Origin of the sequence: Vannielia litorea (genome assembly GCF_900142295.1) — a bacterium.
GTDB classification, from domain to species: Bacteria; Pseudomonadota; Alphaproteobacteria; order Rhodobacterales; family Rhodobacteraceae; genus Vannielia; species Vannielia litorea.
Map to the genome: position 1 here is coordinate 710,143 of NZ_FSRL01000001.1, position 52,405 is coordinate 762,547.

Genomic DNA, 52,405 nt, shown 5'->3' on the forward strand with positions numbered 1-52,405 from the left:
CGGTTCCAGCCCGCCATGGGCGAGGCCACCCTCTGCGGCCTCTACGTGGAGACCGACGACCGAAGCGGGCTGGCAAAGCGCGTGGTGCAGGTGCGGCAGGGCGGGCGGCTGGCGCAGTCGGGGCCAGACACCCAAGGCTGACGCAGGCCGATTTCCCTCGCAAACTGCCCGTCACCGGCGCATGCTGTCCCTACGTCAACAGGGAGACAAGACCATGCCACACGACGGGTTGATCATGAGCGGGCACGCCAATGCGGACGGGACCGGGCCGATGATGGCCTTCAACGCCGAAAAGCTGGAGGACTGGATCGCCGGAAAGCTCGGGCTGACGGGCAGCGCGTTGAAAACCCGGAAGAGCAACATCAACGCCGTCGTCGCCGATTTCATGGGCGGCCGCGGCAAGGCGGTGAGCCACAAGACCGTGCACGTCAATGCCAGGGGCGAAAAGAAGACCGACCAGAAGGCGCACACCAGCAAGTATCGCGGCAGCGACGTGCTGCACACCTCCGCGGGCCCGCGCGGGCGTGGCGGCGGCGTGACCATCTTCTACGTCAATCCGCAGGGCCGCGACGGCAAGATCATCGGGATCGGCCATCACCTCACGGACTCGAGCTACGAGATCGAGTGGTCGGTGGGGGACTGGCACGTGGGTCGGATGGTGCAGCTGGACTGAGCCCCGCGCTCAGAAGAGCCGATCCCCCTGCTCGTCGATCATCTGGCGGGCCTTGCGAAGGCTCGCCGCGACGCACTCCTCCTCCGAGGCGATGACATCGGCCCGGATCATGTGGTGGCGCTTGCCGTCCTTCTCGATGATCGCCCCGATCCGGTAGCCTCCCGGGGCCTTTTCGGGGGCCGGGGTGATGGCGAAACCGTCGTGGATCTCGGGGTCCGGGGCGGGTGGTGGGGGGCCTTTGCCGAAGAGCTTTCCGAAGAGCGACATGGCGCTACGCCTCCATCTGGTCGAGGTAATGGGTAACGCAATCCTGCACCCGGCGAAAGCGGTCGCCGCCGAGATGCGTGCCGCCGAACCAGCGGGTGACGATGACGACATGGTTGGTCAGCTGCGCCCGCTCCAGCATCCGCACGATCACCATGCCCGCGCCCGCCTCGCCATCGTCGTTCTTCAGCGGGCCCTCGGGCAGCAGGACGGCCCAGGTGTTGTGGGTGGCCTTGGCGAACTTCTTGCTGCGTTTGAGCTCCTTCACGAGCGCCAGCGCCTCGGCCCTGGAGGCCGCAGGGCCGCCCGAGACGGCATATTTCGAGCCGCGGTCGGTGAGGAGGTTGTCGTGGAGGGTGAGGGGCATGGGCAATGACTAGACCATGGCAGACCGGACGAACAGGGGCTGCCTTTCAGCCTTGAGCGATCAGGTCTGCCGCGAGGCGGGAACCACCAGGAGCAGGATGGCAAGGACTTGCGTCGCGCCCAGGATATCGAGCTGCCACACGAAGGGCTTCTTCCGCGTCTTGTGACGAAAGTAGCGCTGGGCGAACTTCGCTCCGGGATAGGCGCCCAAAGCCGTGACGAAAAGGAGCGTCGCCTCTGAAATCCGCCAGTCACCGTTGGCTGCGCGGCGCTTGTCGATGCTGAAGAGGACAACGATCAGCGTGTTCGACAGAAGGAGCGCAAGAAACGCGAGCAGCACCAGATGGGGACCGGTCAGCCCCAGGCTGTCCCACGGGTGCTGCTGCATGTCTTCTTACTGATCCAGGAAACTCCGCAGCTTCCGCGACCGGCTCGGGTGCTTCAGCTTGCGCAGCGCCTTCGCCTCGATCTGGCGGATGCGTTCGCGGGTGACCGAGAACTGCTGGCCTACCTCTTCCAACGTGTGGTCGGTGTTCATCCCGATGCCGAAGCGCATCCGCAGCACGCGCTCCTCGCGCGGCGTCAGCGAGGCCAGGACGCGGGTCGTTGTTTCCTTCAGGTTTTCCTGAATGGCACTGTCCAGGGGCAGCACGGCGTTCTTGTCTTCGATGAAGTCGCCGAGTTGCGAATCCTCCTCGTCGCCGATGGGCGTTTCGAGCGAAATCGGCTCCTTGGCGATCTTCATCACCTTGCGAACCTTCTCGAGCGGCATTTGCAGCTTCTCGGCCAGTTCCTCGGGCGTCGGCTCCCGGCCGATCTCGTGGAGCATCTGGCGGCCCGTGCGGACCAGCTTGTTGATCGTCTCGATCATGTGCACCGGAATGCGGATGGTGCGGGCCTGGTCGGCGATCGAGCGGGTGATCGCCTGGCGGATCCACCAGGTTGCATAGGTCGAGAACTTGTAGCCGCGGCGGTATTCGAACTTGTCGACGGCCTTCATCAGGCCGATGTTGCCTTCCTGGATCAGGTCAAGGAATTGCAGCCCGCGGTTGGTGTATTTCTTGGCGATGGAGATCACCAGGCGGAGGTTGGCCTCGACCATCTCCTTCTTGGCCTGACGGGCTTCCTTCTCGCCCTTCTGGACCTGCTGCACGATGCGGCGGAACTCGGGGATGTCGACGCCCACGTATTGGCCCACCTGCGCCATGTCCTGACGCAGTTCGCCGACCTTCTCGGCGGAGCGCTCGAACAGCGCCTGCCAGCCGCGGCCGCCCTTTTCCTGCATCCGGTCCATCCAGGCCGGGTCGAGCTCGTAGCCGCGATACTCGTCGATGAACTCCCGGCGGTTGATCCGGGCGTTGTCGGCCAGCTTCACCATGGAGCTGTCGATGGCCATGATCCGACGGTTGATGCCGTAGAGCTGGTCGATCAGCGCCTCGATCCGGTTGTTGTGCAGGTGAAGCTCGTTCACCAGCGTCACGATCTCGGAGCGCAGCTTCTGGTACTTGTTCTCGTCCTTGTCCGAGAAGGAGCCATCCTCGTTGAGGGTGGCCGACATGCGCATGTCCTGCATCTCGGCGAGGTCGGTGTAGTCGCGGGCAATGCGGTCGAGGATCTCCAGCACGCGCGGCTTGAGAGCGGCCTCCATCGCGGCCAGGGACATGTTGGCCTGCTCGTCCTCGTCCTCGTCGTCGTCGCGGGCAATCGGGTTGCCGTCGGCGTCGAGCTCGGGCTCGTCGTCCTTGTTGCTGTCGTCGGAGGAGGTGCCGGTGTTATCGACGGCCTCGTCCTCCTCCTCGTCGCCGTCGACCCCGCGGCCGAAGGTGGTTTCAAGGTCGATCACGTCGCGCAGCAGGATGTCCTCGTTGAGGAGTTCCTCGCGCCAGATGGTGATGGCCTGGAAGGTGAGGGGGCTTTCGCAGAGCCCGGCGATCATCGTGTTGCGGCCGGCCTCGATGCGCTTGGCAATCGCGATCTCGCCCTCGCGGGAGAGCAGCTCCACCGAGCCCATCTCGCGCAGGTACATGCGCACCGGATCATCGGTGCGATCGAGTTTTTCGGTTTCGCTGGAGGCGACGGTCACCTCGCGCGACGACGAGGTTTCGACCACCTCGGTCGAACCCTTGTTGTCGTCGTCGTCCTCGTTCTCGTCGTCCTCGGTCACCTGGATGCCCATCTCCGAGAGCATCGACATGACGTCCTCGATCTGGTCCGAAGAGACCTGATCGGGCGGCAGAACCTGGTTGAGCTGGTCGTAGGTGATGTAGCCGCGCTCACGAGCCTCGGCGATCATCTTCTTCACCGCGGCCTGGCTCACATCGAGCATCGGTTCGGCTTCGCTGTCGTCAGGCTTGTTGTCGTCGTTGTCCTTGGCGGCCATCTAGCTCTCCTGAAGGGCGTTCCGGTCAGTCCGGGCGAGCGCGCGATTCGAGGTTCCCGAATCAATAGCGCGAATCACCGGAGATTCCAGCCGAACCCCATAAAAATTGATGTGAAAGGCGTACGCCCTGTGGCGGGAATGCCGACAATTCGACTCAATGTCGTCTGCCACGCGGCTTCTGGTTCTCGATCTGGTCGAGAAGAGCGTCGAGGCTGGCGCGCTCGCTGCGGTCGAGTCGTGCGCCATTTGGGGCGATGTCATAGTCGGCCTTGTCAGTTTCGTGGTTGTTCGCGGCGCGGTGGCGGGCTTCCGAGGCCTGCCCCAGACGCCATGTCAGGCCTTCATCGGCCAGACCGTCGATCTGGTGCATCGCCTCGGCGATTTCCCGTACGGCCCCGCGATCGGCGGAAAGGATTGCGAAATCCTGTGCGAGGCACATGCGAGCCAACTCGATGTCACCAGGGTTGCGGATGCAGGGCGCAATGCGGACATGTGCCGGCGCAAAGATCTTTTCAAGGGCGGTGGCTCCGATTTCCTGCTCCAGCGCGCGGCGCGGGTCGGGGGCGTCGGCATGGGAGAGCAGCGCCATGGCCAGGCCCGCGTGGCCCTGGCCGCGCCAGTCCAGCTCCTCGATGGCGTGGGCAAACTCGTCGGCGAGGCTCGGGTGGGTCAGCAGCGTGGCCAGGATCACCGCCTCGCGCAGTTGCTCCTCGATCTCGGCGCCGGCGGCGGCCAGCAGCGAGCCGCGGGTCGACGGGGTGGGCAGGGCAGGGGCCGGGGCCCCGCGCGGCCGCCAGGCGCGTTGCGGCGTGCCGCCCTGGGTGGCAGGGGCGGAGCCGGCAGCGCGGCGCGGGTTGAACAGCTCCCACTTCCGGCGCTTGAACTCCTCCTCGTAGTGCCGCCGCACGTCGGCATCCTGGATCAGCGCGGCGGCAGCTCGCAGCGAGGCATCCAGCGCGGCGCGGCGTTCCGGGCTGTCGAGCGCGCGGTCCTCGGTTTCGCGCTGCCAGAGCAGGTCCACCAGCGGCAGGGCGCGGTCGAGCACCGCCTGCATGGCGGGCGGCCCTTCGGCGCGCAGCAGGTCGTCGGGGTCCTTGCCTTCGGGCAGCAGGGCAAAGCGCAGGCTGCGGCCCGGGCCGATCTGCGGCAGCGCCATGTCGATGAGGCGCATCGCGGCGCGCAGCCCCGCCTTGTCGCCATCGAGCGCAACCACCGGCTCGGGTGCCATGCGCCAGAGCAGCGCAAGCTGGTCCTCGGTCACGGCGGTGCCCAGCGGGGCCACGGCAGCCTCGAAGCCCGCTTCCGCGAGGGCGATCACGTCCATGTAGCCCTCGGCCACGATGAGCGGCTGCCCCTTGCCCACCGCGGCGCGCGCCTGCTGGTGGTTGAAGAGCGTGCGGCCCTTGTCGAAGAGCGGGCCCTCGGAAGAGTTCAGGTACTTGGCGTTGTCGGCCGGATCCATCGCCCGCCCGCCGAAGGCGATGCACCGGCCCCGGATATCGCGGATCGGAAACATGATGCGATTGCGGAAGGCGTCATAGGGCGCACGGCCCTTGTCGCTCTCGCGCAGCAGGCGGCAGGCCAGCATGTCCTCCACGCTCACGCCCTTGGCGGCCAGCGCTTCGCGCAAGCCCTCCCAGCCAGGCGGGGCAAACCCGAGGCCCCAGCGGGCCTGTGCCGCCTCGTCCAGCCCGCGCCGCGACAGGTAGTCTCGCGCCTCGGCCCCCGCGGCAGTCTTCAACTGCAGCCGGAACCACTGCACGGCCTGCTCCATCACCTCGGTCAAGCGGGTGGTCGCATCGGCTTTCTCCTGCGCCCGTGGGTCGCGCGCGGGCATCTGCATCCCGGCCTCACCGGCCAGGATCTCGACGGCCTCCATGAACCCCACGTTCTCGGTTTCGCGGACGAAACTGATGGCGTCGCCCTTCGCGTGGCAGCCGAAGCAGTAGTAGTAGCCTTGCTTGTCGTCGACGTGGAAGCTGGCTGTCTTCTCGTGGTGGAAGGGGCAGGGCGCCCACATGTCGCCCTTGCCCTGGTTCGATTTCTTCCGATCCCACATGACCTTGCGGCCCACCACGTCGGAGAGCGACAGGCGGGTGCGCAATTCGTCCAGGAAACCGGGTGGCAGCGACATCCCCCCTATATCGGCCTGCTCTCCGGATTCGTCCAGCCTGACAGGGCGTCAGTCCGCGCCGGGGGCCGATCTCTGCGGCCAGCAGCCCGAGACCTTGCGGCGGATGTGTCGCACGATCCGCCGGCTCTCACCCTGCCGGCATCGCCTTGCCTGTGGCGGTGCCGCCCGGAGGCATGCGCAAGGCGGGGTCTATCGCGGCCGTTCAGGGGCCCTTCTTCTTGCCTGGCTCGCGGCCCAGGCCCCGTTCCAGCCGGTCGGCGAAGGCTTTGCGTTCCTCGGTCGTCATCGCCCCGAGCCGGTCGAGCAGGATCTCGTGGCCGATACGCTGGCTGTCGGAGATGGCTTCGCGCTGGGCTTGCATCTGCGCCGATATGGCGGCGCGGTCGAAAGGATCGGTTCGCAGAGTGGCGAGGGTGGCCTCGAAGGATCCGCGCAGTGCCTCGCGGTTGCCTCGCATCTCGTCGCGGCGGGCCTCGATGGCGGATCTGAACCCGTCGCGGCCCTCGCGCGGGATCGCGCGGGCATAGGGGCCGAAGCCCAGTTCGCGCACGAAACTGTCACGATCGCCGCGCGGTCCATCGGGGCCACGCTTGTCGTCATGGGTGATCCAGGCCCCCAGGACCAGCCCCGCCACGGCAAGGTTGGCGGCCAGCGAGAGCACCAGCACGACGCGGGTCCAGCGGCGGGGGCGTGTGGGCGGGGAGGGCGGTTGCAAGTCGGTCATGTTCAGTCCTCAGCCGTCCGTCAGAAGGTCGGCATAGGCGATGTCGTAACCCAGAAGGTCGTCATCGGTGGTGGCGGCGGCTTCGGTGGTGGTGCCGAAGACGCTGGCGGTCACGCCCGAAACGGCTTCGGGCGGGCGGATGCCGATCCAGACGCCGGCCACCGTCGCGGCGGCGAGGCCTGCCAGGCCCGGCGCGCCGCCGATGGCGGCAAGAAGCGTGGCAAGAAGGCCGCGACGGGCGGGCGCGGCGGGGCGGGAGCGAACAGCCGCGGTCATGCGCGCATCCTGCACGGCGTAGCCATCCTCCAGCACCCGCGCCAGCAGCTCGGGCGAGGGCTCGGCCCTTCGTGCCCCATCCGCGCGGGCCGCCGAAAAGAAGCTCTCCAGCAGGGCCTCTTCGGAGGCGGTCACCTTGGTGTCATGGTCAGCCATCGCTCAACCCCAGTTCTGCGCGCGCGCCCCTCAGACGGGCCGCCAATGCGCGTTTGCCGCGGGCGATCAGACTTTCGACCGCCTCTACGGAAATGTCCATCTGCCGGGCAATCACCGGGTTGCCCAGCCCTTCTATGTGCCTCAGCCGCACCGCCTCGCTCTGCCGGTCCGGCAGTTCCGCGAGGGCGGCGTAGAGCGCCTGCGCGCGCTCCTCGGCCTCCATCCGCTCGACCACGCCCTCCCGGTCGTCCTCGGGCTCGGGGATGCTGTCGAGCGCCTGACCGCGCTTCCTGCGCAGCCGGTCGGTGCAGAGGTTGCGAGCCACCTGGTAGAGCCATGTGCTCACCTTGGCCTCGCCCTGCCGCCACTCCGGCGCAATCTTCCACAGTCGCATCATGGCGTCCTGGGCCACGTCCTCGGCCTCGGCCCGGTCGGCCAGCATCCGGGTGGCCAGCCCCAGCACCATCGGCGTGAGGCGCAGCGTCAGCGCACGGGCGGCCGAGCGGTCACCTCCGGCGAACAGGACCAGAAGTGCCTCGTCATCGGGCTCTGTCGGCGCATCGAGGGGCATGGGCATCGCCTATCGCTAACCGGTCTTTCCTGTCTACTCAATGACCCCCGGAGGGGGCCTCCCTCCCCGCGCCAATCAGGGGATGACACGACACGCGGGGAGGGAAGTTTCGAAACGCGCGGATCAGTTCCGCCGGTACTGGCCATGTCCGTTGCCACCCCGGTCGTCGCCGCCACGGTGCTCGCCGCGCTTGTGCATGCGCTCACCGTCCCGCTTGCCACGCCCTTCGCCGCGCTCGGCGAGGAAGGCCATGGCCGTCTCGAACTCCTGCTCGGAGACGTTGCCGTCGCCGTTGGTGTCCATTCTCTCGAACAGTTTGCCCAGCATCTCCCCGCGGCGCTCCTGGGCCTTCTCGGGCCGTGCGGCGGCCATCTCCTCGGCGGAGACGGTGCCGTTCTTGTCGGTGTCGAGCCGCTCGATCATGCGCTCGGCGCGCTGCGTGCGGCGGGCCTCCTCGCGGGCGGCCTCGGCGGCGATCAGCTCTTCGGCGCTGATTTCGCCATCGCCGTTGGCATCGGCGCGGGCAAAGCGCACGGCGTCACCTTCGGCAAGTTCCTCGGCCGAAAGCTGGCCGTCGGCGTTGGTATCGAGTTCGGTAAAGCTGGGCGGCGTCGGGTCGGCGCCCGGGCCCATGCCCATGCCGCCGCCGGGGCCGCGGGCCTCGGCCATCGGCGCAATGGCCATGCCGGTGGCGATCAGGGTGCTGAGAAGCAGAATGCGTTTCATCGTGTCGGTCCTCCTGGGGAGTGCTCGTGGTTGGTTGCCTCTGGGCCGTCTTGCTGGCCCGTTGATGCTTCTCAAACGGCGCCGGGCGGGGCTTCCGTCGAAACCGGGCAAAAAAACTTTGCAGGTTGATTTGCGACATCCCGCCGCAAGGACAATCTGTGCCCTCACGCTTTGCCGCCGTTTGGCATAGATTGAGGGCAACGCGAGTTCAGCGCCCGCCACCATTTCCGGCAGAAGTCGGGCGCACCCAAACCATGGAAGTTCAGATGATGCAGCCAGAGAGTGCCTTGGCGGATGACGCCTTGATCGAGGATCGCCCGGCGAAAGCCGCCATGCTGCGTGGCTGGCGGCGGCGCTGCCCGTCCTGCGGCAACGGCCCGATGATGGCGGGCTATCTCAAGGTCCGCGAGAGCTGCCCGGTCTGCGAGGAGGAGCTGCACCACCAGCGCGCCGACGATGGCCCGGCCTATCTGACCATCCTCATCGTCGGGCATCTGCTCGCGCCGCTCATCCTTATTGTCTATACCAACTTCCGGCCCGATCCGCTGGTGCTGGCCACCGGCTTTTCGGTTGGATGCGTGGCGCTTTCGCTCTACCTTCTGCCCCGGCTCAAGGGCCTGATGGTGGGCCTGCAATGGGCCAAGCGGATGCACGGGTTCGGCGAGAAGTCGGCCTGACCCGGGCGGCCCGCGGCAGGGCGGGAGACCCATGACCACGACAGAAATCGACAAGACCGCGATCCGGGATGCGGCGACCATCATCCTCTACCGCGACGGTGCGGAGGGGGTGGAGGTGCTGATGGGCCAGCGCGGCGCCTCGGCCGCGTTCATGCCCAACAAGTTCGTCTTTCCCGGCGGCGCGGTGGATGCCGTGGATGCCACCGTTCCCTTCGCCAGGGGCCCGGACCCGCTGTGCGCGGCGCGGCTTGCACTGGAATCGGGCGAGGGGATGGGCGCTGCCCTGCTCGCGGCGGCGATCCGAGAGCTTTGGGAGGAGACCGGCCTGATCCTCGGCGTGCCGGGGGACTGGGCGGGCGAGGCCCCGCGCGGATGGCGCGGCTTTGCGGCCACGGAGCATCTGCCTTCGGCCGAGGGGCTGCGCTTTGTCTACCGGGCGATCACCCCGCCGGGCCGCCCGCGCCGCTTTGACGCGCGCTTCTTCCTCGCGCCGGCCTCACGGGTGGCCGGTGATGTCGACGACTTCTCCCGCGCGGAGGACGAGCTTTCGCTGCTCCAGTGGATCCCGCTCAGCCGCGCCCGCAGCTTCGACCTGCCCTTCATCACCGAGGTGGTGCTGGGCGAGGTGGCGGCCCTGACCGGGCACGATGATCCGCCCGAGGGGGTGCCGTTCGTGCGGAACGACGATCTCGTGGCCGGGATCCGGCGGCTGCGCTGACGGGGCCGCAGCGGCTCAAGCCTCTTCCCACGGCCTCGAACGCGGCGTAAAGCGTGCCTTATGCACACGATTCCTCTCCGCGAGGCTCATGCCCTTCCGCGCTGGCGCCAGCCGATCACGCTGCTTTTCCTGATGGCCGTGGCCATGCCGCTGGCCTTTGCCACCTGGGCGGCCCTGCTGAACAATTTCGTCATCGAAGTGGCTGGGTTCGACGGGCGCGACATCGGGCTGCTGCATACGGTGCGCGAAATTCCGGGCTTTCTCGCGGTCGGCGTCATTGCCCTGCTGCTGTTCATCCGCGAGCAGGTGCTCGGGTTGATCTCGCTGATCCTTCTGGGCGCGGCCACGGCGCTCACCGCCCAGTTCCCCTCGCTCGGGGGCATCCTGACGATCACCATGCTCTCGTCGATCGGCTTTCATTACTTCGAGGCGGTCAACACTTCGCTCCAGCTGCAATTCCTGAAGATCGAACGCGCGCCGCAAATGCTGGGCTGGCTCCTGGCGGCGGGCTCGGCGGCGACGCTGGTGGCCTATGGCGTCATCATGCTGACCTGGGAGGCTTTCGAGCTGTCCTACGCGATCGTCTACTGGGTCTCGGGCGGCGCCTGCGCGGCAATCGCGCTCTTCTGCCTCCTGGCCTACCCGCGTTTCGAAGGGGAGCACCGCCAAAACACCCGCATGGTGCTGCGCCGCCGCTACTGGCTCTACTACACCCTGCAATTCTTCGCCGGGGCGCGGCGGCAGATCTTCGTGGTCTTTGCCGGGTTCATGATGGTCGAGCGCTTCGGGTTCGAGGTGCATGAGGTGACCGCCCTCTACATGGTGAACCTCGTGGCCAACATGATCTTCGCGCCCTTGATGGGCCGGCTCGTCGGCAAATGGGGCGAACGCAACGCGCTGATGTTCGAGTATGCCGGGCTCGTCTGCGTCTTCACCCTCTACGGCGGGATCTACTGGTTCGGCTGGGGCGTGGTGCTGGCCGCCACGCTCTACGTCGTCGATCACATGTTCTTTGCCCTCGCACTGGCGCTCAAGACCTACTTCCAGAAGATCGCCGACCCGGCCGACATCGCGCCCACGGCGGCGGTGGCCTTCACCATCAACCACATTGCCGCGGTCTTCCTTCCGGCGCTGCTAGGGTACCTCTGGGTCGTCTCTCCGGGGGCCGTCTTTGCCTTGGCTTCGCTGATCGCCTGCGGCTCTTTCGGGCTCGCCACACTTATCCCCCGACATCCCGCGCCGGGCAACGAAACGCGGTTTTCCGCTCATCTTGCGGCCCCCGCAGAGTAACGATCCCGGCAAATGACGTGAATCCATCGGCCCGGATGCTATATCATCCGACAAGAAACTCTTGAGGGAGCTGCGCATGTTCGGATTTGGCCGCGACAAGACGATGATGGTGGGCGAGGGCGATGCCCTGCCGGGGCGGATCGCCAGGATCGCCACGGCAAAGTCCCATTTCGTGAACGGCGCCCCGCTGACCGACACGGTGCCGCCGGGTCAGGAGGCCGCCATGTTCGGCATGGGCTGCTTCTGGGGCGTGGAGCGCCTGTTCTGGAAGATCCCCGGCGTCGAACTGACGATGGTGGGCTACGCCGGCGGGTTTACCCCCAATGCCACCTATGAAGAGGTCTGCACCGGTCGGACCGGCCACAACGAGGTGGTGCGTCTGCACTTCGACCCGGCGCACGTGAGCTACGACGCGCTTCTCACCGCTTTCTGGGAGGGCCACGATCCCACCCAGGGGATGCGGCAGGGCAATGACCGCGGCACCCAGTATCGCTCGGGCATTTACGTGTTCAACGACGCGCAGAGAGAGGCCGCCGTGGCCTCCAAGGCGGCCTACCAGGAAGCTCTCGATGCAAGGGGACTGGGCCGGATCACCACCGAGATCGTCTCCGCGCCCGAGTTCTACTTCGCCGAGGAGTATCACCAGCAGTATCTCGCCAAAAATCCCGGCGGCTACTGCGGCCTTGGCGGGACCGGCGTGACCTGCCCGGTGGGCCTCGGCGCAAGATGAATGCGCGCCCCGGCGCCATCGCCGGGGACGCCGCGCGCCTCAGCCCCGATGTGCCGACCGGCACCACGGCGACAGGTTGGTGAAGCTCCCGGCAGGCAAGGTGCAACCCCGCCACCCTTGACCGCCCCGCACATTCCTCCTACCCGGCGTCCTGTCGCAGCAGGAGCCAGCCCATGCCCACCTTCACCGCCCTCACCACCCTCTCCGGCAAGGAGGCCGCCGAGGCGCTGGGCGAGGCGCTCGAGCGCCTCCAGCCCGAACCCACCGGCGTGGGCGTCTTCGAGGTCGAGGATGGCTCGGGGCTCTGGGAGGTCGGCGGCTATTTCGTCGAGGCCCCCGATACCGCGGGGCTGGACCTGCTCGCCGCGGCCTTTGGCGCCAGGCCCTTTACCATCTCCGAACTGCCCGAGACCGACTGGGTCGCCCACGTGCGCCGCGAGTTGGCCCCGGTCGAGGCCGGGCGCTTCTTCGTCTACGGCTCCCATGATGCCGACCGCGTGCCCGAAGGCGCCGAGCCGCTGCTGATCGAGGCCGCGATGGCTTTCGGCACCGGCCACCACGGCACCACGCTGGGCTGCCTGCGTGCCTTCGACCGGCTGTTGACCGACGGCCTCGCGCCGTGCCCCGTGGCCGATGTGGGCTGCGGCACCGCCGTGCTGGCCATGGCCGCCGCGCGGGTGTGGCAGACGCCCATCATCGCCTCCGACATCGACCCGGTTGCGGTTGAAGTGGCCGGGGCCAACATGGCGGCAAACGGCCTGACCGGACGCGTGCAGTGCATCGAGGCCACCGGGCTCGACCACCCCACGCTTGCCGAGGCATCTCCTTTCGGCCTCATCTTCGCCAACATTCTCAAGGGCCCGCTGATCGGCCTCGCCCCCGATATCGCCAGCGCCCTCGCGCCCGGAGGCTATGCGATTCTCTCCGGCCTGCTGAACGATCAAGCCCCTGATGTGACGGCGGCTTACGTAGCGGAAGGCCTTACTGTCGCCAGCGCCGACACAATCGGCGACTGGACGACGCTCTGTCTCCGCAAATCCTGATCGGCTGCCCAATTTCCGCCCAAATCAAGGCGCATCTTCTGCATTCAGGCGGGGGCTTGCGCGAACAGATTTTCGGACGGAGAGCACCTTGGCCGACCCTATCATGCAGAACTTCGCCGGCCGCATTCGGCGGATCGAGAAAATCCACCGCAAGGGTGGCGGTTTCGAGGCCGCCGGAACCCTGGGGCAGAGCTTTTACACCCGCACCAAGCGCACCCGTCGCCCGGTGCTCCGGCCCGCGCTGACGGTGCTGACGGTATTCCTGGTGTTCAAGGCCATGACCCTCGCGCACCTTGGCAGTGCCGATTACACCGCACGGCTCGATGGCCTGCGGACCGGCAACACGGTGCAGCAGGTCGGCGCGCACCTCATGGCGATCGACCCGATCACCCAGGCCGCCGCCGCAGGGATCAGGCCGCTCCTGCGCTGAGCCTCGGCGCTCAAGCTCGGTTTCCGGTTCGGGGTGCGTCGTGACCGCGGCGCACCTCTTGGCGTCTGGGGCTATCCCATGTCCTTCAGCAGAGCGGCGATATGCCCCGGCCAGTCGCGCTCTCCAACCGAGGCCGTCCGCACCAGCCCGTCGAAATGCCCGGTGATCGCCTGCACCCGCTCGCGGTCGCGGAAGGCGAGGTAGGAGGAGCCGAGGTAGAGCACCGCCAGCAGCGGCCCGAATACCGTGACCGGGGCGGAGAAGACCCGCCGCTGGTCGAACAGGAAGATCCTCAGTTGCGGGTAGAACTGCCGGTGCAGGTCGGCCATCCATCCGAGTTGTTCGCGTCGCAACGCCTCTGGCAGGCCCGCGTAATAGCCGGTGCCGGTGGCAAAGGCGGTCATCTCGTCGAGCGGCAGCGCGATCTCGTAGTCGCTGCCCGAGCCGCGCATCCAGTCCAGCCGGTCCTGAGCCGCACCGATCGCCTGCGCCGTCGTCTTGCCGAGATGGGGCGCATACTCCCAGTGCAGGATGGCCGGGGTCTTCAGCATGTCGGGCAGGGTGGCCGGCACGTGGCGGATCTTGTAGCCCGCTGCCTCCTGGTGCCAGGCGAAGATCTGGTCGTCGATCAGCGCGCGCTCGGCCTGGGTGATCGACAGGGCGGCTCGGGCAAGCTGCGCCGCCCGCTCCGGCCGGTCGGTCAGGCCCAGCAGCCAGTCGGCGCTGATGCCCAGCGCGCCGGCGAGATCGCCCAGCAGCTGCGCGCCGGGCAATCGCGGCGTGTCGCCCCGCAAGAGCTGTGACAGGGTCGACCGGCTCACGCCCACCGCGCGGGCGAGCGCGGCCTGGCTCATGCCGGCCTCCGCCAGGGCTCTCGCCACGCGATCGCGGAACAGCGCCGCACGCGCCCGTTTGTCGACTTTGTCGCTCATGTGTTCATAACTATCAACATCGCTGAGATTTGTTAACAAGAGATCGCCTTATGCGGCGGGTTGCCTGAGAGTATTCTGGTTCCAACACTCTGAAAAACAGGCAAAACCGCCGGATACAGGAGCTCCCGTGAGCGCGACCTACCGCCGCCCGGCCATCACCGAATGGCCCACTCTCTGCCTGCTTGCCGCCTGCTATGGCGTCTTCGCCCTTGGCACCACGGCGGTCTGTGAAGTCTGGTTGCCGCTCGGCATGGTGCTGACGACGCTGACCGTTGTGCTGCACTCCTCCCTGAGCCACGAGCTGATTCACGGGCACCCCTTCCGCTCCCGGATCGCCAACGCCGCGCTGGTCTTTCCGGCACTCGGCCTGTTCATCCCGTATCTCCGCTTCCGCGACACCCACCTTGCCCACCACCAGGACAGCCTGTTGACCGACCCCTACGACGACCCCGAGAGCAACTACCTCGACGCGGGCGACTGGGCACGTCTCCCGTCGTGGCGGCGGCTGGTGCTGCGGGTGAACAACACGCTGGCGGGCCGGATCGTTCTGGGGCCGCTGATCGGCCAGCTGGCCTTCATGCGGCGCGACTGGAGGGCGATCCGCGCGGGCGATCGCCGCGTGGCCGGGGGCTGGGTGCTGCACCTTGCCGGCCTCGTGCCGGTTTCGCTCTGGCTGTCCGTGGCGCAGATGCCGCTCTGGGCCTATGTCGCCTGCGCCTACGCCGCTCTCTCGATCCTCAAGATCCGCACCTTTCTCGAGCATCAGGCCCACGAGCGTGCCCGGGGCCGGACGGTGGTGATCGAGGATCGCGGGCTGCTGGCTTTTCTCTTTCTCAACAACAACCTGCACGTGGTGCACCACATGCATCCGCGCACCCCGTGGTACCGGCTGCCCCGGCTCTACTTCGCCAACCCGGCGCGCTACCTCAGCCGCAACGAAGGCTACCGCTACCGCTCCTACGGCGAGGTCTTCCGGCGCTATTTTCTGTCGGCCAAGGACCCGGTGCCCCATCCAATCTGGCAGCGTCAGGGGCCGCCTGCGCCCTGACGCTTTTCTTCGACCAGGCGATGTGCGCATAGCACAACCATGGACTGGCTCTGGATTCCCTTCGCCCTCGCCGCCGCCCTGATCCAGGCGATGCGCTTCATGGTGCAGAAACAGATGGCGCAGGCGGGCCTCACGGCGACCGGCGCGACATGGGCGCGGTTCCTCTACTCGCTGCCGATGATCTGGCTGGCGCTCTGGGCGATGGTCAGCCTCCGGGGCATGTCGCTTCCGGAGCTGGGCGAGCGGTTCTGGCTCTGGGCCGCGATCGGCGGCAGTTCCCAGATCCTCGCCACCGTCTTCACGGTCATGCTCTTTGCCCGCCGGAACTTTGCCGTGGGCATCACGCTGCGCAAATCCGAGGTGCTGCTCACCGCCGCCGTCGGCTGGGCGCTGCTGGGCGAAACACCCGGCTGGGCCGGCCTCGCGGCGATGGTGCTGGGCATGGTGGCGATCCTGATGCTCTCGGGCACCGGCGGCAAGCTGCGGCTCGACGGTCCCTCCGCCGCGCTCGGCCTCGGGGCGGGGCTGTTCTTTGCCTTTTCCGGCGTCGGCTACCGGGCCGCCACGCTGGAGGTGGGCACGAGCGACATCCTCCTGCGCCCGGCCCTCGCGCTGGGCTGCGTCGTGATCCTGCAAAACCTGCTGATGCTCGCCTGGCTCCTCGCCCGCGACCGAGGCGAAATCTTCCGCGTGCTCGCCGCCTGGCGCCCCGGCCTCGCGGTCGGCATCACCTCCTTCGGCGGCAGCTTCTGCTGGTTCGCCGCCTTTGCCCTGCAATCCGCGGCCATCGTCTTTGCCGTCGGTCAGGTGGAGGTGCTCTTTTCCATGATCATCGGCGCGCGGGTGTTCTCCGAGCGCCTCGCACCGCGCGAGTTTGCAGGCATCGCCCTGCTCATCGCCTCGGTCATCGCCCTCGTCGCGGTTACGGGGTGAGCGGCCAGATCAACGGGATAAGCGCCGAGGCCAGGAGCCCGACGGTCAGGTTGAGCGGGATCCCCACCTTCATGAAGTCGGTAAACCGGTAGCCGCCCGGGCCATAGACCAGCATGTTGGTCTGGTAGCCGATCGGCGTGGCGAAACTGGCGGAGGCGGCCACCATCACGGCAATCACCAGCGGGCGCGGGTCATACCCCAGCGCGGTGGCCAGCCCGATGGCGATGGGGGTGACCACCACGGCCACCGCGTTGTTCGAAACGAGCTCGGTCAGCACCGAGGTCAGCAGGTAGATCGCCCAGATGATGAAGAAGGCGGGCAGCCCCTTCAGCGCCGGTGCAATGGCGGTCACGATGAGCGCCACCGCCCCCGAGGCCTCCAGCGCGGCCCCCACGGCCAGCATCGCGAAGATCAGCGCCAGCAGGCGCCCGTCGATGAAGGAGAAGGCCTCGTCGGCGTCGATGCAGCGGGTGCCGAAGACCAGCGCCACCGCAAAGATCGAGAGCGCGAGGATCGGCGCAAAGCCGAAGGCCGCGAGCCCGACGATGCCGAGCAGCGCGATCACCGCGATAGGCGCCTTCTGGCGGCGATAGGCGCGGCCGGTGGGGGCGGCGACGTCGACAAGGTCCATGTCCGCTGCGAGCCGCTGGATGTCGGCCGGCGCGCCCTCCAGCAGCAGCGTGTCGCCGACCCGCACCACCAGGTCATCGAGCTGGCGGCCGATGTTCTGGTTCCGGCGGTGCACCGCCAGAGGATAAACGCCATAGCGCCGTCGCAGGCGCAGCGTGCCGAGCGAGCGGCCCACCATGCGCGCGCCGGGGGTGATGAGCACCTCCACCGTGGTCGTCTCGACCGAGGAGAGCTTGTCGACCATCCGGACGTGCTTGCTTTCCTGCAACGCGAGCAACTCCGACATCTGGCTGCGCAGAACCACGCGGTCACCCGGCTCCAGCACCACCTCGCCCATGTTCCGCCGCAGCGAGGCATCGCCGCGCAGCACGTCGACCAGCCGCACGCCCTCGCGCTTGAACAGGTCCACCTCGCCCGGCTTCTGTCCCACCAGCGGGCTGTCCTCGGGCAGGGCCACCTCGGTGAAGAACTTGCGCCGAGAGCTGTCGCCGCCCGAGAGCAGGTTGGCCATGCTGGCGCGGTCGGGCAGGATGCGCGGCCCGATGAACCGCAGGTAGATCATGCCCCAGGCCACCAGCACCACGGCCAGCGGCGTGACCTCGAATATCCCGAAGGGGTCGAGCCCATTGGCGCGGGCCACGCCGTCGACCAGCAGGTTGGTGGAGGTGCCTATCAGCGTGAGCGTGCCGCCGAGAATCGCCGCATAACTGAGCGGGATCAGCAGCTTGGAGGCGGAAACGTTCATCGTGCGCGCCAGTTGCACGAAGACCGGGATCATCACCACCACGACAGGAGTGTTGCTGACGAAGGCCGAGGCCACCACGACGAAGGCGATCATCGCGCCCACCGCGAGCGTGGGCCGGGTGATTGCGTTGCGGTCGGCCACCTGCGTGAACCAGTCGAGCGCGCCGGTGCGCACCAGGGCCCCCATCACCAGGAACATCGCCGCGATCGTCCAGGGTGCCGGGTTGGCCAGCACGGCGCGGGCATCGGTATAGGGCAGAACGCCGGAGAGCATGAGCACCGAAACGCCGAGGATTGCCACAACCTCCGGTGGATAGCTCTCACGGATGAAAAGCACGAACATGGCGGCCACCACGCCCAGGGCAAAGATGGCGTCCCAGGGGGCCGGAAGAGCGATCAGGTTCATCTTGGCGAGGCTTTTCCCATGTCGGACGCTCAGTCTAGCGGGCAGCCGCAGGGAAACAAGCGCACTCTGCACGGGCGGCGACACTTTGGCTGCCGGGGGCGGTCCGCAGGCTCCAGGTCGGGTTGACCCTCCTGCTCCCATCGGCTGAAAGTGGGTCTATTGCCGCCTTGCCCTTCAGCCGGGAACCTCACGCCATGATCCGCCCTGCCGCCGCCCTTCTTCTCCTGACCGCCTTTCCCGCCGGTGCCGACTGCATCACCGCCACCGAGAGCTTTGTCGCCTGCAAGATGAGCGGCGGCAGCAAGGAGCTGCGGGCCTGTTGGGGGCCGGGCAGTGTGGGCTATCAGTTTGGCCCGGAAGGCGGCGAGCCCGATCTGGTGATCTCGGTGCCGCTCCGCGATCTGAACTACATCCCATGGCCCGGGGTCGGCAGCTCGATCTGGGAAGAGGCCATCTTTCTCAATGCCGACGTGCAATACACCGTCTGGCACCGGATCGACCGCAAACCCGAAGGCGACCCGCCGAGCGCCGGCGTCACCGTCACCCGTGGCGACGAAACCCTCGCCGACCTCACCTGCGATCCGGGCACCATCACCGCCAATTTCGAGGGGCTCTACGAGGCAAAAACCGCCATCGGCCAGTGCTGGCGGGATTTTGAGTGGCAAGACTGCCAATGATCCCCATATATCCTGTGCGACCGGCGCATTTTGCGCTATGCTTTGCACAGGTTTCGAAAGGATACGCCATGCGCTCCGTCGCCCTTCTCGCCGCGCTCGCCGCCACCCCGGCCGCTGCAACCGGCTGGCTCGCACCGAACGGTCACCTGGTCGATGGCGGGCCGCAGGCGATCGTGGTCCATCCCGTCGCGGGCGGGAGCAGCGCCGGAATCTTCTGCGCCGCAGGCAGCTACGCGATGGAGCGCCTTGGCGCCCAGCCCGCAGACGCCGTCGTGGTGACCTCGCCGCGCAGCGGTCGCATTTTCGGGCCGGGCGGTGAAACGGTAGGCTTCCGGCTCGATCCGGGCGCATCTCCCGACCATGGATTGCTGCTCAAGGTGTCGCGCCAGGGTGAGGCGGTTTCTGTCGCCCACGCCCGCGCGCTCTGCAAGGAACATCGCGGCCACTGACGGCGGCGGCACCTCGGCGCGGAACCGATGCCTCTGTCGGGGCGTTTCTTCCGCGACATGAGACAGACAGCACAAACCCTCGCCCTTCTCGCCGGCACCCTCGCGGCACCGCTCTCGGCCAGCCCGTTCATCGACTATCCGGATGATCCCGGAATGCCGACGGAAGAGATCGTCGAAATCCCGGTCGCGCCGGAAGACCTCGCCCGCTGCGAAGCGACCTTGGCCATGGTGACAGGCGCGCCTGTGGCCCTCCCTTCCACCTCCGGCGCAATGCCCGTGGCGATGGATGCCGAGGAGCCTCCCGCACTTCCGGTCGCCGTCTGCGTTGTGGAGCCGCGCCCGCGTCCTGGCTCGTGAGCCGGCCACCATACCGGCTTGCCCACTGGCCGCTTGGTGACGCATCGTGCAAGCCATGCAGACGACCTTCACCATTGCAACCCGCGGGCCGGGCCTGACCCCCTTAACGAACGAGGTTGCACGCTGGCTCGAGGGGCTGGGCGATGGTCTGCTGACCCTCATGGTGCGCCACACCTCCTGCTCCCTGCTGATCCAGGAAAACGCCGATCCTGACGTAAGGTCGGATCTCACCGAGTTCTTTCATCGGCTGGTGCCGCCGGCCGATGACTTTTCGATGTCCTATCTGACCCACACGCTCGAGGGGCCCGATGACATGCCGGCGCACATCAAGGCGGCGCTTCTCCCGGTTTCGCTCCAGATCCCCGTTCTGAGGGGGCGGATGCGCCTTGGCACGTGGCAGGGCATCTACCTCGTGGAGCACCGCAGGGCACCGCATCGGCGTGAGGTGGCGGCACACTTCATTCATGATTAATGCGGGCCTCGTGCTGCACCGCGGCGCATACGGGTTGTGCATGGAATGTGCATGGGTTGTGACTCGGTTAACACGGTTTCATGCTGCGTTCGCGCGGCAGCATGTAGGGTCTCAAGTTTTGGCCTACCCAAATACTGGGGGCTGTCCTATAGTCACTGTGGATAAGTGGGGAGCATAACCCCAGAGGCAGAGGAAAAGGGGACAGGAATGCGCTGCCCGTTTTGCGGAAACGTCGATACGCAGGTGAAGGACAGCCGGCCGGCGGAGGACCATGTGGCCATCCGGCGGCGCAGGTTCTGCCCCGCTTGCGGTGGCCGTTTCACCACCTATGAACGCGTGCAACTGCGTGATCTTGTTGTAATAAAATCCTCCGGACGCCGTGAGGACTTCGACCGCGACAAGCTCGAGCGCTCGATCCGCATCGCCTTGCAGAAACGCCCGATCGACCCCGAGCGGATCGACCAGATGATCTCTGGCATCGTGCGCCGGCTGGAGAGCATGGGCGAGACGGATATCGACAGCAAGGTGATCGGCGAGATCGTCATGGAGAGTCTCGCCCGCATCGACACCGTCGCCTACGTCCGGTTTGCCAGCGTTTACAAGAACTTCCAGGCTGCGGACGACTTCGACCGCTTCGTGTCCGAGCTTCGACCCCCGGCCATGCCCGGCGACGCCGGGGAGTGACCCGCAGCGACGACGCCCAATGGATGGCGCGCGCCCTGAGCCTCGGGGCGCGCGGTTTGGGGCAGGTTTGGCCCAATCCGGCGGTCGGCTGCATTGTGGTGAAAGATCAACGCGTTGTCGGTCGCGGCTGGACCCAGCCCGGCGGGCGACCCCATGCAGAAGCCATAGCGCTGGCCCAGGCGGGCGAGGCCGCGCGCGGCGCCACAGCTTACGTGACCCTGGAGCCCTGCGCGCATCACGGAAAGACCCCACCCTGTGCCGATGCGCTCGTGACCGCCGGCGTGGCCCGGGTGGTGACGGCCCTCGAAGATCCTGACCCCCGCACTGCCGGGCAGGGGATCGCGCGCCTTTCGGCCGCCGGAATTTTCTGCGAGACCAATGTCTTGCCCGATGCCGCGCGACGTGCCCATGCAGGCTTCTTGAGCCGGGTGGAGCGCGGGCGGCCCCTGCTGACGCTCAAGCTCGCCAGCTCCTTCGACGGCCGCATCGCCACTGCCTCAGGCGAGAGCAAGTGGATCACCGGCCCCGCTGCACGCCACGCGGTTCAAGGGCTTCGGGCCTCGCATGACGCGGTTCTCGTGGGCGCTGGCACCGCCCGGGCCGACGATCCGGCGTTAACCCTTCGCGGCTATGGTGAGCGGCGCTCCCCTGTCCGCGTGATTATCTCCCGCAGGTTGGACCTGCCGACAGAGAGCCAGCTGGCGCGCACGGCCCGCAATGTTCCGCTTTGGCTGTGCCACGGCCCCGACGCGCCGGATGATCGCCGTGTCGCTTGGGCGAAAGCCGGCGCCGACCTCATCGAGGTCCCACTGGGGCAAGACCGGCACCCCGACCCGGCGGCCATGTTGCAGCTGCTCGGAGCCCGTGGTTTGACCCGTGTGCTGTGCGAGGGCGGCGGCATGCTGGCCGCCTCCCTGATCGTCGCCGACCTGCCCGACCAGCTCGTCGGCTTCACTGCCGGTCTCGCGCTTGGTGCGGAGGGGCAGCCTGCAATCGGCCCGCTGGGGTTGGCCGCGCTCTCCGAAGCGCGGCGCTATGTGCTTGAAGGCACTTGCAAGATCGGGCCCGACTTGATGGCCGTATGGGATCGGCGGCGCTGATCTAGCGCCACAGATGCGCTTGGCTCACGAGCCAGCCCTGCACCTTGGAAAGCAGGCGGTTGCCAAGGCCGGGGTGAGGCAGGTTGCCGGTTTCGAGCCGTTCGAGCACTACTTCGACAGGGCAGGGCGTGCCAGTCACCGGGTCGAAGTAGCGCGGATAATCAATGAGAACGGCCTGCACCAGGGCTTCCAGGGTCGGCCGGGCCTCTCGCCGCTCCGGCGGATTGCCCATGTCGGTCGTTAGGCCCCAGCCCGCATAAAAGGGAGCCCCGAGCGTTGTGACGGGCACACCGCGCAGAAGCGCCTCGAAACCGAGGCCCGAGGTCATGGTCCAGACGGCATCGACACGGGCGATGAGCGCTGCCGGATCGGTGCCGGAAAGAGTGAGGTCTGCCCATTGCTCGGCGTTGTCGACCTGTCCGACGCGAAGGCCGGCCTCGACGTCAGGATGCGGCTTGTAGAGAATGACCGCATCGGGATTGGCCTTGCGGGTCGCGCGCAGCAAGCTGGCATTCGTGCTGATCTCACCGGTGCCGAACCGGATCGAGGCATCGTCCTCGACCTGCCCGGGAACCAAGATGCGGCGGCCTGCGGGCAGATCGGGCAGTTCGGCGGATCCGAGGTTGTACTTGCTCACCCCGTTTGCCTTGAGCCGGGTCATGAGCGCCGACGCTCGCGGATGATCACCCTGCGCTGCTGCGCGGGCGATGAGGCGTTCAAGCCGCGACGGCATGGTCGGGTCGTAGTAGATGCCGAGGTCGTCGCGCACGAGGCTGAGCGGGGGCACCAGCTCGGCACCCAGCCCTCGAGACCGCAGAAACCCGTCTTCGACCCGGACCAGCGGCACATGGGCGCGGGCGGTCGCGGCCTCCAGCGCCCCATCCACCTTGCTGGCCCAGGCCAGGAGTGGCACGCCGAGAGACTTTGCCTTCTGCGTTGCCGCGCTCGAATCATCGTTGAAGATCAGCGGTTTCTCGGAGCCGAAGAACCGCTGCAACGGTTTGCGCTTCCAAAGGCGCATGCCGTAGGCGACGGCACCGGCGCGGTCCTCTCGCCAGGCGCGGCTGCGGGCGGAGAGCCCGTCGATCGCCTCTTCGAGGCTGCACAGCCGGTCGCGCCATGGATCGTACCAGCTGGGGTAGAGGATCATCGCCGCCGCGAAGAGCTGGGCGCGGGTCAGCTTGCGTTCTCGACGGGGGCAGGGGGCCTCATCTGCTGTCAGCCCCCACCCGCCATAGAACGGCTGGCCGAAGACCCGCGGCTTGTGACCGGCGAATATCGCCTCGAAGCCCATCCCGGACGAGACGGTATAAACCGCGATGGCCCCCTCGAGCAGTGCCCAGGGCGAAACGGCTTCGGTGAAGAGCCTGGTGCGTTCATCCTCGTCGTCCGGCCCGAAATGGCCAGGCCTTGCGCCGGAGGTCGTCTCCGGGTGGCTCTTGATCAGAATACGTGCGCCCGGATGTTCGATTTGTGCAAAGGCCAGCATCTCGCGGAAGGTTGCTGCACTGGCGTTTCCATGGGCGATGGAGGCATCGCCTCGGGTCTGGTCGATCACCAGCACGTAGCCCGGTTCCGGAACCTCAGCCTGCGGATCGAACGCGTTGTATTTGCTCAGGTGTTCCCGTTTCAGCCGCTCCATCGCCGTGCGGGCGCGGGCGAGCAGGGCGGCGTCGTCGAGAGGATGGGTGGCAAGCAGGATCTCAAGGTCGGAGGGGCGGCCGCTGTCGAAATGCACGCCATGTTGATCAATCAATAGTCCGACGGGCGGCTCGCCTCCCGCGCGCCCGGGGTGGATCGACCGCAGGAAGGCGTCTTCCACCCGCACCAGAGCGGCACCTGTCCGCTCCGCCATCGCCTCGCCCCGCGCGGCATAGGGCGAACGTCCCCAGACGCCGATGCGGTCCTCCGCACGAGGCACACCGAGCCGAACATCCCACCCGGCCAGATCCAGGATCCGGCGCACGCGTTTCTGAAAGACGAAGCCGCCGGAAAAAACGAAAAGCCGCCGGGGCGCGGGCGCTCCGGCGGCTTTCAAAAGATCTGGCGCGGGGGCCATGCCGGCCGCGTCAATTGCCGGCGGCGGAAGCCAGCGTGTTGGCGGTGCCCGCGGCCCCGGTAAGGGCGGAGAGGGTCTTTTGCCACTGCACGTAGGGTGCCTCGGTGACATAGACCGTGTCGCCGTCGCGGATCACGAAGTCACGGGCCTCGAACATGCCGTTGGGTTCGGTCAGATCGAGCACGTAGACCATGCGCTGCGTGCCCACGAGGTCGGTTCGGCCGAGCACCTGCTTGGCAATTTCCTCCGGCTCGTTGCGGAACACGAACACGCCGGTCGGGTCCGCGAGGTTGGAGCTGAGCCCGCCGACCTGCGCGATGGCCTCGATGGCCGAGAGCGTCTGGGTGGTGAAGGGGATGCGGTTTTGCGTGCCGGTGGCGCCAAGTGCGGTGAAGGCCCGCGTATCCTCTTCCACGAGGATACGGTCGCCGTCGCGCAGGGCGATGTCGAAACTGGGGTTCGAGAACAGGTCTTCCCACCAGATCGTGCACTTGTGCTTGCCGCGAATCACGGTGATCTGGGCCACTTCCTGCTCGATCGCGATGCCTCCGGCCGCGGCCAGCATCGCCGAGAGGGTGCGGGTCGGGCGCTCGATCGGGTAGACGCCCTGTGCCCCGACACCGCCGACGACAGAGACCGTGGCTCCGTCACCGGCGAGGCGGCGCACGATGACCTGCGGATCCGGGGTTTGGGTGTCGAGCTTTTCGGTGATGAGCTGGCGGATGCGGTCCGGCGTGTTGCCCGCCGCCTTGATCCGGCCCGCATAGGGCACGAATATGAAACCGGCGGCATCCACCTGCACCTCTTCCAGCACCGTGGCGGCCTGGCCCTCGCTTGCCAGAAGCCCGTCATCGACGTTCTCCCAGATCGTGAGGCCGAGCGTGTCGCCCGGGCGGATGGTGTCGGCCCCGACAACGCCCGCGTTCAGGAAGGCCTTGGAAAAGCCGAGAACCGGGGTGACGGAGGTGGCGGCGGTGACGCGGCTGTTCACGGCGACGATGAAGGCATCGCCTTCCTTGAGCACCGAGCCTGCGAAGATTTCACGCTTGTTCGGGCCGCTGCGCGGGAGGCCACAGGATGCGACGAGGGCGACCATGGCCAATGCTGCCGCGGCTTTCGCCAGCGGGGAAGTTCTGAGTTTCACTGCTCGGGCTCCTTTACGGAATTCTGCCTCAAGTTTTTCGCTCAACCTACTGACGGGACCTCGCAAAATAAAGCGCGCTGTCAGCGCGGTCGCGCCGATGGGCGCAGGGGTGTTGCCCATGTGCCGCGATTTCTGTGGCCTATGGTGGAGACGATTTCTGCGAGGAATTCCGGATATTTGCCAGATATAGTAGAAGTGGATGCTGTCACCGCTAAGGGTGCGTCATGTGACCAGCCGGAGTTGAAGCCGTGGGCCGGCCTTGCCCTGCGCGAGGGCGTCATAGGGGTCTTCTGGGGCCAGCATCATGTCGACCACCTGGCGCAACAGCTGCCTGCGCCCGCGGGAGGAATAGAAGCCTCCCGCGATCTGCGAGGTCTCCAGCAGGAAGCTGCGATAGTCGCGGTAGGCCTTGCTGTCGGGGCGGGTGGGGGCCGAGAAGAACTCGGGCAGCGGCTGGGTCGAGACGAACTCGGGCTTGGCATAGACCGCGTCGCCGAAAACCTTCAGCGGCAACCCGCGCCAGAGCACCTGTTGCGCGGCGGTGGAATTGACCGTCACCGCGGAGCGGGCGTGGTTGAGCAACTGTGCCAGCTTGCCGCCGCGCACGTAGTGAACACGGTCTCGCACCCCGTGTTCACGGGCCAGACGGCGGATCTCGCGGCGCAGAGGCACGCGGCCATCCTCCAGCGGATGCGCCTTGAACACCAGGTGGTGATGCCTGGGTGCGCCCTGGGCGAAGCCTTCGATGGTGAGCGAGAGGAACTCGGTCATGGTCGTGAACGGCGAGTGCTTCTGGAAGCTCGAGTCATGCTCCAGTTGCAGGATCGCGAGGTGGTAGGGAAAGCCGCCGTGCTTGATCCGGAAGGTCGCCTGCACCCGGTCGGCCCAGAACACCGGCATCAGGATCAGCCGCTTGAGGTAAAGCCCGAACTCCTGCGCCACGCTCAGCGAGCGGTGCGGGCGGAAGTTGCGGTAGGGCCGGTTCCAGAGCAGGACAAAGTAGTGGTAGAGCGCGCCGTAAAAGATGTGATGGCGCATGTCGCCCCATTTGGCGGGGGCATCGGGCAGGTCGATATCCGACATGGCCAGGGCGGTACGCATATCCTGGATCGAGAAGTCCATCAGCCGTGAGTGCCCGTTCGAGCCGCCACGCTCGTAGCTCACCCAGTAGGGGCGCAGGTAGCCTTCCTCGAAGACATGCACGGTGATTGCCCGCTCCCTGGCGATGCGCACGGCTTCGGCGTGGATGGCGCGGGTATCCCCGTAGAGCGCGATATCGGTGATGCCCTTTTCGTCACAAAGCGCGGCGAAGCGGGCGGGCCAGTCTTCAGGGGTGCCGCGATAGGGGATGTAGCTCCGGGTGTGGAACCAGAAAGCCTCGTCGCCCTTGTTGAAGCCGACACGCCAGACCTCGCAGCCCGCAGCCCGCAGCATCTTGCCGAGCCGGTGGAAGAACGGCCCGTGAGGCCCCTGCAGAAACAGGAAGCGGCGTTGGTCGGCGGCAAGGGCGCTCATCTCGGGCGCGGTCTCCTCAGGTCTTGCTTGTGGCCTATCCCATTCCTGCGGCAGAATTAAGGCTCTATGAACGGGGCGGGGCTCCGGCAGCACTAACGGCAAGGGATTGAGGCATGTTTACCGGCATCGTGACCGACGTGGGGCGAGTGGAAAAGGTCGAGATGCGCGGCGACATGCGGGCGCGGATCGGCACGGCCTATGACACCGAGGGCATCGACATCGGCGCAAGCATCGCCTGTGACGGTGTCTGTCTCACGGTGGTGGCGCTGGGGCAGGGGTGGTTCGAGGTGGATGTCTCGGCCGAGACGGTCTCGAAGACTTCGATCCCCGCCAATGGATGGCCCGTGGGCAAGCGGCTTAACCTCGAGCGTGCGCTCCGCGTGGGAGACGAACTGGGCGGACATATCGTGTCGGGCCATGTGGACGGCGTGGCCGAAGTCGTGGAGTTGCGTGACGAGGGTGACAGCCTGCGGGTCACGTTTCGCGCGCCTGCATCCTTGGCGAAATTCATCGCCCCCAAGGGCTCCGTCGCGCTCAACGGCACCTCGTTGACGGTGAACGAGGTGGATGGCGCGACATTCGGCGTCAACCTGATCCCGCACACGCGGGAAGTCACGACCTGGGGCGAGGTGAAGCAGGGCGACGAGGTGAACCTCGAGGTCGACACCATGGCCCGCTACGTGGCGCGGTTGCAGGAAGCCTCTCAGGACGGGGCCTGATCCTCCAGCAGGCCGAAGATCCTGCCCTTGACCGCCCAGCTCACGCCAAAGGCCATGAGCGCAACCGCCTCGCACCAGAAGGTCAGCCGAGCCGCGTTCCATCGCGCTTCGAAGGCTGCGCCGCCCTCCGTCCAGTTGGCCACGCCCATCTTGACGGCAAGCGCGCCCATTGCGAGCAGCATCAGCCAGCCCATCCCTGTGTAAATCGCATTGCGGGTGCGCTTGGCCGAGGTCTTCTCGCCGACGAGAGTGTGGCTCCGCGTCGCGGCAGGGGTTTGGACGCGGGTGAAGACCCGCAGCGAGAAATAGGCAAGGATCGCAAACATGCCCGCGGCAGAGATGTAATGCGCATGGGCAAGCAGAAAGGGCACCTCTTCGGGCGCGCTCCAGTGGCCGAAACTCAGCCAGAAGTCGAAGGACTTCTCGCCGCCGACCACGCCCTCGCCGTCGATCACCGTGTTCAGCACGAAAAAGCGGGAAACGTCGAAGCCCTCGGAGGCGGGGTAGTCGCATCCCACGCCCCCGGTCGGAATGAAGGCCACCCCGAGGCCGAAGAGCCCTGCGGCCTTGGCAAGCAGCGCATTGCGCCGGTTGTGGGCTTCGTTCCCCGGCGCGTCGTCGCCCTTGTAGACGTAAAACAGCACCATCACCGCCCCCACCACTGCGAGAGCGCCCACCAGGATGTCGCCACCGATGCGGGTGTAATAGAAATGGCTGATCGAATACATCGCGCAGGTCGTGGGCGACAGGCTGGCAAGCAGGAACAGCGAAACCGGCAGCAAGAAGGCGATGGCGCCGATGGTGGCGTTGATCCGCTTGGGGTTCACCTCGAAAGGCAGGTTCAGAATACTGGCGTCTGACATGGATGCCTCCTGAAATGCGATCAAATAATGTGCAGCAGCCTAGCACGGCCGCGCCCGTTCATGCAGCGGCTCTTGGCATTGCCGAAAGTGCAGGCAAGGATCGGCCCATGAGCGATGCACATCCTCTTCATGGGCCCGGCCACAACGGCGGCCCAACGATGGACCCCGGCGCCGGGTGGCGGCGTCATGCCTGGAAGCAGGCCCGCGCCGCGCTGGTGCCCAACCTGCCGTTGCCGGTGATCCAGCGGCGGCTCAAGCGGGCGGCGGAATTGGGGCTCGATTTCAAGACCTACGCACGTGTGCATCACTCGGCGGGGCGCGATATCGTGGCGATCCTGTTCTCCAACAATGCGCTCAGGATGATCCGCGAAGGGCAGGGGATGCCCGAGGCGCGGGCGGGCAAGCTGCGTGGGTTGAGGGGCTGCGGCACCGGGCTGCTGGTGCATGCGCCCCAAGATCCGGTTGCGCTGGCCGCGCGGATCGAATCCGCCCACGCCATCCGGCTCGACCCGGCGCAACCCGCGCCGCGCCTCTGCGAGAGCTGGGGCCAGACACGGGCGCGCATCCGCGAGATGCTGAACGCGGCCGGATACCTGCCCGGTGCCGTGGTGCTGGTGGGCGACACCGCGCTGGAGGCCGCGTGGGCCCCGACCGCCGCGCTGGCAGGCCACGTTCCGGCTGAGCTCTACTTCGGTACCTGATCGCCCGCGACCTCGCGTCCCGCCCCGGCCTTCCACCCTTTCCAAGCGCGAGCAACCGGGCTAGATGGAGCCGCGAACCAGACGGGCTGCGCGATGAACGATCTTTCGACCAACTACCATGACGCGATCTCCTCGGTGGACGAGATCATCGAGGATGCCCGCAACGGCCGGATGTTCATCCTCGTCGACCACGAGGACCGCGAGAACGAGGGTGACCTCGTGATCCCGGCGCAGATGGCAACGCCGGATGCGATCAACTTCATGGCGACCCACGGGCGCGGGCTGATCTGCCTCGCGCTGCCGGGCAGCCGGATTGATGCGCTCGGCCTGCCGCTGATGTCGTCCCAGAACTCGTCGCGCCACGAAACGGCTTTCACGGTCTCGATCGAGGCGCGCGAGGGTGTGACGACCGGCATTTCGGCCGGCGACCGTGCCCGCACCGTGGCCGTGGCGATCGACTCCTCAAAGGGTGCGCAAGACATTGCCACCCCGGGCCACGTGTTTCCGCTGCGCGCCCGCGAGGGCGGTGTGCTGGTGCGAGCCGGCCATACGGAGGCGGCGGTGGACGTGAGCCGCCTGGCAGGCCTCAACCCCTCGGGCGTGATCTGCGAGATCATGAACGAGGATGGCACCATGGCGCGGCTGCCTGACCTGGTGAGCTTTGCCCAGCGCCACGGCCTGAAGATCGGCACCATCTCCGACCTCATCGCCTATCGCCGTCGCCACGACAATCTCGTCGCCGTGCAGAAGGAGGAGACCGTCACCTCGGCCTTCGGCGGCGAGTGGCAAATGAAGATCTACACCGACCAGGTGCAGGGCGCCGAGCATATCGTGCTGGTGAAGGGCGACATCTCGGGCGAGGCGCCGGTGCTGACCCGGATGCACGCGCTCGACCCGATGCTCGATGTGGTGGGCGTGGCCGGCGCCGGTCGGGCGCATGAATTCGGCTATGCGATGGAGGCGGTCGCCAGGGAAGGGCGCGGCGTGGTCGTGCTGCTGCGCGACCTCACCATGAAGATCGCGGCCCCCGGAGAGACCTCGCCGCAGACCCTGCGGCAGTATGGCCTCGGTGCGCAGATCCTGTCGTCGCTCGGGCTGTCCAAACTCGAGCTGCTGACCAACTCTCCTACGCCCAAGATCGTCGGCCTCGATGCCTACGGTCTCGAGATCACCGGAACGCGGCCCTTGCCGGAGGCGCTCTGATGGCCGGAAGCGAAAGCCACTACGTGCTGCCCCGCCCGGAGTTCGACGTGGCACCCAGGGTGCTGATCGTCGTCGCGCCCTATTACAAGGACATCGCCGATGCGCTGGTGGCCGGTGCCGTGGCCGAGCTTGAGGCCGCGGGGGCCTTTCACGAGATCGCCGAAGTCCCCGGCGCGCTGGAAGTGCCCACGGCCATCCGCATTGCCCATCGGCAAAGCAACTTCGACGGCTTCGTGGCGCTGGGCTGCGTGATCCGGGGCGAGACCACCCACTACGAGACTGTGTGCAACGACAGCTCCCGCGCCCTCACCTTGCTGGGGCTCGAAGGTGCCTGCATCGGCAACGCAATCCTGACCGTGGAAAACCGGAAGCAGGCCGAAGTGCGGGCCGAGGTGGCGGGGCAGAACAAGGGCGGCGGCGCGGCCGCCGCGGCGCTGCACCTGATTGCGCTGACCCGCCGCTTCGGCAAGCCCAGTCGCGGCGTCGGTTTCCGCAGCCCCATCGAAAACGAAATCCTGCTGGCCGGTGACGGCGAAGGACCCAAGACCGCATGAGCGACAAACGCACGAAGAAATCCGCTGCACGCCTCTATGCCGTGCAGGCGCTCTTTCAGATGGAAGCCTCGGGCCAGACCGCCGAGGCCGTGGAAACGGAATTCGAGGATCATCGCTTCGGAACCGAGTATTTCGAAGGTGAAGAGATGGTGGAGGGCGACCCCACGCTCTTTCGCAAGCTGGTGGGGGATGCGGTGAACCACCAGGCGAAGATCGACCAGATGACCGACCGGGCGCTGGTGGCCAAGTGGCCGATCAACCGGATCGACCCCACCCTTCGCGCGCTGTTCCGTGCTGCGGGCGCCGAGCTGGTCGAGAGCGACACGCCGCCGAAGGTGGTGATCGTGGAGTTCGTCGATATCGCCAAGGCCTTCTTTCCCGAAGGCCGCGAGCCGAAGTTTGTCAACGCGGTGCTCGATCACATGGCGCGCGAGGCGAGGCCCGAGGCGTTCTGACGGGCGTATTGCCGCAGATCGACGCGAAAGCCGCAAATTGACTGGCCGGCACCCGTTTTGCCGCTATCATCCATCCCGCGTGCGATCCTTTCGTTGTCCTTCGGGAGGCCTGAAATGCCCAAGCTCGTTTCGCTCTATATCCGCCATGTGGCCATCGGCTTTTTGCTCGCGGCCTTCTTCGTTGTCGGCCTGCTGGCTCTCAACGTCGGCAACCTCTGGCATCTCGTCACCCACACGTCCGCCGGTCCGCTCGCCGTTTTTCTGCTCTTCATGTTCAACGGCATCGTGTTTTCGGGGGTTCAGTTCGGCATCGCGGTGATGCGCATGGCCGAGCCGGAGGATGGGGGGCAAGGAGGGCGCAGGCAGGCCGCCGTGGCGCAGCACGCGCCGGTGCCCGTACGCATCGACCCGACCGAAGCACAGCAGCGACGCGGGTTCGACGACTTCGCCTGAGCGCTACTTGCCGGTGATCTCGGTGGCGACCGCGTATTCGGTCAGCTCATCCCGCACGAGGATGTAGATCTCGTCGGGCGGCGTCGAGAGCGCATGCTGCATGAGCCGCAGGTCGATCCCCATCTCGGACAGGTAGCGCACGACCTCTGCCTGATTGTGCTGGATATCCTCCACCGCGAGAAAGGCGGGCAAGACGGTGCTCTGGCCATAGTAGCTTTGGTGCACCCCCACCTTGGCCTCGGCATGAACGCTGCGCGTGGTGCCGGCCATCAGCATGTAGGGGCAGGCCGACAGGCAGAAGGCGCCTGCATCCATTGCGGTCTTCATGCCCTGTTCGCGGATCAGCCTTCCGATCTCCAGGGCATCTCTCACCGAACCGCCAGGGGAGTGGAACCACAGGGTTTCGGGCAGCGCCGGTTGGCGCTCCAGCCAGTCGGCAAACCGCGCCCCGTCGCCTTCGGCAATCGCGCCCAGAACCCGGATGCCGCCTTCGGGGCGATCCTCGAAGTAAAGCCGCTTCGGCAGGTCCGATGCACCCTCCATCGGGATCCCCGGCATCGGTGGGCGGCGCATCTCGTCGGGGTCGAAGCGGCGGGTCTGGTCGCCGGGGGCGACCGGATCGGACACGGCAGGGGCGGCGGTGGGCCAGCGGATCTGCGGCGCGACGGAGGAGAAATCCTGCACCAGCAACACGGCGGCAATGCCCATCTGCAACCCGAAGATCGCTTTCAAGCCGGCTTTTGCGGTCAGTGCCATGTGCCCGCCCTCACACCGAGCGCGGGGCGGTGCCCTTGACCGGCCCCGGCTTTTCCAGCGGCTCCACGTTCTCCGGATGGCTCGCATCCGCGGCGTCGGAATGCTCTTCTTCCGGGTCCATCGCCTCCTCGACCTCGCGGGCCGCGACGAGTGCGGCGCGCAGCTCGGCCATGGTCATCCGGTCCTCGATTGCCACAGGCTCGCGCCCGGACCGGATCGCAGCCTGAACGACCATCAGGATCAGCACCAGAACGGCAGGCAACAGGTCTATGGCGATGGCCCCGGCCCAGCTGGGCACGAAATTCTCGGCATAGAGGATCACGGCATCGGCGGCCGACACCGGTGTATAGGCCACGTCGGCAGGTGGGGTCATCGACATCACCCCTTCGGCCGCGATGCGCAGGGTTTCGGCCCGCTGGCCCAGCACGGCCAGAACCGACTCCAGCGTGGAGGCCTGGCCGATCCGGTCTTCCTCGGTGCGCCCGTCGAGCTGCGGCAGCACGACCGATTGCGACAAGTCCTGTGCGGCTCGCACCACCAGCGGGGCGACCGAGAGCTGGCGCAGCTCGGTGATGATGCCGGCAAGACGCACGGCCTCCTCCGAGAACTCCACCGACCGGGCCTCGACCGGGCCGGTCTCGACGGTGAGCGCACGCATGCGGGAGAGGATCACGTTGCCCTGATCAAAGCGCTCTTCCACGAGCGGAGTCTGGCTGGCGATCTGTGTCTCCAGCGCCTGCAGTTCGTCGGCTTTCTGGTTCAGGACCCTGAACACCGCGCCACGCCCGGCAAGGCCCGAGAGGTTGCCGGTGGCCTCTTGCTCGGAAAGGTCGGTGAAGCTTTGGCGCACGCGGGCGACGTCACGCTCGAGACCCTGGCCTGCCGTGGCGATCTGATAGGCCCGTTCGAGCGACGACTGGTAGTCCTGCACCGTCTTGGCGAGGTGCTGCTCCACGGCAGCGGCCCCCGCAAGCGCGGCCGCGTTCAGCCAGGATGACATTGCGACAATGGCGAGAGAGCCGAGCCCCATCGAAAGCAGCAGCCCGATCCGGGCCGAGGCGGTGCGTACCGCCGGAAGCAGCCGCATCAGGAACGACCAGAACACGAAGATGCCCACCGACACGGCGATGGAATACGCCACGGCCGCGAAGAAGGTCATCGCGCCGTTGTTGTCGAGCAGGGAGGAGACACCGAGGTAGGTGTAGATGCCCGAGGCTGTTGCCAGCACGCCAAGCGCGGTCGGGGTGAAGCTGTCGAGCACGCCAAGATGGCCCTCGAGCTCCTTGGCATGGGCGAGGCCGCGTGCCTCGCTCTGGCTCATCTTCCGGCTCATCGCACCCTCCACCGTGACCCGGGGAGTATAGGCATGCGCCGTCCCAAGGAAAGCGCGACGCGCTTCACTTGGGCGTTATGAGGGTGGCGGGGACCGCAGCGACCGGCAAGGCGTTCGAATTCCCGGGGACCTGTGAGTACAGGTGGGCGTCGGGTAACCGGACCAGGGCCCGGACAGAGCCAACTCCCATGGAATTGCTTAAGGCCACTGGAATTGGGCCTCGACACGAGAAGAGCAGATCCGCCATCGACGGAGATAGGCGCAGGCAGGGGCCGTGGCAAGGGGCTGGTTCAAATCTGTTGCTCCGGTCCTAGCGGAAGGCGCGGCGCACCTTGTTCTTCACCGAAGAGCGCTTGATCCCGCGTGAAAGTTGCGGGCGTCCCTGGTGAATGATGGCGCCATTGGGCGTGACGGTGCCTACCGAGAGGCCACGCGACGGGCCGCCGCCATAAACAACGTAGTCCTTCTGGAACGGAAACAGCCGGTGGCCTTTCCATTCGGTCCCGCGAAAACGCTCTTCCGGGTGGCGCGTGCGGTCGGAGGGATGCAGGGTCCAGACCTTGGGGCGGCCCGATGATGTTTCTTCGATCTGAGTGGCGGCTTCCTCGTTGAAGAGCCAGGCCCAGAACTTGTCGGTAAGCCCGTCATCGGCAGCCTGCGCCGGAATGGCGATGGCTGCGGCAAGCGCGATGAGCAAGGTGATGAGCGAGACGCGTCCCATGTGACAAAACTAGGGCAGGGAGCGGCAGGTGTCATCCCTACCAGCGCGGCACTGTGCACGGATCGAGAACAATCCGGCGGTCGGCAGTCGATTTTGCCGGATATGCCTCGATATTGAGGCAAGACCTAGGCAAATTGTTGTTCGAATTTCTGCATTTCCTGCAGGGGGTTGTCCAGTGTTTATGCTTTGTTCATGCTGGTGCCATGGATGTCCCCGCAGAATCGCCCTCGCCCGGGTTGCAACCCGGCCAGTTGCTCGCCCGTGGGGTGTGCCGGCACATGCTTTCGCTTGGATTTGCCACCGTGGAGGAACTGGTGCCGACAGGCGGGCTCAGGGTCGATGTGATGGCGCTCGGCCCGAAGGGCGAAGTCTGGGTGATCGAGTGCAAGTCGAGTCGGGCCGACTACATGGCCGATCACAAGTGGCAGGGCTATCTGCCGTGGTGCGACCGCTTCTTCTGGGCGGTGGGTCAGGACTTTCCGGCCGAGCTCTTGCCTGACGAGACCGGCCTCATCATCGCGGACCCCTACGATGCTGAAATCCTGCGCATGGGGCCTGAGACACGCCTCTCAGGTGCGCGTCGCAAGGTGATGGTGCAGAAATTCGCCCGCCACGCGGCGCTGCGGTTGCAGGCGCTGCGGGATCCGCAACATTCGGGCCTGCTCTAGCGCTTCTTCTTCCCGCCTGCGACGGATGCCGCGGCACGCTGGGCCGCGCTCTTCAGTTCTTCGGCGATTTCAAGGGCTTCCTCCGGGTCGAAGTCCATCGGAAGGTCGATGTCGTCGCCCTGGATATAGATCCGCACCATGCCCTGGTCGGTCGGTCCGATCTGGAGGTTGGCGCTGAAGTCGCTCTCGCTGTTGATGCCCATGGCTGATCTCCGGCTGCGGTGGGGCGTGAGCTAGCGTGCAGGCGGGGCTGAGGCAAGGGCGGATAATGCTTGACCGTGGCAAGTGATGGGAGAATCCTCCACGCAGGAGAGCATGATGGACGACATCGAGGCCCTGCGCGACTTCTCGCGCTTCTACACTCAACGGCTCGGGCTGCTCGGGCAGAGCTATCTCGGCTCCGGCCTCGGGATGACCGAGGTTCGGGTGCTGTGGGAGCTGGCCAACGGCGAACTCGCCACGGCGCGGGCCATCGCAGAGCGGCTGGGGCTGGACGAGGGCTACTTGTCGCGTCTGCTGGCGGGGTTCGAGCGAAAGGGCTGGATCGCGCGGGAGCCCGACCCGCAGGACGCCCGGCGCAGGCGGCTGGTCCTGACCGCCGAGGGCCGGGCCCTGGCTGCAACCCACGATGCTGCCTCCCGCGAGGCGGTGGGGGCTTTTCTCGGCCAGCTGAGCCCGGATGCACGCAGGCTGCTGCGCGACGGGCTGGCGCAGGTGAAGCAAGCGTTTACCGCTCCGGAACAGGTTGAACTCAAGGGCCTCGCGCCGGGTGATGCCGGTTGGATCGTCGAGCGCCACGGTGCGCTCTATACTCGGGACGAGGGCTACGACGCGACCTTCGAGGCCCTCGTGGCCGAGATCATGTGCGGTTTTCTTCGCGGCCATGACCCGTCTTGCGAGCGCGGTTGGGTCGCCTGGGGTGGCGGGCGACGACTCGGCTCGATCTTCTGTGTGCGGATCACCGAGGAAACGGCCAAGCTGCGGCTCTTCTTTCTCGAGCCCGAGGCGCGGGGGCTCGGGCTGGGGCGCAAGTTGCTCGACGCCTGCCTCGAGTTCGCCCGTGGCGCGGGTTACCGCGAACTCGTGCTTTGGACCCACGAATCCCATGAGGCGGCCTGCCGGCTCTACGAGCGCGCCGGCTTCGAGAAACTCTCCTGCAAGGCCAACCGCGCCTTTGGGCAGGATACCATCGAACTGGAATACCGGATCGACCTCTGAGCCTCTTGCAATCGTGGGGAGCGGGCGCTAAACGGCCCTCCAGTGCCGCCTTAGCTCAGTTGGTTAGAGCGCTGGATTGTGGATCCAGAGGTCCCCTGTTCAAGCCAGGGAGGCGGTACCATCTCTTCCATCGCCGATGATTGACCGTCCCGCCAAGGGCGGTCTAATGGCGCCATGACCCATGCCCAGCATCCCGCGCCGCTCTGGCTTCTCATCACGCTCCAGGCCGGGATCTCGGCCGCAAGCCTCGTGGTGGAGATCGTGGCCGGGCGGATGATTGCCCCCTATGTGGGGATGAGCCTGTACACATGGACCTCGATCATCGCCGTGGTGCTTGCAGGATTTTCGGTCGGGCACTGGATCGGGGGGCGAGTCGCCGCCCGCGAAACAGACCGGGCGCTCGCCTGGTGTGGCTGGGCGATGGTGGCCGCGGCGGTGTGCACTGCGGCCGCCTCCATGGTGCTCGTCGGCGTGGCGGGGCCGGTGCTCGCCACGTTCTCGCATCCGCTTGCGGGGATCACCGTGATCACCAGCCTGGCCTTCTTCCTGCCCTCTCTCTTTGCGGGCGTGCCCGCACCGATCCTCGCGGTGGTGGCGATGCGCGGGCGCAACGCCTCGGAGGCCGCACTTGGGGCGATGTTCGCGGCCGGGGCCGTCGGGGCGATCGGAGGCACGCTGCTTGCCGGATTCCTGTTCATCTCCTGGCTCGGCTCGGCGCTGACGCTTGCCTTGATCGCCAGCTTTTATGCGGTTTCCGCGCTCGTCTGCCTTGGCATGGCGCGGGCAGGGCGGCGGCATGTGGTGGCCGGCATGTCGGCGCTGGCGCTGACCTTGTCGCTCGCGGCCTCCGGGGGCGGGGCCGCGCGCGTCTGCGAGGTGGAGAGCAGCTACTACTGCATCCGAACGGTCGAAATGGCGCCGGAGGGCGCGGCGCCGGTGCGCTTGATGGTCATTGACCACCTGGCTCACGGGATCAGCGCAGAGACGGCGCCGGCCGTCATGTTCACCGACCACGCGGCGATGCTCGAGGCGCTGCCCCGCATGCGGATGGGCACGCGCGGCTTTACCTCTTTCCACATCGGTGGCGGCACCTATTCGGTGCCACGCGCCTGGGCGGCGCTGGAGCGGGAGGGCATGGCTCAGACCGTGGCCGAAATCGACCCGGAGGTGACACGGCTGGCGGTCGGGAAGTTCTGGTTTGATCCATCCACCGCCACCGTTCTGCACCGCGATGCCCGCGCCGCGCTGGCATCGGATGCCACGCGCTATGACGTGATCCTCGGCGATGCCTTCACCGATATCGCGGTGCCGGCACACCTGGTCACGCAGGAGTTTGCGAGCCTCGTGGCAAGGCGGCTTGCGCCCGGCGGGGTCTATGCGATGAACCTGATCGACAGCACCGACCGGCTCGATGCTCTTGCGGCCATGGTCACGACCCTGCGAGAGATCTTTCCGGTGGTCGAGGTCTGGACGGAGGAGCGGCCGCCGGAACCTGGTGAGCGGCGGGTCTTCGTTTTGCTGGCAGGCGAGGCTGCAAGCCCGGTGGCGCGGATCACCACGCGCAGCCCGGAGCCCAAGGCCTTTGCGGCGCTGGATCAGGGGTTCGTCGACGAGATCCTGACGGCGCGCAATACGCGCCCGCTGACCGACGACTACGCGCCCATCGACCGCCTGATGGGCTTCGACCCGGTCATCGACTAATCCGCGAGGTCCACCGCGATCTCCTGCCGGAGGGTGCCGTTTGTCCCGTAGATCAGGATGCGGCTATCGCTCGTCACCACCGCCTGCCAACCGTTGCCGGCGGTGTAGGCCTGCACCTTCACCCCCGGTGGCAGCGCGATTTCATGAGGGAAAGACGGGCTTTGCGACCCTGACAGCCGGATGATAAACAAGGCGGCGATCACGCCGATGCCCGCCATCATGGTGAGCGTGAGCCCCGTCACCAGCCGTTTGAGCCACTTCAGGTCCACCGGCATCTCGCCATCTTCCGGAGTTGCCATGGCCGCCTCTCTCGTGTCCTTCACCGTCGGCCCAACGCCGCCGCCGCGCCTTGATAAGGCGCTTTCGCGCGATGTGCCAGACGAGGCCAACCTGAGCCGGTCGCGGCTGGTGCGGCTTCTGGCGGAGGGTGCCGTCCGCGTGAACGGCTCCGTGGTGACCGATGCGAAGGCCAAGGTGGACGAAGGCGACGCGGTGGATATCGCGGTGCCCGAGGCCGCCGAAGTCGAGACGGTGGCCGAGGCGATCGCGCTCGATGTCGCCTATGAGGACGACGACCTTGTCGTGGTCAACAAGCCTGCCGGCATGGTGGTGCATCCGGCGCCGGGTAGCCCGACGGGCACGCTGGTGAATGCGCTGCTGCATCACTTCGGAGGCGAGCTCTCGGGCGTGGGCGGCGAAAAGCGGCCCGGCATCGTGCATCGGATCGACAAGGACACCAGCGGCTTGCTGGTGGTTGCCAAGTCGGATGCAGCCCATCACGGGCTGGCCGGACAATTCGAGGCACATACCGCGCGGCGGCACTACCTTGCCATCTGCTACGGTATTCCCGACGGGGCCGAGCCACGCCTGCGCGGCATCAAGGGCACGCATTTCGAGCCGGACGGAACGCTGCGGATCACCACCCAGCTGGCCCGCCACAAGACCGACCGGCAGCGCCAGGCGGTGTGTTTCACTGGCGGGCGCCATGCGGTGACGCGGGTGCAGGTTTTGGAGCGGTTGCAGGGGGTTGCGGCCCTCGTGCAGTGCCGGCTCGAGACCGGGCGCACGCACCAGATCAGGGCCCACATGGCCCATATCGGGCATGGCCTCATCGGCGATCCGGTCTACGGCGGACGTCGCAAGCTGTCTGAGAAGGCCGTTGGCGTTGCGGGAGCTGACGCGGCGCGCGGCTTTGCCCGACAGGCGCTGCATGCTGCCTCGCTGGGCTTTGCGCATCCGGTCACCGGTGAGGAGATGGACTTCGAGGCGCCGATGCCAGAAGACATGGCGCAGCTTCTGGCGGCGCTCGGTGGTGGCGCAGGCGCCTGATTTCACTCCGAAATGGGCCCTGCCCGCGGCCGCAGCAGGAACACGAGCGCGAGGCTGAGCTCGGCGACGATCGTGACGAGGTAGGCGGGCTGCATCAGCGCGTTGAGCGGGGGGGCGGCCAGCCGCGTCAGCGAGCCGGCAAGGTAGACCAGGCCCGCGAGGGCCAGCAGGGGCGGTAGCCAGCGCGGCACGAGTCCTGAGCGGGCGAGAAGCCAGGCGGTGATCAGCGTGTTCGCGCCGAAGAAGATGAGGCCCACATCGTAGCCGATGGAATGGGTCGTGAGCAGGACCATGAGCGCTCGCGGCTGAGCCGCCTCACCGGCGACCAGCGACAGTGCAGCGACGCTGGCCAACAGGCTTCCGCTGATGACTGCCGCCTGCATCAGGCGCAGCACCATGGCGGCCAGTGCCAGCTCCGGGTGAACCCGGCGGAGCAGGGCGAAGAACAGCACGGCAAGGCCGATGTCGAGCAGGATCATCGCGCTTTCGGCCAGGAGGCTCATCCGGAACAGGCCGATGTTGGCGGCGATGGCCTGCCATGTGCCGGCGGGGTCGTTCCAGGAGATGAGCGGCATGCGGATGCCGAACTCCGCCGCGAGACCCAGGGCGATGACCCCCAGGTAAAGAGCGCCGATTGTGCGTTGAATGCCCTGCGTCATGGGGAACCTCGCCGATGAAGTTGCGTTGAAGGCATCTAACCCATGGGGGAACCGCCGCGAATTGCCCCTTTCTGTTCACCATCCATGCACAAACGCATGAAATACGCCGTCACCTTCCGGTGGCGCGACGGATTTACCTTCTTTTTACGTTCTACGGGTCTAGGATGTGCGTGACCCTAGGGTATCGTTAAGACTTGAACCGATCGGTTCAGTACTTATATGACCATCAACCGGGTGCCACACGCACCGACAAAGCGTTGAAAAGAAAGACAACAAGGGACGAGTATGAGCAACTACACAAAGCTTCCGGCCCCCTCTCCCGAACAGGGGCTCAACAGGTACCTTCAGGAGATCCGCACCTTTCCGATGCTGGAGCCCGAGGAGGAGTACATGCTGGCCAAGCGGTGGGTCGAGACCGAAGACAGCTCCGCCGCCCACAAGCTCGTCACCTCCCACCTGCGCCTCGCCGCCAAGATCGCCATGGGCTACCGTGGCTACGGCCTGCCGCAGGCCGAGGTTATCTCCGAGGCGAACGTGGGCCTGATGCAGGCGGTCAAGCGGTTCGACCCCGAAAAGGGCTTTCGTCTCGCGACCTACGCCATGTGGTGGATTCGCGCCTCGATCCAGGAGTACATCCTTAGATCGTGGTCGCTTGTGAAACTCGGAACGACCAGCGCCCAGAAGAAACTCTTCTTCAACCTTCGCAAGGCGAAGAACAAGATCGGCGCCCTGGAAGAGGGCGACCTGCGCCCCGAAAACGTGCAGAAGATCGCCGAACAGCTCAACGTCACCGAGGACGAGGTCATCTCGATGAACCGCCGTCTTTCGGGCGGGGACGCGAGCCTCAACGCCACCATCGGCTCCGACGAGGATGGCTCTGCCCAGTGGCAGGACTGGCTCGAGGATGAAACCGCCGACCAGGCGGGCAGCTATGCCGAGGAAAACGAACTCACCGTACGGCGCGAACTCATGGCCGAGGCGATGGAGGTGCTCAACGACCGTGAGCGCGAGATCCTGATGCAGCGCCGTCTCGAGGAGCAACCCGTCACGCTCGAAGAGCTTTCGGGGCAGTATGACGTGAGTCGCGAGCGGATCCGCCAGATCGAGGTTCGGGCCTTCGAAAAGCTCCAGAAACGGATGCAGGAGCTTGCCAAGGAGCGAGGCCTGCTGGCGCGTGCTTGAACCCGGGCCTGCGGGCCGCTAGACCCTTGGGCAATCGAGGGGGATCCGCGTGAAGCTGCACGAGACGTTCATCAAGCCGATGCACAAGGAAGGCTGGCGCTTTGTCGGAGCCTTCGGTGTGCTGACCCTGCTGCTTTTCTTCATCTGGATGCCGCTCTTCCTCATCGGTCTCGTGCTGACGATCTGGTGTTACTACTTCTTCCGCGACCCGGTCCGGCACGTGCCCGATGTGCCGGGGCTCATCGTCAGCCCGGCCGATGGCATCGTGAGCCTGGTCGAGTGGGCTGCGCCCCCGCCGGAGCTGGGGCTGGGCGACGAAAAACGTTTGCGCGTCAGCGTTTTCATGTCGGTCTTCAACTGCCACATCAACCGCGCACCGGTGCCCGGCCGGGTGGCAAAGATGGCCTACAAGCCGGGCAAGTTTCTTTCTGCCGAGCTCGACAAGGCCAGCGAGGACAACGAGCGCAACTCGCTGCTGATCGAAATGGATGACGGGCGCGACCTCGTGGTGACCCAGATCGCCGGTCTCGTCGCTCGCCGGATCGTGCCGCTGACCGAGGAGGGCGCCGTGCTGAAACGCGGTGAGCGGTTCGGCCTGATCCGTTTCGGCTCCCGGCTCGACACCTACCTGCCCGAGGGCGTGGTCCCGCTCGTCGACGTGGGACAGACGATGGTTGCGGGCGAGACAGTGCTGGCCGACATGGCACAGACCTCACCGCGCCCCGCGCGGGCCGACTGACCGGATGCCACGTTCCCCCCGTATCCGCCGCCGCGGCGCGCGGTTGACCATCCTGCACTTGCTGCCGAACCTCGTGACCATCGGGGCCATCTGCGCCGGGCTTACCGCGCTGCGGCTTGCCGTGCAGGGGCGCTTCGAGGCGGCGGTCATGATGATCCTGCTCGCGGCGCTTCTCGACGGGCTGGACGGCCCGCTCGCCCGCCTGCTCAAGTCAGAGTCCGCCATCGGCGCGGAACTCGACAGCCTTGCCGACTTCGTCAACTTCGGCGTCGTGCCGGGCTTCCTGCTCTACCAGTGGAGCCTCGACAACACCTCCCGGCTGAGCTGGATCGCGGTGCTCATCTTTGCCGTCTGCGCGGTGTTGCGGCTTGCCCGGTTCAACGTGACCGCCCGCGAGGAGTTGCCCGACAAACGCCCCAAGCCGGGCACGTTTACCGGTGTTCCGGCGCCCGGCGGGGCGTTGTTGGCCCTTGCGCCCTTTGCCCTTGTGCAGAACTTTCCCGGCCTGCCCATGCCCGCCGGAGCCGTGGCGCTCTGGCTGGTGGTTGTGGGCTTTCTGATGATTTCCCGTCTGCCGACACCCTCGCTCAAATCCGTGCGTATTCCGCGTGAAAACGTGCGTTACTTGATCGTCGGGCTGGTGGCCTTTGCGGCCATCGCGGCAACCTGGCCCTGGATTGTCATGTCAATCGCACAGATGGGCTATATCGTTCTGATCGCGTTGAGCGCGAGGCATCACGCGAAGGTGGAGGTCGTAGATGAAGATTGAGGCGGTTTCGAATACATACAAGCGGTGGGCGCCGGTCTACGACAGCACCTTCGGTGCCGTCACCAATGCCGGGCGCAAGCGCGCGACCTCCTATGTGACGGAGCGGGGCGGCGATGTGCTTGAAGTCGGCGTGGGAACCGGGCTGGCCTTGCCCCTCTACGGGCCCGGCGTGCGCGTAACCGGAATCGACTTTTCGCCCGAGATGCTCGCCAAGGCCGAGCGCCGGGTGCAGGAAGAAGGCTTGAGCCGCGTCGTCGCCCTGCGCCAGATGGATGCGCGCGAACTGGACTTTCCCGATGCGAGTTTCGACTACGTCAGTGCCATGCACGTGCTCTCGGTGGTGCCCGAGCCGGAGCGGGTGATGCGCGAGATCGCGCGGGTGCTGCGGCCCGGCGGGCAGGTGCTGATCGTCAACCACTTTGCCGCCGACAAGGGCGTGCTTGGCCTCGTCGAACGCGCGATCGCGCCGCTGGAGGGGCTGATTGGCTGGCATTCGGACTTTCCGATCTCCCGCGTTCTGGGCGCCCAGGGGCTGGTGGAGGTGGAGCGCGACAGCCTGCCGCCCATGCGCATCATGAGCTGGCTGGTGCTCGAGAAGCAGGGCTGACTTGTGTGCCTTCGGTCCGATGGGTAGCGTTGGCGCTAACAGCACTGCCGGGAGAGACAGCATGACAACCGAACCGATCCGCTGGGGCATCCTCGGCGCGGCGAACTTTGCCTTGCAGCACATGGGCCGGGCAATTCATGCCGCCGAGGGCGCGGAGCTGGTGGCGCTGGCCACCTCGAGCGCCGAAAAGGCTCGGCCGTTCAAGGCCTTCTGCCCGTCGCTGAAAGTGCACGACAGCTACGACGCGCTGCTGGCCGACCCCGCGATTGACGCGGTCTACGTGCCTCTGCCCAACCACCTGCACGTGGAATGGACGCTGAAGGCGATGGACGCGGGCAAGCATGTGCTGACCGAGAAACCCATCGCCATGACCGCGGGCGAGATCGACGCGCTGATCGCAAGGCGAGACGAAACCGGCCTGCTGGCCACCGAGGCCTACATGATCGTTCATCACCCGCAGTGGCAGCGGGCCAAGGCGATGCTGGCCGACGGGGCGATTGGCGAGCTGGTGCATGTCGACGGGGTGTTTACCTACTTCAACCCCGACATGGGCAACATCCGCAACGACGCCTCCAAGGGCGGCGGCGGGATCCCCGATATCGGGGTCTATACCTATGGCTCGACCCGCTGGATGACCGGGCAGGAGCCCGAGGAGATTACCCAGGCCGACCTCGACTTCGAGGCCGGGGTGGACGTGGTGGCGCGGGTCGCGGCTCGCTTTCCGGGCTTCACCGCGCATTGGGTCAACTCGATGCGGATGCACCCTTGGCAGCACATGAGTTTTCACGGCACCGAAGGCGTGATCCGGCTGACCGCGCCGTTCAACGCCAATGTCTTCGATCAGGCCGAGGTGGAGCTGCACCAGGACGGCATGGGCCGGAGGGTCGAGCGGTTTCCGGGGATAAATCAATACGTTCTGCAGGTGCAGAACTTCGGCCGTACCGTGCGCGAGGGAGCTGCCTACCCCTGGACTCTGGAAGATGCCAAGGGCACCCAGGCGCTGATCGACGCGGTCTATGCCAAGGGCGGGCGCGGGTGATGCGCCCCTCCGACGACGATCGCTTCGAGGGTCGGATGCACGGGCCGCAGGAGGCGGCTCAGAAGGACGGGCTGCTGATGCGGCTCATCCACATGATCCTCATCGGGATCATGATCCAGGTGGCGATGACCGTGCTGGGCGTGGCCACACTGGTGCAATTCGTGGTGCTGGTCATCAACAAGGGCGAGCCGAACCCGCGGCTGGCGGATTTTGGCGAGAGCCTCGGCATCTGGCTGGCCAAGGCCGCGCGCTACCTGGTGGCGGCGAGCGAGGTGAAGCCCTGGCCCTGGACGGAGCTCGATTAGCGCCAGCGCCCTTGCCACGTCGGGCGTGGGGTCCTCCGTCACGGGGCAGCTCATCGGCCTTGCGTCCCTGTTCAACGCCGCTATGAGGGGCCGGAAGGGCCCGAAGAGCGGCATCTTCTCCCAGCGAAGCGAGGCCATCCTCGGCCCCTGTGGCGCATCAGCCCAGATAGTCCTCGTCGCTCACATGCTCCAGCCAGTCGACGTTGGAGCCGTTCTCGACCTCGTGGATCGCCACGTGGGTCATCGCGTGGTCGGCGCGGGCGCCGTGCCAGTGTTTCTCGCCCGGCTCGAACCAGACCTTGTCGCCCGGTGCGATCTCTTCCTTCCGGCCGCCCTCGCGCTGGACCCAGCCGAGGCCGGCGGTGACGATCAGCAGTTGCCCGCGCGGGTGGGTGTGCCAAGCCGTGCGCGCGCCGGGCTCGAAGGTGACGATCACGGCGCCTGCGGCCGCGCCCTCCTCCGGAGTGTGGCGGTTGTCCATCCGAACCGCACCGGTGAAGTACTCTGCCGGGCCGACGCCCGAGGGCTGATCTTCTGACCGCGTGATCCTCATCTTGAACTCCAATTCCTGAAGAATTGTTAACAGGGCGGAAAGCGTGGGGGTCACCCGCCCGGTGGGCGGAGTTTGACCGGGGGCGGGCGCGGGTGCAAGCTGGCGGTCAGCCATGAAGCCGATCGCCCCCAGCCTCCTCGCCGCCGCCCTCGCGGTGCTGCCGCTGCCTGCCCGGGCGGAGACGCTTGGGCGCATCACGGCCTACCTTGGCGGTGAGTCCCTCACCTGGCACACCATCGACGTGACGCTTGGCGCCCGCCGGATGGTCACGGCGAGTTTCGAGCAGGGGGCGCGGCTGACCGAATTGCGCATCCAGGGCCACCCCGAGCCGCGCTTTACCACCCGAGACGTGTTCAGCGTGGATGTGCGCTACCTCGGCGCCTATGCGCCCGGTGCCGTACCGCTTTCGGTCGATGTGATCCACTTGCCCCAGGGCATGGGCGGGCCGTTCTGGACAAGCCGGGGCGCGGGCAGGCCCGCTACGGTCGAGGTGGTCGAATTGCGGGTCTGGGGCAACTACGGGCGGTTGGTGGCCTCGTTCGAGGCGGAGCTGTGCTATCGCCCGATGATCTCGGCGGCCACGGACCCGCAGAACTGCCGCCCTGTGACCGGGGTGATCGAGACGGAACTGGTGGCGGAATAGGGACGGCGGCGGCGCCCGCCTTTGCTCAGGGCGTGACCTCGATGAACCCGGCGGTTCGGGCGGTGGCCTGTTCGTCGTATTTGATCTCGATGTTGTTGCCCTCGGCGTCGAGCAGAAAGGCGGCGTAGTACCCTTCGTGGTAGCTGCGCAGGCCGGGTGCGCCGTTGTTGCGGGCCCCGGCGGCCAGCGCGGCGGCGTGGGCGCGTTGGACGGCCTCGCGATTCGAGGCCTGGAGGCAGATATGGAGGCCCCGGCTGACCGGCCCGCCCGCGCGGGCGGGGCCGATGTAGAGCTCATCGAGGTTGAGGCCCTCGTCGGGATCCTCCTCAACCGCATCGCCAAGGCCGAGCGCCTCGAAGAGCGCCAGCCAGATGGCCCGGGCGGCGGGGTAGTCATTGACCCGGAGGCCGATGTGGTCGATCAGGCGGCCGAGTCTATAGGGCATGGTTGGCTCCGGGGTGGCGGAAGGTGGGCAGGATTGCCCACCCTGCGGCGGCGTTTAACCTTCCATCGCCTCCAACTCGTCGATGAAGCCTTCGATCATGTTCAGGCCCTTGTCCCAGAAGGCGGGGTCGGAGGCATCGAGGCCGAAGGGGGCCAGAAGCTCCTTGTGGTGCTTGGAGCCGCCTGCCTTGAGCATGTCGAAGTACTTGGCCTGGAAGTCGGCATCGCCTTCCTCGTAGGCGGCGTAGAGCGCGTTCACCAGCCCGTCGCCGAAGGCATAGGCATACACGTAGAAGGGCGAGTGGACGAAGTGGGGGATGTAGGCCCAGAAGGTCTCGTAGCCTTCCATGAACTCGAAGGCCGGGCCGAGGCTTTCGCCCTGCACCGACATCCAGATCTCGTTGATCTGGTCGGGGGTCAGCTCGCCCTCGGCGCGGGCCGCGTGGAGCTTGCATTCGAAGTCGTAGAAGGCGATCTGGCGGACCACGGTGTTGATCATGTCCTCGACCTTGCCGGCCAGCAGCACCTTGCGCTCGGCGTCGTCCTTGGCGGCGGCGAGCAGCTTGCGGAAGGTGAGCATCTCGCCGAAGACCGAGGCCGTTTCGGCCAGCGTGAGCGGCGTGGAGGAAAGCAGCTCGCCCTGTTCGGCGGCGAGCACCTGGTGGACGCCGTGGCCGAGTTCGTGGGCCAGCGTCATCACGTCTCGCGGTTTGCCGAGGTAGTTCAGCATCACGTAGGGGTGCACGTCGGTGACGGTGGGGTGGGCGAAGGCGCCGGGGGCCTTGCCGGGCTTCACCTCGGCGTCGATCCAGCCCTTGGTGAAGAAGGGCTCCGCGATCTCGGCCATCTTCGGGTCGAAGCCGGCGTAGGCGTCGAGCACGGTCTGCCTGGCTTCGGGCCAGGTCACCACCTTCTCGCTTTCCATCGGCAGGGGGGCGTTGCGGTCCCAGACCTGCATCTTGTCGAGGCCGAGCCAGCCGCGCTTCAGCTCGTAGTAGCGGTGCGACAGACGCGGGTAGGCGGCGACGACGGCGTTGCGCAGGGCCTCCACCACCTCGGGCTCCACGTGATTGGAGAGGTGCCGGCCGGTTTGCGGGGTGGGCATCTTGCGCCACTTGTCCTCGATCGCCTTTTCCTTGGCGAGCGTGTTGTGGACGCGGGAGAAGATGTTGAGGTGGTCGCCCAGCACGGAGGCGATTTTGCGGGCGGCGGCCTCGCGGGTGTCGCGGTTCTGCTCGGAGAGCAGGTTGGCGACGCCTTCCATGCCGAGCACCTCGCCGTTCACCTCGAACTCCAGCCCGGCGACGGTTTCATCGAACAGGCGGTTCCAGGCGGCGGCGCCGACAGTGCTTTGATCGTGCAGGAACTTTTCCAGCTCGTCGGAGAGCTGGTAGGGCTTGAGGGCGCGCATGCGGTCGAAGACGGGCTTGTAGCGGGCGAGGTCTTTGGAGCCCGCGAACCATGCGTCATAGGCGGCGTCGGGCACGCGGTTCAGCTCGAGGGAGAAGAACACCAGGCTCGACATGATGTCGGTGATCTGCTGCTGCATGTTGCCCATGAACTGGGCGCGGCCCGGGTCGACGGTGAGCTGGTAGTAGCGCAGGCCCGCGAAGGACATGATGCGGCCCGCCACCCGGTCGATCGCCTCGTAGCGGTGGACGACTTCGAGCATCTGGTCGGGCGTCAGCGTGTCGAGCTTGCCCTCGTAGGCCTCTGCGAAGGCGGGGCATTCCTGCGCCAGCCACTCGAGATCGCGCTTCAGCTCGGGGGCGTCTTCGGCGGTGTAGAGGTCGGAGAGGTCCCACTCGGGGAGGTCGCCGAGGTTTTTCTTGCCGCCGGATGCGGCGGAAGCGTCGAAGACGGGGGATTTCATCGGGCTGCTCCTGCGTTGTTCTCTGGTGGAGATATGCAGGAAGGGGCGGGGGCTTCAACCCTCGGGCGCGGTTTCGTCTTGCGGCAGAAGGGCGGGGGCGAGGCCGAGGGTGCGGGCGGCGGCGAGCGAGAGGGTCTCGCTGTCGAGGCCCTGGGGGGCCTGGAACTTGCGGATGGCGCGGCGGGTCTTTGCATCCATCTCGCCGGTGGCGGCACTCTGATAGACACCGCGGGCCGCGAGGGCGCGCTGGACCGAAGCGATGTACTCGGGCGTCATGTCGGCGGCGCAGGGGGTTTCGAACCAGCGGTGGCTGGCCGGTTTGGTGATGTATTGCTGCGGCTCGCGGCGGTAGATCGGCGGGTTCATCACGGTGCCGTCGGAGGCGATCTGGGCGGGCTGCACGAGGACCGGCTCGATCACGGTGCGGGTCTCGGGCGGCGTGGTTTCCTTGCCCCAGCAGGTGCCGGGCGTGGCGCCGGTGGGGGCCTCGGTGGTAGTGAGAATGGCGGCGGGAGCGGAGAGCTTTTGCACCTCGGGCGGCTGGACGCAGGCCGAAAGCACAAGGACCCCGCAGGCGAGGGCAGCCCCGAGGGGGCGGCGCTGGGTGGTCTGGCGTGTCACTGCTCTGGGCTCTCTTGCGGGCCGCGTTGGGCCTCAGAGTAACGCGGGCCGGGCGCGGCTCATAGCCCGGGGGCGGGGAGGGCGCGCGCGGGAGCGGGGGCTTGCGCCCCTTTTGCAACAGGAGGCTCGGGAGGCGCGAGGAGCGTGTCGAGCAGGGCGGAGATATCCTCGATCTGTTCGGCGACGATGTGCACCACCTCCTGCTCGCGCTGCACCCGGCCGGTGACCCGCAGCAGCCGCCCGGCGATCACCGCGCGGCGGAAGCGTTCGTAGGTCTTGGCCCAGACCACCACGTTGCAGGTGCCGGTCTCGTCTTCCAGCGTGACGAAGATCACCCCCTTGGCGGTGCCCGGGCGCTGGCGCACCAGCACCAGCCCGGCCACGGTGACCCGTGCGCCGGTGGGCGGGCGGTTGAGCAGGGCGGCCGGGATCGCACGGGGCGGGCGGGGCCAGTCGGGCGGGCCGGGAGGCGAGATGTTCATGAGAACAAAGATAGAACAAACGCCGCCGCCCGGCAATGCTGGAATCTCCCGTCCCGATCCGGTAAAGGGGCCGGAGCAGGCAGATCGGAGCGGGAAATGGCCAGGATTACCTATATCGAGCACAACGGCACCAAGCATGAGGTCGAGGTCGCCAATGGCATGACCGTCATGGAAGGCGCGCGCGACAACGGCATTCCGGGCATCGACGCCGATTGCGGCGGGGCCTGTGCCTGCTCGACCTGCCATGTCTATGTCGACCCGGCCTGGGTCGGCAAGCTCGCCCCCCGCGAGGCGATGGAAGAGGACATGCTCGACTTCGCCTTCGAACCCGATGCCGAGCGCTCGCGCCTGACCTGCCAGATCAAGGTGACCGATGCGCTGGACGGGCTGGTGGTGCAGATGCCCGAAAAGCAGATCTGAGCGGATGCGCCGGTTTCTGCGAGATTGGCGCAAAATCCTGACAATCGGTAAAACGCTGCGGGCGGTGGCGCTTGCTGCGCTGGCCGGGCCTGCGGCTGCGGCGGGGCCCGGTGTGATCTGCGTCGAGGCGATCACCGGCGCGGACTATGCCCTGCCGACCACGCGATACCCCCACGGCGCGCTGGGCGACGACGAGGAATGGGGGGCGCTGGTGGTGGGGGTCGCCCTGAAGATGCCCTGCCGGGCGGGGGCCTCGAACTATCAGGCGACCCTGCCGGAAGAGCTTGTTTTCGAAGATGTTTCTCCCCGGCTCTGGGACATGACGGGCGACGGGAAACCGGAGGTCGTGGTGGTGGAGAGCCATGCCGACAAGGGAGCGCGGCTGGCGGTCTGGGGGATTGGCGAGACCGGGCTGGAGCGGCTGGCGGCGACGGAGTTCATCGGCACGCGCAACCGTTGGCTGGCGCCGGTGGGAGCGGCGGACCTGGACGGCGACGGGGCGGTGGAGCTGGCCTTCGTGGATCGGCCGCACCTGGCGCGGGTGCTCCGGGTGTTTCGCTGGGTTGATGGCCAACTTGTTGAGATCGCGTCGCTTTCTGGCGTGACCAACCATCGCTTCGGGGCGTCGGTGATCGAGGGCGGGCTGCGGGATTGCGACGGCGGGCCGGAGCTGGTGGTGGCCGATGCGGACTGGCGGAGGCTGGTGGGGGTGCGGCTGGTGGAGGGGGTCCTGGACACGCGGGATCTGGGCGGGATCGCAGGGCCGGAGAGCTTTGAAGCGGCGCGTGCGTGCCGTTAGGATTTGGCGTTTTTGGCCCGCCTGCGGCACAGAGTACCCCAGCACAACCCGTACACAACCCATGCACAACCCATACATACGCGATTTGCGCACAGAACGGACCGATCGGGCATTAAGTGTGCGGCGCGTTGCGGTAAGAGCCTGGCAAGGGACGGCTCTTTGGCGCCTCCCGGCCCCTCATCGCCACTGCGACGAGGGCCGCGAGGGCCGGTGCGCGGTGCCGGGAGCGGGGCGCCTCTAGAGGGCGCGCCAGCCGATGTCGCGCCGGTAGAAGCCCTCGGGCCAGTCCACGGCCTCGGCCAGGGCATAGGCGCGGTCGCGGGCCTCGGCCAGGGTGGCGCCACGGGCGGTGGCGTTCAGCACGCGGCCGCCGGTGGCAGTGACCTTGCCCCCCTTGGCGGTGGTGCCGGCGTGGAAGACCATCTGGGTGGAGGTCTCGGGCAGGGCGTCGAGCCCGCCGATCACCGAGCCCTTGGCATAGCTGCCGGGGTAGCCCTCGGTCGCCAGCACCACGGTCATCGCATGGTCGTCGGCCCAGTTCACCTGGGCCTCGGCCAGGCGGCCCTCGGCGCAGGCGAGGAGCAGGTCGAGCACCTGGGCGCCGAGACGCATCATCAGCACCTGGCACTCCGGGTCGCCGAAGCGGGCGTTGTATTCGACAAGGGCAGGCTCGCCATCCTCGATCATCAGCCCGGCGTAGAGCACGCCCTGGTAGGGGGTGCCGCGGCGCGCCATCTCGGCGACGGTCGGCTTGACGATCTCTTCGAGCGCCTTGCGCGTGACGGCATCATCCATGATCGGGGCGGGGGAGTAGGCGCCCATGCCGCCGGTGTTGGGGCCGGTGTCGCCTTCGCCCACGCGCTTGTGGTCCTGCGCGGTGCCCAGGGGCAGGATGTTCTCGCCGTCGCAGAGGACGAAGTAGCTGGCCTCCTCGCCGGTCATGAAATCCTCGATCACCACCTCGGCGCCAGCCTCGCCGAAGGCGCCGGAGAAGACATCGTCGATGGCGGCCAGCGCGGCGGCCTCGTCCATTGCCACCACCACGCCCTTGCCGGCGGCCAGCCCGTCGGCCTTGATGACCTTGGGGGCGCCGACGGCCTCGATGTACTCGCGCGCGGGGGCGGCGGAGGTGAAGGAGGCCCAGCCCGCGGTGGGGATCTGCGCGGCATCGCAGACCTGCTTGGTGAACTTCTTGGAGGCCTCGAGCCTGGCCGCCTGCGCCGAGGGGCCGAAGCAGAGGATGCCGGCTTCGCGCAGCCGGTCGGCCACACCTGCGGCCAGCGGGGCCTCGGGGCCGATCACCACGAAATCCACGGTGTTCTCGTGGCAGAACTCGGCCACGGCCGCGCCATCCTCGATGTCGAGTGCCGCCACCTCGCACATTGCCTCGATGCCGGCGTTGCCGGGGGCGACGATCAGGCGGTCGCACTTGGGGTTCTGCTGGATCGCCCAGGCGAGGCTGTGCTCGCGCCCGCCGCTTCCGAGGATGAGGATGTTCATGGCTGCTCCCTTGGCCTTGGGTTGGGGGCGTTCTAAGGTTGGCGGCAGAGCAGCACAAGGGCACGACATGGACCTGATCGACGACCCCACCCCCGGCGGAAATGCTCCCGAGTTCACCGTCTCCGAGCTTTCGGGCGCGGTGAAGCGGGTGGTGGAGGGCGAGTTCGGCTACGTCCGGGTGAAGGGCGAAGTGGGGCGCGTGGTGCGGGCGCGGTCGGGGCATTTGTATTTCGACCTGAAGGACGACCGCAGCGTGCTGGCCTGCACCACCTGGAAGGGGCAGGTGGACGGGCTTTCGGTCATTCCCGAGGAGGGGATGGAGGTGGTGGCGCAGGGCAAGCTGACCACCTTTCCGAGCCAGTCGAAATACCAGATGAACGCGGTCGAGGTGGCCGTGGCGGGCGTGGGAGCGCTGATGGCCATGCTGGAGAAGCGGCGCAAGGCGCTGGCCGCCGAGGGGCTGTTCGACGCCGGGCGCAAGCGGGCTCTGCCGTTCTTGCCGGAGGTCATCGGGGTGGTGACGAGCCCGCAGGGGGCGGTGATCCGCGACATCCTGCACCGGCTGCGCGACCGGTTTCCGCGCAAGGTGCTGGTCTGGCCGGTGGCGGTGCAGGGCAAGGAGTGCGCGCCCCAGGTGGCCCGCGCGATCGAGGGGTTCAACGCGCTGACGCCGGGCGGGGCCTTGCCGCGGCCCGACCTGATTATCGTGGCGCGGGGCGGCGGCTCGATCGAGGACCTCTGGGGGTTCAACGAGGAGGTGGTGGTGCGTGCCGCCGCCGGCTCGGCGA

63 protein-coding genes and 1 tRNA gene (2 of these 64 running past the window's edge) are annotated in these 52,405 nt (G+C 67.0%); 37 read left to right on the plus strand and 27 right to left on the minus strand.

What is annotated here, in order from left to right; genetic code table 11:
* A protein-coding gene (locus tag BUR94_RS03625; protein ID WP_074254887.1) for a TIGR00282 family metallophosphoesterase crosses the window boundary here: on the plus strand, window positions 1-141 show its 3' end. It extends 684 nt beyond the left edge of the window; the window shows 141 of its 825 coding nt (coding positions 685-825); its start codon lies beyond the left edge, outside the window; it ends in the stop codon at window positions 139-141.
* A gap of 73 nt (window positions 142-214) precedes the next feature.
* Window positions 215-673: a hypothetical protein gene (locus tag BUR94_RS03630; RefSeq protein WP_074254888.1), complete on the plus strand. Its 459-nt coding sequence runs from the start codon at window positions 215-217 to the stop codon at window positions 671-673.
* Window positions 674-682: 9 nt separating this feature from the next.
* Here BUR94_RS03630 and BUR94_RS03635 read toward each other — a convergent pair whose 3' ends face one another.
* The 9 genes from BUR94_RS03635 to BUR94_RS03675 form a co-directional block, all read right to left on the minus strand.
* Window positions 683-940, minus strand: coding sequence for an HlyU family transcriptional regulator (locus tag BUR94_RS03635; RefSeq protein WP_074254889.1), 258 nt, complete (start codon window positions 938-940; stop codon window positions 683-685).
* 4 nt (window positions 941-944) lie between these two features.
* A complete protein-coding gene (locus tag BUR94_RS03640; protein ID WP_074257564.1) occupies window positions 945-1,304 on the minus strand; it encodes a YigZ family protein in 360 nt (119 codons plus the stop codon).
* A 60-nt stretch (window positions 1,305-1,364) separates the two neighbouring features.
* Entirely contained in the window at window positions 1,365-1,691 is a 327-nt protein-coding gene (locus BUR94_RS03645; RefSeq protein ID WP_074254890.1) for a DUF1294 domain-containing protein, read from the minus strand.
* Window positions 1,692-1,697: 6 nt separating this feature from the next.
* Window positions 1,698-3,683, minus strand: a complete 1,986-nt coding sequence (rpoD, locus tag BUR94_RS03650) for an RNA polymerase sigma factor RpoD (RefSeq protein ID WP_074254891.1) — start codon at window positions 3,681-3,683, stop codon at window positions 1,698-1,700.
* A 154-nt stretch (window positions 3,684-3,837) separates the two neighbouring features.
* Window positions 3,838-5,817, minus strand: coding sequence for a DNA primase (dnaG, locus tag BUR94_RS03655; RefSeq protein WP_074254892.1), 1,980 nt, complete (start codon window positions 5,815-5,817; stop codon window positions 3,838-3,840).
* Window positions 5,818-6,019: 202 nt separating this feature from the next.
* A complete protein-coding gene (locus BUR94_RS03660) occupies window positions 6,020-6,541 on the minus strand; it encodes a periplasmic heavy metal sensor (RefSeq protein WP_074254893.1) in 522 nt (173 codons plus the stop codon).
* A 9-nt stretch (window positions 6,542-6,550) separates the two neighbouring features.
* Window positions 6,551-6,973 carry a hypothetical protein gene (locus BUR94_RS03665; RefSeq protein WP_074254894.1) on the minus strand — a complete coding sequence of 141 codons (423 nt, stop codon included), beginning with the start codon at window positions 6,971-6,973 and terminating at the stop codon, window positions 6,551-6,553.
* Window positions 6,966-7,550 carry an RNA polymerase sigma factor gene (locus BUR94_RS03670; protein WP_074254895.1) on the minus strand — a complete coding sequence of 195 codons (585 nt, stop codon included), beginning with the start codon at window positions 7,548-7,550 and terminating at the stop codon, window positions 6,966-6,968. The genes BUR94_RS03665 and BUR94_RS03670 overlap by 8 nt, the downstream gene beginning before the upstream one ends.
* 117 nt (window positions 7,551-7,667) lie before the next feature.
* Entirely contained in the window at window positions 7,668-8,270 is a 603-nt protein-coding gene (locus tag BUR94_RS03675; protein ID WP_074254896.1) for an EF-hand domain-containing protein, read from the minus strand.
* Window positions 8,271-8,539: 269 nt separating this feature from the next.
* On the opposite strand from BUR94_RS03675, the gene BUR94_RS03680 reads away from it, so the two are divergent.
* From BUR94_RS03680 to BUR94_RS03705, 6 genes are all read left to right on the plus strand, one after another.
* The gene (locus tag BUR94_RS03680) at window positions 8,540-8,947 is read left to right on the plus strand and encodes a DUF983 domain-containing protein (RefSeq protein ID WP_074257565.1); all 408 of its coding nucleotides are present in this window, start codon (window positions 8,540-8,542) and stop codon (window positions 8,945-8,947) included.
* A 31-nt stretch (window positions 8,948-8,978) separates the two neighbouring features.
* Complete coding sequence (locus tag BUR94_RS03685; protein WP_074254897.1) at window positions 8,979-9,665, plus strand: NUDIX hydrolase; 687 nt, start codon at window positions 8,979-8,981, stop codon at window positions 9,663-9,665.
* A 60-nt stretch (window positions 9,666-9,725) separates the two neighbouring features.
* The gene (locus BUR94_RS03690) at window positions 9,726-10,955 is read left to right on the plus strand and encodes an MFS transporter (protein ID WP_074254898.1); all 1,230 of its coding nucleotides are present in this window, start codon (window positions 9,726-9,728) and stop codon (window positions 10,953-10,955) included.
* Window positions 10,956-11,031: 76 nt separating this feature from the next.
* Complete coding sequence (gene msrA / locus BUR94_RS03695) at window positions 11,032-11,685, plus strand: peptide-methionine (S)-S-oxide reductase MsrA (RefSeq protein ID WP_074254899.1); 654 nt, start codon at window positions 11,032-11,034, stop codon at window positions 11,683-11,685.
* A 173-nt stretch (window positions 11,686-11,858) separates the two neighbouring features.
* Complete coding sequence (locus tag BUR94_RS03700) at window positions 11,859-12,728, plus strand: 50S ribosomal protein L11 methyltransferase (RefSeq protein WP_074254900.1); 870 nt, start codon at window positions 11,859-11,861, stop codon at window positions 12,726-12,728.
* Window positions 12,729-12,816: 88 nt separating this feature from the next.
* Window positions 12,817-13,158 carry a hypothetical protein gene (locus BUR94_RS03705; protein ID WP_074254901.1) on the plus strand — a complete coding sequence of 114 codons (342 nt, stop codon included), beginning with the start codon at window positions 12,817-12,819 and terminating at the stop codon, window positions 13,156-13,158.
* Between the two features lie 71 nt (window positions 13,159-13,229).
* On the opposite strand, the gene BUR94_RS03710 is transcribed toward BUR94_RS03705, so the two are convergent.
* Window positions 13,230-14,090, minus strand: coding sequence for a helix-turn-helix domain-containing protein (locus tag BUR94_RS03710; protein WP_074254902.1), 861 nt, complete (start codon window positions 14,088-14,090; stop codon window positions 13,230-13,232).
* 127 nt (window positions 14,091-14,217) lie between these two features.
* Here BUR94_RS03710 and BUR94_RS03715 point away from each other — a divergent pair, with 127 nt between their 5' ends.
* The gene (locus BUR94_RS03715) at window positions 14,218-15,138 is read left to right on the plus strand and encodes a fatty acid desaturase (RefSeq protein ID WP_074254903.1); all 921 of its coding nucleotides are present in this window, start codon (window positions 14,218-14,220) and stop codon (window positions 15,136-15,138) included.
* Between the two features lie 39 nt (window positions 15,139-15,177).
* On the plus strand, window positions 15,178-16,071 hold the full coding sequence (locus BUR94_RS03720; RefSeq protein ID WP_074254904.1) for a DMT family transporter: 894 nt from the start codon (window positions 15,178-15,180) through the stop codon (window positions 16,069-16,071).
* Here BUR94_RS03720 and BUR94_RS03725 read toward each other — a convergent pair.
* The gene (locus tag BUR94_RS03725) at window positions 16,061-17,851 is read right to left on the minus strand and encodes an SLC13 family permease (RefSeq protein ID WP_074254905.1); all 1,791 of its coding nucleotides are present in this window, start codon (window positions 17,849-17,851) and stop codon (window positions 16,061-16,063) included. The genes BUR94_RS03720 and BUR94_RS03725 overlap by 11 nt on opposite strands.
* A gap of 194 nt (window positions 17,852-18,045) precedes the next feature.
* Here BUR94_RS03725 and BUR94_RS03730 point away from each other — a divergent pair, with 194 nt between their 5' ends.
* The 6 genes from BUR94_RS03730 (at window position 18,046) to ribD (ending at window position 21,590) form a co-directional block, all read left to right on the plus strand.
* Complete coding sequence (locus BUR94_RS03730) at window positions 18,046-18,528, plus strand: hypothetical protein (RefSeq protein ID WP_074254906.1); 483 nt, start codon at window positions 18,046-18,048, stop codon at window positions 18,526-18,528.
* A 68-nt stretch (window positions 18,529-18,596) separates the two neighbouring features.
* Complete coding sequence (locus tag BUR94_RS03735) at window positions 18,597-18,977, plus strand: hypothetical protein (RefSeq protein ID WP_074254907.1); 381 nt, start codon at window positions 18,597-18,599, stop codon at window positions 18,975-18,977.
* Window positions 18,978-19,034: 57 nt separating this feature from the next.
* Window positions 19,035-19,334 carry a hypothetical protein gene (locus BUR94_RS03740; RefSeq protein WP_139301212.1) on the plus strand — a complete coding sequence of 100 codons (300 nt, stop codon included), beginning with the start codon at window positions 19,035-19,037 and terminating at the stop codon, window positions 19,332-19,334.
* Between the two features lie 55 nt (window positions 19,335-19,389).
* On the plus strand, window positions 19,390-19,806 hold the full coding sequence (locus BUR94_RS03745) for a secondary thiamine-phosphate synthase enzyme YjbQ (protein ID WP_074254909.1): 417 nt from the start codon (window positions 19,390-19,392) through the stop codon (window positions 19,804-19,806).
* A 207-nt stretch (window positions 19,807-20,013) separates the two neighbouring features.
* Complete coding sequence (gene nrdR, locus BUR94_RS03750; RefSeq protein WP_074254910.1) at window positions 20,014-20,490, plus strand: transcriptional regulator NrdR; 477 nt, start codon at window positions 20,014-20,016, stop codon at window positions 20,488-20,490.
* On the plus strand, window positions 20,487-21,590 hold the full coding sequence (ribD, locus tag BUR94_RS03755) for a bifunctional diaminohydroxyphosphoribosylaminopyrimidine deaminase/5-amino-6-(5-phosphoribosylamino)uracil reductase RibD (protein WP_342745197.1): 1,104 nt from the start codon (window positions 20,487-20,489) through the stop codon (window positions 21,588-21,590). The genes nrdR and ribD overlap by 4 nt, the downstream gene beginning before the upstream one ends.
* A gap of 1 nt (window position 21,591) precedes the next feature.
* Here the strand turns inward: ribD and BUR94_RS03760 are convergent, their stop codons facing one another.
* From BUR94_RS03760 to BUR94_RS03770, 3 genes are all read right to left on the minus strand, one after another.
* Complete coding sequence (locus tag BUR94_RS03760; protein ID WP_074254911.1) at window positions 21,592-23,649, minus strand: capsular polysaccharide biosynthesis protein; 2,058 nt, start codon at window positions 23,647-23,649, stop codon at window positions 21,592-21,594.
* A 10-nt stretch (window positions 23,650-23,659) separates the two neighbouring features.
* Window positions 23,660-24,745, minus strand: coding sequence for a polysaccharide biosynthesis/export family protein (locus BUR94_RS03765; RefSeq protein WP_074254912.1), 1,086 nt, complete (start codon window positions 24,743-24,745; stop codon window positions 23,660-23,662).
* A gap of 270 nt (window positions 24,746-25,015) precedes the next feature.
* Complete coding sequence (locus BUR94_RS03770; RefSeq protein WP_074254913.1) at window positions 25,016-26,308, minus strand: capsule biosynthesis protein; 1,293 nt, start codon at window positions 26,306-26,308, stop codon at window positions 25,016-25,018.
* A 113-nt stretch (window positions 26,309-26,421) separates the two neighbouring features.
* On the opposite strand from BUR94_RS03770, the gene BUR94_RS03775 reads away from it, so the two are divergent.
* Complete coding sequence (locus BUR94_RS03775; RefSeq protein ID WP_074254914.1) at window positions 26,422-27,027, plus strand: riboflavin synthase; 606 nt, start codon at window positions 26,422-26,424, stop codon at window positions 27,025-27,027.
* Here BUR94_RS03775 and BUR94_RS03780 read toward each other — a convergent pair.
* Window positions 27,012-27,890 (minus strand): hypothetical protein, encoded by an 879-nt coding sequence (locus tag BUR94_RS03780; RefSeq protein WP_074254915.1) that lies wholly within the window; start codon window positions 27,888-27,890, stop codon window positions 27,012-27,014. The genes BUR94_RS03775 and BUR94_RS03780 overlap by 16 nt on opposite strands.
* 107 nt (window positions 27,891-27,997) lie before the next feature.
* Between BUR94_RS03780 and BUR94_RS03785 the strand changes: the two genes are divergently transcribed.
* The 5 genes from BUR94_RS03785 (at window position 27,998) to BUR94_RS03805 (ending at window position 31,256) form a co-directional block, all read left to right on the plus strand.
* Complete coding sequence (locus BUR94_RS03785; protein WP_074254916.1) at window positions 27,998-28,591, plus strand: hypothetical protein; 594 nt, start codon at window positions 27,998-28,000, stop codon at window positions 28,589-28,591.
* 93 nt (window positions 28,592-28,684) lie between these two features.
* Window positions 28,685-29,794: a 3,4-dihydroxy-2-butanone-4-phosphate synthase gene (ribB, locus tag BUR94_RS03790; protein ID WP_074254917.1), complete on the plus strand. Its 1,110-nt coding sequence runs from the start codon at window positions 28,685-28,687 to the stop codon at window positions 29,792-29,794.
* Entirely contained in the window at window positions 29,794-30,348 is a 555-nt protein-coding gene (locus BUR94_RS03795) for a 6,7-dimethyl-8-ribityllumazine synthase (RefSeq protein ID WP_074254918.1), read from the plus strand. The genes ribB and BUR94_RS03795 overlap by 1 nt, the downstream gene beginning before the upstream one ends.
* The gene (nusB, locus tag BUR94_RS03800; RefSeq protein ID WP_074254919.1) at window positions 30,345-30,803 is read left to right on the plus strand and encodes a transcription antitermination factor NusB; all 459 of its coding nucleotides are present in this window, start codon (window positions 30,345-30,347) and stop codon (window positions 30,801-30,803) included. The genes BUR94_RS03795 and nusB overlap by 4 nt, the downstream gene beginning before the upstream one ends.
* 114 nt (window positions 30,804-30,917) lie before the next feature.
* On the plus strand, window positions 30,918-31,256 hold the full coding sequence (locus BUR94_RS03805) for a hypothetical protein (RefSeq protein WP_074254920.1): 339 nt from the start codon (window positions 30,918-30,920) through the stop codon (window positions 31,254-31,256).
* 3 nt (window positions 31,257-31,259) lie between these two features.
* Here BUR94_RS03805 and BUR94_RS03810 read toward each other — a convergent pair whose 3' ends face one another.
* From BUR94_RS03810 to BUR94_RS03820, 3 genes are all read right to left on the minus strand, one after another.
* A complete protein-coding gene (locus BUR94_RS03810; protein WP_074254921.1) occupies window positions 31,260-32,012 on the minus strand; it encodes a COG3904 family protein in 753 nt (250 codons plus the stop codon).
* A gap of 10 nt (window positions 32,013-32,022) precedes the next feature.
* Window positions 32,023-33,345, minus strand: coding sequence for a hypothetical protein (locus tag BUR94_RS03815; RefSeq protein ID WP_084192900.1), 1,323 nt, complete (start codon window positions 33,343-33,345; stop codon window positions 32,023-32,025).
* A gap of 310 nt (window positions 33,346-33,655) precedes the next feature.
* A complete protein-coding gene (locus BUR94_RS03820; RefSeq protein WP_074254922.1) occupies window positions 33,656-34,066 on the minus strand; it encodes a hypothetical protein in 411 nt (136 codons plus the stop codon).
* Between the two features lie 203 nt (window positions 34,067-34,269).
* On the opposite strand from BUR94_RS03820, the gene BUR94_RS03825 reads away from it, so the two are divergent.
* Complete coding sequence (locus tag BUR94_RS03825) at window positions 34,270-34,734, plus strand: MmcB family DNA repair protein (protein WP_074254923.1); 465 nt, start codon at window positions 34,270-34,272, stop codon at window positions 34,732-34,734.
* Here BUR94_RS03825 and BUR94_RS03830 read toward each other — a convergent pair.
* A complete protein-coding gene (locus BUR94_RS03830) occupies window positions 34,731-34,937 on the minus strand; it encodes a DUF6324 family protein (protein WP_074254924.1) in 207 nt (68 codons plus the stop codon). The genes BUR94_RS03825 and BUR94_RS03830 overlap by 4 nt on opposite strands.
* 85 nt (window positions 34,938-35,022) lie before the next feature.
* On the opposite strand from BUR94_RS03830, the gene BUR94_RS21095 reads away from it, so the two are divergent.
* The 3 genes from BUR94_RS21095 to BUR94_RS03845 all read left to right on the plus strand — a co-directional run bounded on the left by BUR94_RS21095 (window position 35,023) and on the right by BUR94_RS03845 (window position 37,653).
* On the plus strand, window positions 35,023-35,952 hold the full coding sequence (locus BUR94_RS21095; protein ID WP_084192901.1) for a GNAT family N-acetyltransferase: 930 nt from the start codon (window positions 35,023-35,025) through the stop codon (window positions 35,950-35,952).
* 44 nt (window positions 35,953-35,996) lie between these two features.
* Window positions 35,997-36,073: transfer RNA gene (locus BUR94_RS03840), tRNA-His, on the plus strand.
* A 53-nt stretch (window positions 36,074-36,126) separates the two neighbouring features.
* Window positions 36,127-37,653 (plus strand): fused MFS/spermidine synthase, encoded by a 1,527-nt coding sequence (locus BUR94_RS03845; RefSeq protein ID WP_074254925.1) that lies wholly within the window; start codon window positions 36,127-36,129, stop codon window positions 37,651-37,653.
* Here the strand turns inward: BUR94_RS03845 and BUR94_RS03850 are convergent.
* Window positions 37,650-37,952, minus strand: a complete 303-nt coding sequence (locus BUR94_RS03850) for a DUF6476 family protein (protein ID WP_074254926.1) — start codon at window positions 37,950-37,952, stop codon at window positions 37,650-37,652. The two genes, BUR94_RS03845 and BUR94_RS03850, sit on opposite strands and share 4 nt — an antisense overlap.
* Between BUR94_RS03850 and BUR94_RS03855 the strand changes: the two genes are divergently transcribed.
* Window positions 37,951-38,982: an RluA family pseudouridine synthase gene (locus tag BUR94_RS03855; RefSeq protein ID WP_074254927.1), complete on the plus strand. Its 1,032-nt coding sequence runs from the start codon at window positions 37,951-37,953 to the stop codon at window positions 38,980-38,982. The two genes, BUR94_RS03850 and BUR94_RS03855, sit on opposite strands and share 2 nt — an antisense overlap.
* Before the next feature lie 2 nt (window positions 38,983-38,984).
* Here BUR94_RS03855 and BUR94_RS03860 read toward each other — a convergent pair whose 3' ends face one another.
* Window positions 38,985-39,641, minus strand: a complete 657-nt coding sequence (locus BUR94_RS03860) for a DUF4386 domain-containing protein (protein ID WP_074254928.1) — start codon at window positions 39,639-39,641, stop codon at window positions 38,985-38,987.
* Between the two features lie 285 nt (window positions 39,642-39,926).
* Between BUR94_RS03860 and rpoH the strand changes: the two genes are divergently transcribed.
* From rpoH to BUR94_RS03890, 6 genes are all read left to right on the plus strand, one after another.
* Entirely contained in the window at window positions 39,927-40,823 is an 897-nt protein-coding gene (rpoH, locus tag BUR94_RS03865; RefSeq protein WP_074254929.1) for an RNA polymerase sigma factor RpoH, read from the plus strand.
* Window positions 40,824-40,866: 43 nt separating this feature from the next.
* Window positions 40,867-41,562, plus strand: coding sequence for a phosphatidylserine decarboxylase (locus BUR94_RS03870; RefSeq protein WP_074254930.1), 696 nt, complete (start codon window positions 40,867-40,869; stop codon window positions 41,560-41,562).
* A 4-nt stretch (window positions 41,563-41,566) separates the two neighbouring features.
* On the plus strand, window positions 41,567-42,331 hold the full coding sequence (gene pssA, locus BUR94_RS03875; RefSeq protein WP_074254931.1) for a CDP-diacylglycerol--serine O-phosphatidyltransferase: 765 nt from the start codon (window positions 41,567-41,569) through the stop codon (window positions 42,329-42,331).
* Complete coding sequence (locus BUR94_RS03880) at window positions 42,321-42,938, plus strand: class I SAM-dependent methyltransferase (RefSeq protein ID WP_074254932.1); 618 nt, start codon at window positions 42,321-42,323, stop codon at window positions 42,936-42,938. Before pssA ends, BUR94_RS03880 begins: the two co-directional genes overlap by 11 nt.
* Window positions 42,939-42,999: 61 nt before the next feature.
* Window positions 43,000-43,977, plus strand: a complete 978-nt coding sequence (locus BUR94_RS03885; RefSeq protein WP_074254933.1) for a Gfo/Idh/MocA family protein — start codon at window positions 43,000-43,002, stop codon at window positions 43,975-43,977.
* Window positions 43,977-44,282 (plus strand): DUF4389 domain-containing protein, encoded by a 306-nt coding sequence (locus BUR94_RS03890; protein ID WP_074254934.1) that lies wholly within the window; start codon window positions 43,977-43,979, stop codon window positions 44,280-44,282. Before BUR94_RS03885 ends, BUR94_RS03890 begins: the two co-directional genes overlap by 1 nt.
* 157 nt (window positions 44,283-44,439) lie before the next feature.
* On the opposite strand, the gene BUR94_RS03895 is transcribed toward BUR94_RS03890, so the two are convergent.
* Complete coding sequence (locus tag BUR94_RS03895) at window positions 44,440-44,835, minus strand: (R)-mandelonitrile lyase (protein WP_074257568.1); 396 nt, start codon at window positions 44,833-44,835, stop codon at window positions 44,440-44,442.
* 112 nt (window positions 44,836-44,947) lie between these two features.
* Here BUR94_RS03895 and BUR94_RS03900 point away from each other — a divergent pair, with 112 nt between their 5' ends.
* Window positions 44,948-45,478 (plus strand): hypothetical protein, encoded by a 531-nt coding sequence (locus BUR94_RS03900; protein WP_074254935.1) that lies wholly within the window; start codon window positions 44,948-44,950, stop codon window positions 45,476-45,478.
* A gap of 25 nt (window positions 45,479-45,503) precedes the next feature.
* On the opposite strand, the gene BUR94_RS03905 is transcribed toward BUR94_RS03900, so the two are convergent.
* Genes BUR94_RS03905 through BUR94_RS03920 form a run of 4 tightly spaced genes read right to left on the minus strand, consistent with a single transcriptional unit; the run spans window position 45,504 to window position 48,898 of the window.
* Window positions 45,504-45,923 (minus strand): VOC family protein, encoded by a 420-nt coding sequence (locus BUR94_RS03905; protein ID WP_074254936.1) that lies wholly within the window; start codon window positions 45,921-45,923, stop codon window positions 45,504-45,506.
* Between the two features lie 54 nt (window positions 45,924-45,977).
* Window positions 45,978-47,795 carry a M3 family oligoendopeptidase gene (locus BUR94_RS03910; protein WP_074254937.1) on the minus strand — a complete coding sequence of 606 codons (1,818 nt, stop codon included), beginning with the start codon at window positions 47,793-47,795 and terminating at the stop codon, window positions 45,978-45,980.
* 54 nt (window positions 47,796-47,849) lie between these two features.
* Entirely contained in the window at window positions 47,850-48,416 is a 567-nt protein-coding gene (locus BUR94_RS03915) for a peptidoglycan-binding domain-containing protein (protein WP_074254938.1), read from the minus strand.
* 59 nt (window positions 48,417-48,475) lie between these two features.
* Complete coding sequence (locus tag BUR94_RS03920; protein ID WP_074257569.1) at window positions 48,476-48,898, minus strand: OB-fold nucleic acid binding domain-containing protein; 423 nt, start codon at window positions 48,896-48,898, stop codon at window positions 48,476-48,478.
* Window positions 48,899-48,994: 96 nt separating this feature from the next.
* Here BUR94_RS03920 and BUR94_RS03925 point away from each other — a divergent pair, with 96 nt between their 5' ends.
* Both BUR94_RS03925 and BUR94_RS03930 read left to right on the plus strand, forming a co-directional pair.
* Window positions 48,995-49,318, plus strand: coding sequence for a 2Fe-2S iron-sulfur cluster-binding protein (locus BUR94_RS03925; RefSeq protein ID WP_074254939.1), 324 nt, complete (start codon window positions 48,995-48,997; stop codon window positions 49,316-49,318).
* Between the two features lie 64 nt (window positions 49,319-49,382).
* A complete protein-coding gene (locus tag BUR94_RS03930; RefSeq protein WP_074257570.1) occupies window positions 49,383-50,117 on the plus strand; it encodes an FG-GAP repeat domain-containing protein in 735 nt (244 codons plus the stop codon).
* 237 nt (window positions 50,118-50,354) lie between these two features.
* Here BUR94_RS03930 and purD read toward each other — a convergent pair whose 3' ends face one another.
* Window positions 50,355-51,617, minus strand: coding sequence for a phosphoribosylamine--glycine ligase (gene purD, locus BUR94_RS03935; RefSeq protein ID WP_074254940.1), 1,263 nt, complete (start codon window positions 51,615-51,617; stop codon window positions 50,355-50,357).
* A 67-nt stretch (window positions 51,618-51,684) separates the two neighbouring features.
* Between purD and xseA the strand changes: the two genes are divergently transcribed.
* Window positions 51,685-52,405 carry the start of an exodeoxyribonuclease VII large subunit gene (gene xseA, locus BUR94_RS03940; RefSeq protein WP_074254941.1) on the plus strand. The gene runs 830 nt beyond the window's last position, so 721 of the gene's 1,551 nt are visible here — the first part of the coding sequence; its start codon is at window positions 51,685-51,687; its stop codon lies beyond the right edge, outside the window.

Bases quoted from the DNA above. Each gene is read 5' to 3' on its own strand.
- BUR94_RS03630 (WP_074254888.1), top strand. From the start codon at position 215: ATGCCACACGACGGGTTGATCATGAGCGGGCACGCCAATGCGGACGGG.
- BUR94_RS03635 (WP_074254889.1), bottom strand. From the start codon at position 940: ATGTCGCTCTTCGGAAAGCTCTTCGGCAAAGGCCCCCCACCACCCGCC.
- BUR94_RS03640 (WP_074257564.1), bottom strand. From the start codon at position 1,304: ATGCCCCTCACCCTCCACGACAACCTCCTCACCGACCGCGGCTCGAAA.
- BUR94_RS03645 (WP_074254890.1), bottom strand. From the start codon at position 1,691: ATGCAGCAGCACCCGTGGGACAGCCTGGGGCTGACCGGTCCCCATCTG.
- rpoD (WP_074254891.1), bottom strand. From the start codon at position 3,683: ATGGCCGCCAAGGACAACGACGACAACAAGCCTGACGACAGCGAAGCC.
- dnaG (WP_074254892.1), bottom strand. From the start codon at position 5,817: ATGTCGCTGCCACCCGGTTTCCTGGACGAATTGCGCACCCGCCTGTCG.
- BUR94_RS03660 (WP_074254893.1), bottom strand. From the start codon at position 6,541: ATGACCGACTTGCAACCGCCCTCCCCGCCCACACGCCCCCGCCGCTGG.
- BUR94_RS03665 (WP_074254894.1), bottom strand. From the start codon at position 6,973: ATGGCTGACCATGACACCAAGGTGACCGCCTCCGAAGAGGCCCTGCTG.
- BUR94_RS03670 (WP_074254895.1), bottom strand. From the start codon at position 7,550: ATGCCCATGCCCCTCGATGCGCCGACAGAGCCCGATGACGAGGCACTT.
- BUR94_RS03675 (WP_074254896.1), bottom strand. From the start codon at position 8,270: ATGAAACGCATTCTGCTTCTCAGCACCCTGATCGCCACCGGCATGGCC.
- BUR94_RS03680 (WP_074257565.1), top strand. From the start codon at position 8,540: ATGCAGCCAGAGAGTGCCTTGGCGGATGACGCCTTGATCGAGGATCGC.
- BUR94_RS03685 (WP_074254897.1), top strand. From the start codon at position 8,979: ATGACCACGACAGAAATCGACAAGACCGCGATCCGGGATGCGGCGACC.
- BUR94_RS03690 (WP_074254898.1), top strand. From the start codon at position 9,726: ATGCACACGATTCCTCTCCGCGAGGCTCATGCCCTTCCGCGCTGGCGC.
- msrA (WP_074254899.1), top strand. From the start codon at position 11,032: ATGTTCGGATTTGGCCGCGACAAGACGATGATGGTGGGCGAGGGCGAT.
- BUR94_RS03700 (WP_074254900.1), top strand. From the start codon at position 11,859: ATGCCCACCTTCACCGCCCTCACCACCCTCTCCGGCAAGGAGGCCGCC.
- BUR94_RS03710 (WP_074254902.1), bottom strand. From the start codon at position 14,090: ATGAGCGACAAAGTCGACAAACGGGCGCGTGCGGCGCTGTTCCGCGAT.
- BUR94_RS03720 (WP_074254904.1), top strand. From the start codon at position 15,178: ATGGACTGGCTCTGGATTCCCTTCGCCCTCGCCGCCGCCCTGATCCAG.
- BUR94_RS03725 (WP_074254905.1), bottom strand. From the start codon at position 17,851: ATGAACCTGATCGCTCTTCCGGCCCCCTGGGACGCCATCTTTGCCCTG.
- BUR94_RS03730 (WP_074254906.1), top strand. From the start codon at position 18,046: ATGATCCGCCCTGCCGCCGCCCTTCTTCTCCTGACCGCCTTTCCCGCC.
- BUR94_RS03735 (WP_074254907.1), top strand. From the start codon at position 18,597: ATGCGCTCCGTCGCCCTTCTCGCCGCGCTCGCCGCCACCCCGGCCGCT.
- BUR94_RS03740 (WP_139301212.1), top strand. From the start codon at position 19,035: ATGAGACAGACAGCACAAACCCTCGCCCTTCTCGCCGGCACCCTCGCG.
- BUR94_RS03745 (WP_074254909.1), top strand. From the start codon at position 19,390: ATGCAGACGACCTTCACCATTGCAACCCGCGGGCCGGGCCTGACCCCC.
- nrdR (WP_074254910.1), top strand. From the start codon at position 20,014: ATGCGCTGCCCGTTTTGCGGAAACGTCGATACGCAGGTGAAGGACAGC.
- BUR94_RS03760 (WP_074254911.1), bottom strand. From the start codon at position 23,649: ATGGCCCCCGCGCCAGATCTTTTGAAAGCCGCCGGAGCGCCCGCGCCC.
- BUR94_RS03765 (WP_074254912.1), bottom strand. From the start codon at position 24,745: ATGGTCGCCCTCGTCGCATCCTGTGGCCTCCCGCGCAGCGGCCCGAAC.
- BUR94_RS03770 (WP_074254913.1), bottom strand. From the start codon at position 26,308: ATGAGCGCCCTTGCCGCCGACCAACGCCGCTTCCTGTTTCTGCAGGGG.
- BUR94_RS03775 (WP_074254914.1), top strand. From the start codon at position 26,422: ATGTTTACCGGCATCGTGACCGACGTGGGGCGAGTGGAAAAGGTCGAG.
- BUR94_RS03780 (WP_074254915.1), bottom strand. From the start codon at position 27,890: ATGTCAGACGCCAGTATTCTGAACCTGCCTTTCGAGGTGAACCCCAAG.
- BUR94_RS03785 (WP_074254916.1), top strand. From the start codon at position 27,998: ATGAGCGATGCACATCCTCTTCATGGGCCCGGCCACAACGGCGGCCCA.
- ribB (WP_074254917.1), top strand. From the start codon at position 28,685: ATGAACGATCTTTCGACCAACTACCATGACGCGATCTCCTCGGTGGAC.
- BUR94_RS03795 (WP_074254918.1), top strand. From the start codon at position 29,794: ATGGCCGGAAGCGAAAGCCACTACGTGCTGCCCCGCCCGGAGTTCGAC.
- nusB (WP_074254919.1), top strand. From the start codon at position 30,345: ATGAGCGACAAACGCACGAAGAAATCCGCTGCACGCCTCTATGCCGTG.
- BUR94_RS03805 (WP_074254920.1), top strand. From the start codon at position 30,918: ATGCCCAAGCTCGTTTCGCTCTATATCCGCCATGTGGCCATCGGCTTT.
- BUR94_RS03810 (WP_074254921.1), bottom strand. From the start codon at position 32,012: ATGGCACTGACCGCAAAAGCCGGCTTGAAAGCGATCTTCGGGTTGCAG.
- BUR94_RS03815 (WP_084192900.1), bottom strand. From the start codon at position 33,345: ATGAGCCGGAAGATGAGCCAGAGCGAGGCACGCGGCCTCGCCCATGCC.
- BUR94_RS03820 (WP_074254922.1), bottom strand. From the start codon at position 34,066: ATGGGACGCGTCTCGCTCATCACCTTGCTCATCGCGCTTGCCGCAGCC.
- BUR94_RS03825 (WP_074254923.1), top strand. From the start codon at position 34,270: ATGGATGTCCCCGCAGAATCGCCCTCGCCCGGGTTGCAACCCGGCCAG.
- BUR94_RS03830 (WP_074254924.1), bottom strand. From the start codon at position 34,937: ATGGGCATCAACAGCGAGAGCGACTTCAGCGCCAACCTCCAGATCGGA.
- BUR94_RS21095 (WP_084192901.1), top strand. From the start codon at position 35,023: ATGGGAGAATCCTCCACGCAGGAGAGCATGATGGACGACATCGAGGCC.
- BUR94_RS03845 (WP_074254925.1), top strand. From the start codon at position 36,127: ATGACCCATGCCCAGCATCCCGCGCCGCTCTGGCTTCTCATCACGCTC.
- BUR94_RS03855 (WP_074254927.1), top strand. From the start codon at position 37,951: ATGGCCGCCTCTCTCGTGTCCTTCACCGTCGGCCCAACGCCGCCGCCG.
- BUR94_RS03850 (WP_074254926.1), bottom strand. From the start codon at position 37,952: ATGGCAACTCCGGAAGATGGCGAGATGCCGGTGGACCTGAAGTGGCTC.
- BUR94_RS03860 (WP_074254928.1), bottom strand. From the start codon at position 39,641: ATGACGCAGGGCATTCAACGCACAATCGGCGCTCTTTACCTGGGGGTC.
- rpoH (WP_074254929.1), top strand. From the start codon at position 39,927: ATGAGCAACTACACAAAGCTTCCGGCCCCCTCTCCCGAACAGGGGCTC.
- pssA (WP_074254931.1), top strand. From the start codon at position 41,567: ATGCCACGTTCCCCCCGTATCCGCCGCCGCGGCGCGCGGTTGACCATC.
- BUR94_RS03880 (WP_074254932.1), top strand. From the start codon at position 42,321: ATGAAGATTGAGGCGGTTTCGAATACATACAAGCGGTGGGCGCCGGTC.
- BUR94_RS03885 (WP_074254933.1), top strand. From the start codon at position 43,000: ATGACAACCGAACCGATCCGCTGGGGCATCCTCGGCGCGGCGAACTTT.
- BUR94_RS03890 (WP_074254934.1), top strand. From the start codon at position 43,977: ATGCGCCCCTCCGACGACGATCGCTTCGAGGGTCGGATGCACGGGCCG.
- BUR94_RS03895 (WP_074257568.1), bottom strand. From the start codon at position 44,835: ATGAGGATCACGCGGTCAGAAGATCAGCCCTCGGGCGTCGGCCCGGCA.
- BUR94_RS03900 (WP_074254935.1), top strand. From the start codon at position 44,948: ATGAAGCCGATCGCCCCCAGCCTCCTCGCCGCCGCCCTCGCGGTGCTG.
- BUR94_RS03905 (WP_074254936.1), bottom strand. From the start codon at position 45,923: ATGCCCTATAGACTCGGCCGCCTGATCGACCACATCGGCCTCCGGGTC.
- BUR94_RS03910 (WP_074254937.1), bottom strand. From the start codon at position 47,795: ATGAAATCCCCCGTCTTCGACGCTTCCGCCGCATCCGGCGGCAAGAAA.
- BUR94_RS03920 (WP_074257569.1), bottom strand. From the start codon at position 48,898: ATGAACATCTCGCCTCCCGGCCCGCCCGACTGGCCCCGCCCGCCCCGT.
- BUR94_RS03925 (WP_074254939.1), top strand. From the start codon at position 48,995: ATGGCCAGGATTACCTATATCGAGCACAACGGCACCAAGCATGAGGTC.
- purD (WP_074254940.1), bottom strand. From the start codon at position 51,617: ATGAACATCCTCATCCTCGGAAGCGGCGGGCGCGAGCACAGCCTCGCC.